This window comes from Pseudomonas sp. UBA7500, assembly GCF_002478435.1.
GTDB classification, from domain to species: Bacteria; Pseudomonadota; Gammaproteobacteria; order Pseudomonadales; family Pseudomonadaceae; genus Aquipseudomonas; species Aquipseudomonas palmensis.
In genome coordinates, this window is sequence record NZ_DLNW01000047.1 from 310,475 (window position 1) to 351,075 (window position 40,601).

Below are 40,601 nucleotides of genomic sequence, written 5' to 3' on the forward strand. Positions count from 1 at the left end.
CACGCTTCCTCAGGCCGCGCTTGCCCGGGTATTTGTTCACGTCCCAGAAGTCGGCCCAGGAGGTGGGCGCCTGGGCCAGTTTGTCGCGGTCATAGGCGATCGCCACGCTCCACACCAGCGCTGCCGAGCCGCACGCCTGGGCAGCGTCCGGGATCAGCTCGTCGGCATGCCCCAGCTGCTTCCAGTCGAGGGGTTCGTACATGCCTTCGTCGCACCCGCGCATCAAGTCAGGCCCTTCGATCTGCACCACATCCCAGTCCACATTGCCAGTGTCGACCATCACCTTGATGCGGGCCATTTCACCGTTGTACTCGCTCTGGATCAGCTTGCTCTTGTCCTGGGCACTGAACGGCTGGAAGAACGCCACGTCCTGGGCCTTCTGCCCGGCACCGCCATAACCCACCACGACCATCTGCGGAGCTGCCTGGGCACTGCCCAGGCCCAGGGCAAGCAGCACTGCATACAGGCCTGGTTTACGCGGGAACGCTTTCATCGATGGATCCTCCTGCGGGTACCACTCGGCCTGGCGCCGGCGTGGTCCACTTTCTTGTTTTTGTGAGGTAAGCCCCTGCACTGGGGTGACTCGACGCTAATCAAACCCAAGTAAAAAAACAAGTTGATTTTTTACTGTCGGTACACTTTCATAGAAAAATAATAACAACACCCCCGCTGGAGCCTGACCACCATGTCGACCGCCTTCGCGCACCTGTTCACCCCGTTGCAGATCCGTGGCAAGCGCCTCAAGAACCGCATCATGTCCAGCGGCCACGACACCTCGATGCCCACCGACAACCTGGTCAACGAACAGCTGATCGCCTATCACCAGGCCCGGGCCGAAGGTGGTGTGGGGCTGATCGTGCTGCAGGTGGCCGGCGTACACGACAGCGCCCGCTACACCTCCCACGTGCTGATGGCCACCGATGACGCCTGCATCGAGGGGTATCGCCGGCTGGCCGAGACCTGCCATGCCCACGGCACCGTGGTGCTGTCGCAGATTTTTCACCCGGGCCGCGAGATCATGGAGTCCAGCGACGGCTTGCTGGCGGTGGCCTACTCGGCCTCGGCGGTGCCCAACGAACGGTTCCGGGTGATGCCGCGCGAGCTTGACCAAGGCATGATCGACGAGATCGTGGCCGGCTATGCCGCGGCGGCGCGGCGCCTGCATCAGGCGGGCGTGGACGGCGTGGAGGTGGTGGCCAGCCACGGCTACCTGCCCGCCCAGTTCATCAACCCACGGGTCAACCGGCGTAGCGACGGCTACAACGGCGACCTTGAACATCGTTTGCGCTTTGTGCGCGAGGTCATCGCCGCGGTGCGTGCCAGCACCGACGAACACTTCATCATCGGCCTGCGCATCAGCGCCGATGAACGCGACGCCGAGGGCCTGAGCGAAGATGAATCGCTCGGCGCGGTGAAGGCCCTGCAGGGGCAACTGGACTATGTGCATATCGTGGCCGGCACCTCGGCGTCCCTGGGCGGCGCGGTGCATATCGTGCCGCCGATGGCCATCGAGGCCGCCTACCTGGCCCGCGAGGCGGGCACCTTCAAGGCCAGCCTGGACATTCCGCTGTTCGTTACCGGGCGCATCAACCAGCCCCAGGAGGCCGAGCTGATACTTGCCCGCGGCCAGGCCGACGTGTGTGGCATGACCCGCGCGCTGATCTGCGACCCGCAGATGCCGAACAAGACCGACAGCGGCCGGGCCGAAGACGTGCGTGCCTGCATCGCCTGCAACCAGGCCTGTATCGGGCACTTCCACAAGGGCCTGCCGATTTCGTGCATCCAGCATCCGGAGACCGGGCGCGAGCGGCAGTTCGGCCAACTGCAGCCTGCCACGCTGCGCAAGAAGGTGATGGTGGTGGGCGGCGGCCCGGCCGGCATGAAGGCTGCCGCGGTAGCGGCGGCCCGTGGTCATCAGGTCACCCTGTATGAGGCGGCCGCCCAACTGGGTGGCCAGGTGCTGCTGGCGCAACTGCTGCCACGGCGCAGCGAATTCGGCGGTGCCAGCACCAACCTGCAACGCGAGATGCAGTTGGCCGGCGTGGAGGTGGTGCGCAATACCCGGGTCGACCGCGCGCTGGTCGCGCGCGAGCAGCCGGATGCCGTGATCGTCGCCACCGGTGCCGCGCCCTACTGGCCGGCGTTCGAGCGCGGCGGCGAGTTGCAGGTGGTCGACGCCTGGCAGGTGCTGCGCGAGCAGGTACAGGTCGGTCGCTCGGTGATGGTGATGGACTGGCGCTGCGACTGGATCGGGCCGGGCATCGCCGAACGCCTGACCCGCGCCGGGCATCAGGTACAACTGGCGGTCAACGGTACCCACTGCGGCGAGAGCCTGCCGTTGTATGTGCGTGACCAGATGGCCGGCGAGCTGCACAAGCTGGGCATCCCGATCACGCCCTATGCGCGGCTGTATGGCTGCGACGACAGCAGTGTCTACCTGCAGCACACCGCCAGCGGCGAGGCGATGATCTTCGAAGGCATCGACACCCTGGTGCTGTGCCACGGCCATCACCCGGTCGACACCCTGGCCGGCGAGATCCAGGACCTGGCCGCAGTACACCGCATTGGCGATTGCCTGGCGGCGCGTACCGCCGAGGAAGCCATCTATGAGGGCCTTAAAGTCGCCGCGAGCCTGTGAGGCTGTTTATACTCCGGGCCTTTGCAGGGCTGATCGGATAACGCCATGAGCAACAACAGCAAGCTGCCGCCCACCGCCGAGGACGGCAGCGCCGCGCCGCACTTTCTGGGCACGCGCATTCGCGGGCTTCGCAAGCGTCGCGGCATGACCCTGACCGAGCTTGCGCAACAGAGCGAGCTGACCGCCGGCTATATCAGCCAGCTGGAACGCAACCTGTCGTACCCTTCGATACCGGCACTGTTCAACATCGCCCGCAGCCTGGGCGTGACCATCCAGTGGTTCTTCGCCAGCGAGGCAGTCACCGCCCCCGAGGACAGCGGCTACGTGGTGCGCCGGCAGAGCCGACTGAGCGTGCATTACGAAGACGGCATCGTCGACCAGTTGCTCACCCCGCAACCCAACCGCGAACTGGAGATGCTGCATTCGCGTTTTCCGCCGGGTACCTACAGCCAGCAGAGCTACAGCCATGAGGGCGAAGAAGCCGGGTACGTGCTGTCCGGCCGCTTCGAACTGTGGGTGGGGGATCGCCATTTCGAACTCGGCGAAGGCGACAGCTTCAGCTTCTCCAGCCAGGAGCCGCACAAGTACGGCAACCCGGGTGAAGTGGATGCGGTGGTGATCTGGGTGATCACCCCGCCCACCTTCTGAGCCCTGCGCCCCAAGCCTCGGCTGACTGGGGCGCACGTTCGCTCAAGCTAGTTGTTGGGGGGTTGCCGAGGCGCCGGCTCCGCAGGGGGCGTGTCGGGCTTTTGCATCTGCAGGGAAGACTTGCTGCGATCGGTATCCTTGTCGACATGCTCGGGCTCGTTGAAGCACCCTTGCAGCATCGACAGGCTGGCGACCAGCAACGCCAACGCGGTCAGTTTCATGACGCTAACCTCCAGGCACTGCCGGCATTGGCAACGCCCCTCAGTGGAAGATAAAGGCATTGGCTTCCTTCACCAGCTCGCGCCACTCGCGACTGCTGATGATGCCCGCCACCTCGAGTGCATCGGCGGCCATCAACGCCTTGTCGTAACGCTGCTCGGCGTCCAGTGACGCATGCTCGTGGACCAACGCCTGTCGCCAGTTCTGCAACGCCTGCCTTTTGTCCGTGTCGTTCATCGTCACCTCTCCTCTACGACTGGAACGGTGCGTACTGCATTGCCAATGGCCAGCGCCTGCGCACTGGCCAGCGGGCATTGACTCAGGGTTGGGCTGCATCACCGCCGTGTGCGCTGGCAAGTGCCCTGGCCTTGGTCAGATGCTCTTTCAGCGTGGGCAGGGTTTTCTCGGCGAACGCCTTGAGCTCGGCATCGGTGCCGTCCTTCACATAGTTCTCGAACAGCTCGATGGTGGCCTCGTGCGCCTTGACCTGGTTGTTGGCATAGGCCTGGTCGAACGACTTGGCGCTACGCAGCTCCAGAATCATCGCCTTGGCCTTGTCCATCAGCATGGCATCATCCGAGACTTCCAGCTTTTTGCTGGCAGCGATGGCCTTGAGCTTCTCGTTGGCGGCGGTATGGTCCTTGACCATCATGTCGGCAAAGGCTTTCACGTCGCTGGCGCTGCCCTTCTCCTGGGCCAGCTTGCCGGCTTCCACTTCGGCGATGCCTTTGGCCGAGGCGTCTTCCACGAAATCGTCGGCGTCCTGGGCCGCGTGTACCGCGCCTGCCAGGGTAAACGCCAGCGCAAAAGCGCTGCTTCGCAACAGGGTATTCATCATGAAATCCTCGTTCTGTTTTTCGGGAACTGCGTTTGAGGTACCGCTGTTCATGTGAGCGCGTGGCGGCGTGGGTGGTTCATCTTTTTTGCCTGGCCTGTTTGCGGTCGTCGATACACGGGCAAAAAAATTGAATTAGCCCGACACCCGCCCGGTCCAGACCTATGAACGCAGTAAATCTGACGAGGTAACAGCAATGACTATCGAAGCAGAGACACTCGTACAACTGACCGACGCCCTGCGCAAACGCGGCCTGACCCGCGTCTCGGACATCACCTTCATGCGCGCGCCCTACCGGCACAATCACCGCTGGAACTGCACGGTGAAATAGCAATCATTCAGACCAATCCCGTAATTTTCACAAGCCTTTCACATTCGAAGGCTTATGGTTGACCCAGCTCCTAGTAGAAACCTTTAAGCCCGCTCCCCCCCATCGCGGGCTTTTCTTTGTCTGGGATTTGGGTTGTCACAGGCAGGCTGATGACCGAGCCGCCTTTTGTTCAACGCACACAAAAGCGCTCGACCTCATGATTGCCGAGGCGAGCGCTGTTGCGTCCTGAGTGTAGATGTCAGGGATCAAGTCGCTGGTGCAATTCAAATCCCCTCGAATTTGAACGGTGCGGACTCTTCGAAGCGGGCGGACACTTCGCCGGCATACACGTTTGCCTGGTTCGGCCCCAGATCCAGCTTTTTCACCTTGCCGGTTTTCTGGCTGAGGTCCAGCTTCTTCAGGTCAACCCAGAACGTATTGGGCGTGACTGCGGACTCGAAAAAATACTGCTTGTGTTTATGGTCCGCCACGGTGCGCCAGCGCGTGGATGAGATATTGGGCTGATCTGGCGTTGTAATGCCGTACGGCACCGAGACGTTGCGAATCACACTGAACACACTGGCCAGTGACAGCCGCGCATCCTCATGCTTGGGCACGGCATTTACGTAGAAGGACGCACGCGCAAAGCGATCAGGCGAGCGGTTGGTGCCAGGCAACATCTGTGTTCCGTCAATGCCTTGCCAGTAAGCATACATTTCCAACTGCTCGTCGAACTTCGGCGAGTTCGTCATCACTTGATATTTTCTGTCGTGGTGAATGACTTGCTTGCCATCGATATATTCAACGATTGCGCTATCGCCCGACGCATCGGACATTGAAAGGTGCAGCGTTGCCAGGCGGGTTTCCTTCGGAACCTTGGATGTCACCACATGAAACGGTTCGGCCTTGAGCGCCTCGACCGCTTCAGCCACGGTCTTGAAGTTATCCAATACGTACTGAGCCCATGCCGAGATACTGAGCCCTGGCTTGCCCTGTTCGAGTGCTGGATATTCTGATTCCACCAGCCACAGCAGGTTTGCAGACAACCCGGCTTCGTTGATGCCGTCGGTGGTGGAAATATCGTAGCCGGACGCAATGACACTGCCGTACTTCGACGTCCAGGTAACCGAATTGGGGCCTGCCTCACCGTGGCGCTTCATGCCCTGGGGGAACACCCATAGGTTGGTTTCCACATCCTTCGCCCAGTCCATTGAGCGTGCCGTTATGATCTGTTGGTTATCTCCAAGAAAAACCAGCCGCGTGCACGCGTGCACCACGGGTATCGATGAACAGAAACCGGCCAGGGCCAGTGCAATTCCTTTTGCTGCGGGTGAAAGTTTCATTCCTTTGATTTCCTTGACCAAACTGATTATCAACACGCGCGAGCCCAGGCCTTCAAGCGAACGTGCAAGCACCTGGCTCGGTAATGACAAATAGTGTTTGATCGTCAATGACGACAAACATCAGCCAATAAAGCACGGACATATCAGAAATCAAGATTTGAGGGGACAAACAGCGTTCGCTTACAAGTACCGCAGCCTTGGCTTACCCCACTTGGGTCGATTCGGTCTTTTTCCATTTTGTGGTTGCACGGGCTAGCGCAGCGATTGCACATGTTTTCGCCAGCGTCGACACTGCTGCCCGGGGCCGCACGCCAAAGATGGAAGCCGACGCTTGCCTCGCAACCGGATTGAAAGGAATCAAGAGCATGAATGATCGAAAGCCAGTCACCCTGGCTCAGCTTGAAGCTGAAACCGAAACGTTCTTTGGCATGCACTGGAACACCGACGTGCTCGGCATTCAACCGCCTGCCTGGCATGCCTGGCGGGAGTTCAAGGGGTCTGCACCGAACTATCAGTTGGGGGGCTGTTATGCGCTGTTTGCCGGGGACGATCTTGAGTACATCGGCCTGGGCGCCAGCCGAGGGGGTGGATTGTATTGTGATCATGGGATATCACGCCGGCTGAGCTCACATGTGTACCGCCTGGACAAGGAGCGCGGCCCGGGCTGGTTGAAGCTGCGCCCACGTTGGGAGTCCATAACCTCAATACACACCATAGGCTTCGAGGCGCGGCACAGCCACTTGGCTTCAGCGCTTGAGGCCTATCTGATTCGTGCATTTGAAGGTCGATCGCGCAATGCTCGTCGCTAATGGTTCATGCGAACGCCAGAGCAAGTGGGTCGAGATATGGCCTCTACCTGCCCGGATGGATCGGCTCCTCCTTGGATTTGGGGCGCTGCACAAGCTGTCGACTGTCATTGGCCGGCATCTACACTCACCTCTTGATACTCCGCAGGATAAGCGTTTGATCTCCACCGCTAACATCACCATGCGCTAAGGCATGGGGGTTGGCGGGGGTTGCAGCGTAGTGTTTGCAGGGCCAAATCCCCCACTGTCTATCTCAGAAACGCACCTCTTGGGCCGGAAACTGGTCCGTGAGCCTTACGAGTACCTAATGCCGGTTCGGCATACCAGCAAGGCATTTCCTCCTATGGCCACATTACTCATCCAGGATGGGCATCGCTCGCCATCACCATGGCCAATGATGGGTTTGGGGGCAACCACTCCGCTAGCTTGATTAGCAAGAGCTGACGGTGTACACCATCCTCCATGTATCAATTTTGTACTGAGCCGCTCAGCCCGCTTGGTTACCTAGCTACCCATTTTTTCAGATCTACTCCCTCTCGTTGTCTCATTCGAGTACTATTCTTGCTTTCCAAATATGACATGGACTGCCAACGCTCATGCCTAGAACCTCCGCCACACCATCTGATCTAGCTAAGTCTATTTGCTTCTTCAATAACAAGGGGGGGGTAGGTAAAACTACTCTGGTCGCAAACCTTGCCGCGGAACTGACTCTTAATCACGGGAAGAAAGTCCTCGTCATTGATGCAGATCCCCAATGTAACTTGACTCAATACGTCCTGCCCGACGAAGATTTCCTGAGAATTTATACCAGCAAAGATCCACACACCATTTACAGTGTAATTCATCCACTTTCGACCGGTAGAGGATACACCACTGATTTACCGATCAGCAAAACTAAGAATTTTGGATTTGATGTAATCATTGGCGACCCCCGACTAGCTCTAAAAGAAGATTTGCTCGCGCAAGATTGGCGAGAGGCAAAAGCAGGTGGCATTCGAGGCCTGAGAACGACGCTTGTATTTTACAATGTAATCGAACAAGCCAAGAATTACGATTATATTTTCTTTGACATGGGACCATCTCTCGGAGCGATAAACAGAGCGATATTGTTAGCTGTCGATTTCTTCTTGGTGCCGATGGCAATTGACATTTTCTCCAGCTGGGCGCTCACAAATATAGGTGAGGCCGTTAAAGTATGGGAAAAAGATCTTGAGTTTGGCATGCGCAACTCGGAAGACCCAAGCGAGTTGCCTTCTGTCACCATGAAGAAACTCCGCTTCTTGGGATATGTCACACAACAGCACAAAGAACGGAAAGAAAACGAAGCTACAAGGATAGTTGAAGCCTACAATAATATAAGTAAAAAGCTACCTGAAATCGTCGCCAAGAACCTTAGCAATTTCTACCCCAAGACGCTTAATCCGCATATTGGTGAAATCAAACACCTTGCGAGCCTTGCTCCAAAATCCCAGACATTGCATCAACCGATGATTAACGTTACAGCCGTCGGTAGCTATTCATCCATGCGGAAACAAGCTCGTGAAATCTACAGCGGTCTAGCTGCGCGATTCATAGAAAACGTAGAAATCCTTGACAAGGAAGCTAAGGAGCGGTCCTGAGTGCCTACCATCAACCCAGACCTGATCAATGACTTAGCCCAGCGGCGCACTGCGATCTTCGTGGGCGCAGGGGTATCCGCGGGCGCCACTACTGTCGCTGGTGAACGGATGAAGGCATGGCCTGACTTCCTAGCCGAAGCAGCAAAGTCATTAGAAGACAGAAAACTAAAAACGCATGCGCTCGCCCTAATCAAAAGCCAAGATTACCTTATGGCTTGCGAGATGATTAGTCGTGGACTTGGAGTTGAGCCCTGGAGAAAAACCCTTACTGCTGAGTACAATCAACGAGGAACCCCAAGCGACCTTCACAAGCTATTAATGAAACTCAATCAACGACTGGTTATCACTACAAATTTTGATCTTTATTTAGAAACAGCTTGGAATGAAGTAAACGCCAAGGAGACTCATTATCCTAATATTGTGAGAGCAATCTCTGAAGATAGCTTCCAAGCGTTTCGAGATTCTGATAATTACATATTCAAAATACACGGCTCTATTGACCAGATAGACACCGTGATTTTCACCAAAAAAGACTATACCGAAAAAGCCTATGGCAACTGGGCATATGCAAAGTTTATTGAAACGATCCTCCTTACTCACACCGTAATATTTATCGGCTTCTCTCTCAATGATCCGGCAATCGCCCAAGTCATCGAGAGCTACGCGCACAATATTCCCAATGCAAGGCCGCACTACATTTTCCTATCAGGAAAACAAACAGATAAGTTCATCGAAATCAACAAAGAGCTTCGAAGAATATTTATCATCCCATATGACCCGAAAAATGGGCACGCCGAACTTACCGAGATATTTACAAAAATTCTTCAGTTAGTTGATGCGAGGCGAAGGGAGATAGGTACTGCCATTATCAAGTCACTAGATACTAACTAGAAGCTTTAACCTCCAGCACTCGTTGACTTGAAGTGCTGCGAAGCTACCACCAAGAATGTATCTCGAAAATATTCCCTTAAGAGGTGAGGCCTTAAAACCTCACCTCTGTGATTTTAAAAAACCCGTTTTTTTCCATGCTGATGCTCACCAGAATTGTGACAAAGGGATCGAGCCATTTTTCCCAGTCGCAGGACCCGTGGCCGAGCGCGGTTGCTTATAGCAGACTATTTGCAATCAACTCGCCACAATTGATCTAGGCGAGTCGTGAAACTCTGACTCATCATTTCGCGCCGCATTCCCCAGGCCGGGCTCGAGGGCACACTTGCTGCTCGCAGTGTGCCCCTGCCCCACCGGCCATTAATTTGATCCAGCACCGTCATTACTTGAGTAGTCTCAGCCGGCTGGGCAGCAGCGAAGAGATCATCGGTATATTCGCCCCGCTGACATAGCCCCATCAGCAATACCTCGGCTTTACTGTACTTAAAGCCAGGGCGAAACACGCGCTCGAGTGCGCCGACCGCCACCTTCGTAAGCAACCGCACATCATCCGTAGGGTACGGCAAATCAACGATAACCCCATTCGCGTACTTGGCTTCATCGGGATTGAACATGCCAGTGCGAATGCTGACGCGCACCTTGTTGCACACTGAACCCTGGGCGCGCAGCTTCTCCGAGGCACGCATCATGTAGGTGGCCACCGCTTCCTTGATCGGCGGCAGCTCCTGCAGGCGCTTGCCGAACATCCGGCTGCAGCAGATCTCCTGCTTCGGGGGATCTGGCTCATCCAGCTCCAGGCAAGGGGTCCCGGCCAGCTCGCGGGCAGTCTTCTCGACCACCACACTGAACTTCTTGCGTAGCATCCATGGATCGGCCTTGGCCAGATCCATCGCGGTCTTGATACCCATCCCTTCGAAATGAGCATTCATCCGCCGGCCAACGCCCCACACCTCGCTTACTGCCGTGTTCCTGAGCACCCAGTCGCGCTTGAATGGGTCGCAGATGTTGACCACGCCACCGGTCTGCACCTGCAGACGCTTGGCCGTGTGGTTGGCCAGCTTGGCCAGGGTCTTGGTGCCAGCGATGCCAACGCCGACCGGGATGCCGGTGCAGCGCAACACCTGGGCGCGGATACGCCGGCCGAGCTGGTCCAGGTCAGCCATGCCCGTCAGATCGGCGAAGGCTTCGTCGATGCTGTACACCTCGACCGCCGGCACCATTGACTCAATCAGCGTCATGACCCGCTCGCTCATGTCGCCATACAGCGCGTAGTTGGACGAGAACGCCACGATGCCGTGCTGCTTGAGCTTGTGCTTGATCTGGAAATACGGCTCGCCCATCTTCACGAACGGCTTGGCATCGTAGCTGCGCGCAATGACGCAGCCATCCGAGTATCTGAATGACCCTAACAGTTAGTTGAGTGTAAGATATTGATTTATAAGCAAATTAACTCCCTAACATTTTTTTGATTATTTTCCTTCGTTCCTGATGGCGATACTCCTCGACTAAGCCTATTTCAGACGTGGCTTCGCAAAGCAGGGCGGCGGATCGCAATCGACGATAGCTTCACTGTATACTTTTGGCTCCGCATACCCCTTGAGCTACAGGAACACCAGCATGACTGTACTCCAAACGCTCTACTGGCAGCCTACGCCGCCTTAGCGCTACGCCCCCTCGCAACAACCTCGCCTCCGCCAGTTTCGCTGGCGGCTGCGTACTGCTGTATGCCCGGTTCTTACACCCAAAGCGCACAGCAAAATAATCCTCACAATTTGAATTCGTATCGACGCGCTCGCCATTTTCCTGGCATGCGTGCGGTGCATTGCTTTGGATATTCTGATGCTACAAACACTCAAACAAACGTGGTTTTCCAACGTCCGTGGCGACGTGCTCGCGGGGATCGTCGTCGCACTTGCGCTGATCCCTGAAGCCATCGCTTTCTCTATCATTGCGGGCGTCGACCCCAAAGTTGGTCTCTACGCCTCATTCTGTATCGCCGTGGTGATCGCCTTTGTCGGTGGCCGCCCAGGCATGATTTCAGCCGCGACAGGGGCCATGGCACTGCTGATGGTGACCCTGGTCAAGAACCATGGTCTTGAATATCTGCTGGCCGCCACGCTGCTGTGTGGCGTGTTGCAAATTGGTGCTGGCTACCTGAAGCTCGGCTCGCTGATGCGCTTCGTTTCGCGCTCGGTGGTGACCGGCTTCGTCAATGCACTGGCGATCCTGATTTTCATGGCTCAGCTGCCCGAGCTGACCAATGTCACCTGGCACGTCTACGCCATGACAGCCGCAGGCCTCGGCATCATCTACCTATTTCCCTATATCCCCAGGATCGGCAAGCTCATCCCATCGCCACTGGTGTGCATCATCGTGCTGACCGCAGTCGCCATGTCGGTTGGGCTGGATATCCGCACGGTCGGTGATATGGGGGAACTGCCGGATACGCTGCCAATCTTTCTCTGGCCTGACGTGCCGCTGACGTTCGAGACGTTGGCCATCATCTTCCCTTACTCGGCAGCGCTGGCCGTGGTCGGTCTGCTGGAGTCGATGATGACCGCGACTATTGTCGACGACCTGACCGACACCCCCAGCGACAAGAACCGCGAGTGCAAGGGCCAGGGCGTGGCCAACATTGCTTCGGGTCTGATCGGCGGTATGGCCGGCTGCGCGATGATTGGTCAGTCGATCATCAACGTGAAATCCGGCGGTCGTTCTCGTCTGTCCTCCCTGGCCGCAGGTGTATTCCTGCTGCTGATGGTGGTGTTCCTCGGCGACTGGCTGAAGCAGATCCCGATGGCTGCGCTGGTGGCAGTGATGATCATGGTGTCCATCGGCACCTTCAGTTGGGATTCGCTGCGCAACCTGAAGAAGCACCCGTTGTCGACCAACATTGTCATGGTCGTCACCGTTGTGGTCGTGGTGGCCACCCACAACCTTGCCTTCGGCGTGTTGGCCGGCGTGCTGCTGGCCGCGATGTTCTTCGCCAACAAGGTTGGCCATTACATGGCGATCAGTTCTTCGCTGGACGAATCCGGCGAGCATCGTAGCTATAACGTCACTGGCCAGGTGTTCTTCAGCTCGGCAGACAAGTTCGTCGCGGCCTTCGACTTCAAAGAAGCCCTGAACAAGGTAACCATCGACCTGAATCGCGCCCACTTCTGGGATATCACCGCAGTTGCTGCCCTGGACAAGGTGGTTATCAAGTTCCGCCGCGAAGGCACCGAAGTTGAAGTGTTAGGTCTCAACGAAGCGAGCGCCACTATCGTGGATCGATTCGGAGTTCACGATAAACCCGACGCCATTGATCAACTCATGGGCCACTGAGAAGGAGAACAACGATGACCCAAGTAATTGCCTGTATCGACGGTTCCACCTCGGCTCCAGCTGTGTGCGACTACGCAGCCTGGGCCAGTCTGAGCCTGGAAGCCCCGCTGACCTTCTTGCATGTGCTGGATCAGCGCCAGTACCCAGTTGCGGCCGACTTGAGTGGCAATATCGGCCTTGGCAGCCGCGAGCATCTGCTCGATGAGCTTGCTTCCCTGGATGAACAGCGCGGTAAGTTGGCCCTGGAGCAGGGGCGGATCATGTTAACGGCCGCGAAAGAGCGGGCCATGACGGATGGTGTGACCGCGCCGGAGTCCAAGCAACGTCATGGCGATCTGCTGGAAAACCTGCAAGAGCTGGAAAGCGAAACGCGCCTATTGGTCATCGGTCGCCAAGGCGAGTCTAGCGGCGGTCTGAGTCAGCATGTCGGAAGCCAGCTGGAGAGCGTGATTCGTATCATGCACCGGCCAATCCTGGTCACCCCGGCCAACTTCCAAAAGCCCGAGAGCGCGATGCTGGCCTTCGATGGCAGCGCTACTACCCGCAAGGGTGTGGAGATGCTGGCGGCCAGCCCCCTGCTGAAGGGGCTGCCGATCCACCTGGTGATGGTTGGGCCAGTGAACGACGAATCGTCCGCGCAGCTGGACTGGGCGCAGAAAGTGCTGCTCAACGTCGGATTCACTGTTCGCGCCGAGACCCTGAACGGCGAGATAGAGCCTACCTTGCACGCCTATCAGAAAGAGCACGGCATCGACCTGCTGGTGATGGGGGCCTACGGTCATTCGCGCATCCGTCAGTTTCTGGTCGGCAGCACCACGACCAGCATGCTGCGCACCACCACTGGCCCACTGTTGCTGCTGCGCTAACGGCCATGGACGACGCCCTCGATCTTGCCCATTTCAAGACCCTACTGGAACAGCGGGCTGCCGAGCTGGATCGGTTGCTGGAAGACGCTGAGTCTCGCTCGCAATCGGTGGAGTTGGATCAAAGCAAGGTAGGGCGTCTGTCGAGGATGGACGCACTCCAGCAGCAAGCGATGAACGATGCCATCCGCAGTCGGGCGCAGCATGAACGCGTCCGCCTCCAGCTGGCCCTCAAGCGTTGGCACGAGGGCGAGTATGGCTGGTGTAACCAATGCGGCGAGTTGATCGCCTCGGGCCGCCTGGAATTCGATCCGGCCACGCCGTTGTGCATCACCTGTGCGAGCCGCGCCGAGTCGGATTGAAACCATGACAGCTCGTGACGTCAGTCCCAATTAACGAGGCTTCTAATGTATTTGATGGCTAAAAACTGGTTGGGCCGAACACAGAAAACAAGTGCCTGGATGTGGGCACTGCTGTGCTTTGTATTGCTTACCGTATTCCAAGTCCGCACCCATCACCTTGATGATCGGTTGTACTTCTGGATCAAGACCCACTGGCACACCGACGATTGGCAGGAGCGCTCTGTGTGGCTGCCTGACTATCGGGTTGAGCTCGATGCTAAGCCGGTTCCCGGTGTGGACAACAACCTTTCGGGCCTGACCTTCGACCCTGACCTGAACCTGCTATGGGCGGTTACCAACGGCCCAAACGAACTATTGGCCCTCAGTCGTGACGGTGACGTGGAAAGGCGCTATAGCCTGGACGGTTTCCACGATGTGGAGGCGGTGTCCTATGCCGGCAACGGCCAACTGGTAATCGCCGAGGAGCGCCGGCAGAGCCTTGTTATCGTGGATGTCCCCCTCGCCGAAGGCAGTAAGCTTTCTCCCGGTCGCTCATTGAGCCGAGACCAGTATCCAGCTCTGACCTTGGCACTTGGCAAGGCGGACAACAAAGGCCTTGAAGGGCTCGCCTACGACCTGAAAGGTGATCGCTTGTTTGTGACCAAGGAGCGTGACCCTCGCCAATTGCTGGAAGTGGGCGGCCTTCGTGCCAGCCTGGCAGGAGGTTTTTCCCTGCACGTGCGCGACCTGTCCAACTTGGTAAAGGACAAGGTATTTGCCACTGACTTGTCTTCGGTCGTCTTCGATCAACAGAGTGGCCACCTGATATTGCTCAGCGACGAGTCGAAACTGCTGATTGAAATCACCGATGAGGGCAAGGTGGTGAGTTTCCGCTCCTTGGCGAGGGGGTTTGCTGGTTTGCTGAAAGGCATACCCCAAGCCGAAGGCGTAACCATCGACGATGAAGGGTATTTGTACGTGGTCAGCGAGCCGAACTTGTTCTATCGCTTTACCCGCGAGACAGACTGACCAGTCAACAAGCTACAGTCAGGCGTGGCCGGGACGCTTGAACTGTTAGCGTGCGATTTTTACGAATTCTGCGGGTTCCCCATCAGGGCCTAGTTGGCCCTGGTTTCAGAGGGAGTGCGGTGACCTTACCGTTGGCAACCGCCTTCAGCTGAATCATCTCGAATATTAGTCGCTGGTTAACCGAAGCCAGCCGAGCTACCTCCGCTAAAAGCTGATCATTCTCTGCACGGAGCACCCTGTTCTTTTCTTTCTCGCTCATCAACGCTTGATGCTTAGAGTCTCGCTGGGCTCGCACCGACTTGCCAACGATGTTGCGAATCCTTTCCGCTATGCTTGGGTAAGTGTTATGGATGAGTCCCGGAGTCACACCTGCGGCACGGGCAACGGATGTGATGGAAAGCTTTCCGTCACCAGCAATGAGATCGTCGACGACCTTGTTGAGCGCGGCGAGTGTCTTCGACCTGGAGCGAATAGGAGAGTCAGGGCCCACCGCCTGTCTAGTCATTTGCCGCCTCCTCCATTTCCTCAACTGGAGAAAGGCCAAGGCTGGTAATTACATCTAGTGCAACCTGCAAGTCGCGTTCTGCGCGCTGCCTAACAGCCGGGCCTGCATCCTCAATTTTTATCAGCTCTCGCTGTTGAATGTAGATGTCCTGCCAAGTGCTGGCGAAGACTTCATCGATCACCGAATTTTTGCACCCTGGACACCGTGTGGCTTCGTATAGACCAGCACCTCCGCAGCCCCGCTCTGTGGCGATGCACCAGCCGTGTCCAGTCGCACGAATGTTGGCATGTGGGGCGGTCTGGGCAAGCAAAGCAGCTCTATCCTTGATTGGAATTGCCCGCAATTCCACAATCTTTTCGCCAGCGCCCCCTGCCAGTGGCTGATCATCGAGCCATGATTCGATCAGGTCAATTTTAAACTCTGTCATCTGCTGGAAGATCTCATCAAAGAGAGTCAGGTCTTGCTGCGGATTGGATGCATAGAGTTGGGTCATACTCATGCTGCTGTGTTTGAACTGCCATTTGAGGTAGATCAATGAAGTGCGGCCCATACGGGATTCTACAAAGCATCTTGCATATGTTCGCCTGCATTGATGCGTCCTCAACGGCCAATCGCTTCCAGCGGCTTTAGCTATACGGTCAAACGCAGCATTGGATGCTTGCCCGCTGAGAGCCTCAACATGATGGCTTTCCTGAACTTTCCCTCCTTGTGTGTTTCGTCCCAAAAATAGTTTATTCGCGTCTTTTCGGGCTTTTTCGAGCCTAAGGAGATGTTCAGTTGAATACGAAAAATCCCGATTGCTTGCAAGCTGTCTAATCTCTTCATCCAGCTCTTTTCTGATGGGTGCTGAATATTTTGCCAAAAGACTTAAAGCTTCAATCGTTAGTTCTGGCACAAGATATTCGACTTGGCCTTTACCTGTCTTGTGCTCGACTGTGGTCACCCAGCAAAAATTAATTCCATTTCTTAACTCTTTGCGCCAAGCGCCAACCTCAATTCCAATTGCCTCGTCATTGCGCATGCCGCTAGTGATTGAAACTATATACAGAACAGCATCTCTGCAACGAATTGCCATCCGTTCATCACTAGGATGATATCCAATACCATTGACTGCCAATTCGGCCTTCATCTCCCGGACAATGCTTTCGCAATAGTTGAAAATCCTAGATTGTTCATCATGAGGAATGATATCTGTTCGCCCGACGTTTTTAGTGGCAGCACCCAACCCTTTTACATTCGCGACCCCACAAATCCGCCACAATGTCGAATTACCCCAAGGATAACTCTGAATGGGAAACATCGTGTCGACAGAAAACACCCAAAGAAAATCAATAACCCGTAATCGCCCATACAGCGGGAGAGGCCTTAACTTCAATTCATATTTGCAATGATGAACGTAATTGCTGACATGGATCGGACGGACATCTGCAAAGCTTGAAACTCCTAGATTGTTTAACCAGCGAACAAAAGGCATCACGCTGACGACGGCGAAAGTAGTAATGCCCCGTGCGATAGGAGGTTTGGATCTAGGCATTCCTCTTTTAAACCAAGCATAAGCAACAGCTTTGCAGTCATCAATAAGCGCCCGAGGCATGCCCATATCCCAGTTGATGAATTTATAAGAATGAGCAATATTGGCCTGATCAAAAAACGGGCGAAGATCCCACTGTGCATCGCCAAACCTGCTAAGAACGAAGGTTTCTCCATCTTCATTAACGATAGCGCTGATCACGATTGCATCCCGCTCTGCGGGACTTAGACCATTCGCTGAAACTGGCTGTGCGATGAGGACATCATATGCCTTTAACACCGCATTCGTGGTTCTTATGCTCAAATTTCGCCGCCCAATTTTTTCTTCATGAACTCGATTTTTTTAGCCCAGAACAAGTGCGGAGATGACTCAGCCTGAGCCCTTGCTTGCGAAACCAATGCAAGATCAAACTTCTGGGTGAAATCATCTATCAATCGAATATAGTCAAACTGACGCTTGCGCCATGCGCCCCACTCGTCCGTGAGAAAGTATTCGACTTCTGCATACAAGAATTGTTGGTAGCTGAACAGCCGGTATAAGTCCTCCAAGGTGCCTACAATTGCATAGCTAGGGCAACCGAGGCAGTGGATGAATTCAGAACAATGATTGACGCCATCCTTTGGTGCCAGACTACCGTAAAGGCTATCTTTGCAGCCGCCTGGTGGGGTTGGTATAACGTTTATGCCACGTAGTTTGTCCGGAAAAGCCTCCCCAACAAATGTCGCCCCGTCGACCTTGATCTCATCGTTGATTTTCAAATAGTGATTATCGGCGACACCAGGGGTATGACCCATAACGGAGGAAACTTCTATAATGTCGCCACCGCTCAGTTTCCACAAACGGCTTTCCATAGTCTTTCGCAGCCGACTAAGCGTGACATTTAGCCGATTGCCTTGATCATCCTGAAGCGCATGACGCTCACAAATGCTTTTTGCCGTGACATATAAAGCACCGGGTGTAAGGGTAACGATGTCGTTCGAGCGGCCAGGCTGGCCCGAGCGATATAACCACACACATGAAGATATTTCATCAGGTGCCAGTGCTACGAGTGGCTTAGAAATCTCCAGCGCCTTATTGAGGACTGCCACCCCATCCAGGGGAATAGCACTGTACTCATCTAGCAGATTAGTCTGACGGATTGTTTTGCTCTGTGCGCCTTTACCTCGACGTTTGACGGTAGTAATCAACCTGAGATTAGGAATAAATGGGTGAGGCTGTAGGGCATCCCTTTTCATCTCCAAGAGCGGCGTAGTATTGATTCCAGACCTTGCCGCAGTAATTAGTAGCAATACAGCCATCGCCTCCGCGCCATTTCCAAGGAATGTACCCTTATGGATGGCAATAAGATCTGACTTCAAAGCGCCAATCAGCCTTTGCATTTCACCCAAGGTGAGCGGATCTGCATCTTTAGTGCTCTGCGAATTATTAGGAAATGGATTGAGGGGCAAAAGATCGTCAAGATTAACTTCAATAAATCCATATTCAGCCAAAACAACAACTAACGACTTGAAGCTAGTATAGTAATTCTTGGCTGTCGAGCCGTTAGGGTATTTTAGCCTCAGCCAAGAGACGTATCGATCCAAGTGGCTTTTGGTAAGACTGTTTGGCGTTGCAGGTGGCGACTTGACCGAACCTCCACTCAAGAAATTTATAAAAAATCTCAGCCCGTTCGTAGAGTAACCAATCAAGGTCGTCACTGAGAAGTTTCCTCCTTGTAGCAAAGCTTTGATAACGTGAAGACTTTGAATTGCCCAAGCGTCGAAGCCCAAGCCTAAATATTTCGTATGATCGAGTTGCCTGTGGTTTCTCGGGTTTCTCGGCAGGTCAATCTTGATATCATCTTCGACAGCCTCGAATCCTTTTGTAACCGACCGCATAACCGCCTTGTAGCTTTTTTGCCGAGCCAATGGTGCTACCTCAAATACGCGAAACCGAATCAGTCATAAACATCATGTCAATTTCGTCCTCGTGAGCAAGGACGGATTGGGCTTCAAGCTGGTTTATGAGATGCAAATAGATCATAGTTGTTTGCACATCTGAATGCCCCAGCCTATCTCGGACATACAACAATGGCTCACCTTCAAACTCTTTGCTTTTTCGAAGAGCAAGCAAGGTATAAGTCCCATAGGTGTGGCGTAGCATGTGGGCCCGAACATAGAAACCGCACTTTCTTTCATAGGACTTCATAACGTCCACTACGGAATCTTTTGAATAATGCCTGCCTTCATTAGTCAGCAGCAGCGCGGTAACACGTCCATCACCATTGGACTTACGAACCTCTCGTTGGTGAAGGGAGTAAGACCACATGCTCTCCATCAACGACCATGGCACGTCGATAGTTCTAGGCCGGTCGTACTTGATATGCATGTCTGAAGGATCAAGAGCAACACTGATCATTTGCCTTGGGCGCAGTCCCTTCTTCAACCTGGGGTTGAACACATATTTGAGAGGAAAAGACCTCGCTTCACAGGAGCGAAGGCCGGTACGCACCATGAGGTGGAACAATATCTGGTGGCTTGGATCGGTATCCAGGGCAAGGCATACCTTGACTTGATCCTTGGTCAGGAATTTGGTCAAGCGCTTTCGGTCGCGAACCATCACCGAAACTTTCGTGCTCTCGGCTCCGGGCAGAGCGATATGACTGAGAAGACCGGAATGTTGGGCAACTCTTACCCTTTTCTCACCGAAGGGCAGCACAGTTATCAGGTTGCGCTGCTTAGCCCATCGGTAGAACCTCACGATCAAGGCCAGACGATTGTTCACCGTGCCGGGATCAAGTGCTAATTCTCCGCTCGACCAATCCCTGTACCTCGACAGAGCACTCAGACCGTGAGCCGGGCTTTCCTCGTCCCAGCCCAATCCATTGGCTTCCAGGAAGGCAAAGTAATCGTACAGACGCCGTCCATAGGCTTCCCAAGTCAAATCGCTTAGGGCCTCACCTGACTCGATAAGCGTGTGCCAAAGGAAGGATTGAGCTGGCTCGACTGGCCATCCCTCTGACCCAATCAGCAACGGAAAGCCTTCAAAGGATCGACCTGCTAATGCTAGGTCTTTTGTTGCGAATACCAGCCTCATGCCGCTGCCCTAAAACACTTCCAATGGATTGCCTTATGAAGCCTGGAAACTGCTGTTCCAGAGGGGTTCAGAAGGTGGCGCGGACTCTACAGGATTTACTAACGATTCCCACCCCTCAGATCGTTGTTGCTCAGCACGACGATGGGCACCTTGGCCAGGTCCGGGCGGAACACGCGCTCACACGATGCGTAGAACGAATTGCAATCGACCAGGGCGAACACCGGCGCGTTAGACATGGCTGCGCACGCTGCCGATGATTACACCCCAGATCGACAGCTCGTCCCCTTCCAGCACGTAACGCGGTGGGTATTTGGGGTTCTCGGACAGCAGGATCACGTCCTTGCCACGAATGCACAGGCGCTTGCACACCGGGTCATTGTTCAACAGGGCCACGACGATGTTTCCGTGCACCGGTTCGAGCGAGCGATCGACCACGGCGAGATCACCGTCGAAGATGCCGGCGCCCTGCATGCTCTCGCCAGTGATGGAGACCAGGTAAACGTGGGGCGCCCGGATATTGAGCACCTCGTCCAGGGAGATGTGCGCCTCGATGTGATCGGCCGCTGGCGACGGAAACCCGGCCGGCACATGGAACAGGCAAAGGGGCAGCTTCAGGCCGCCCTCGGCGATTGGGCCTATGATTGAATAGCTCATGACGCACGACTTCCGAATATACTGTACGAATGTACAGTTAACGTTCTGCGAGCCTTGCGGTCAATTTCTCTGTAGGGGATTTCTGATAGGCGGGATCGGACAGCACGCTGGATGCCGTGGTGCATGTGCCGCTAAAGGCTTAGGCTTTGGCTGCAAGTCACATAGAATTCAAAGCTGGCTGGTGACATCACCTACCTCGACCCGCGCGCACCTGATAACACCACCTATTCCGAATATGGAGGCTACAGTGACTTCGATTAACTGGTTCTCCAATAGATTGAACGCGATAGCGTCAACCACATTCTGATGGTTGAAATCCTCAAAGCAAAGATAATGCAAATCGTAGAACAGGAAATCAATCAAGAGGTTTTTCGAGCACACCATCTCGTAGGTTGCGGTTCCTGCGCCAATTTCTTTGTACTCGCAAATACTGACGCGTAGCCTTGCAGACGTGGCAGCCGGCTCCCCTGCCATAGCCCTGATGGCAGATATCTCTATGATTTCTGCATCATGAAAACTGGGCCAGTAGCCCAGTGCTTCGATTAACTTCTCTGTGTTTTCAACACCGACGGGGCTTTGCATAAGAGTCTTTCCCTGAGAACTTGTTGCATTCCACCCGATATACAACGTGGGCCCCAAACAGATGAAAAGCCCCTGTTAGGTCACAAGGCCGGCAAGCGCGAAAAGTCGCTGGGGATCACCATGAATGGCCTGCAGCTTGACCCCACCGCACACGTCAAGCCCGCTGGCGATATCCGGTAATGAGCAGCACTACACCAGGCACCAGAAAGCCGACCGCAGTGTAGCCAAAAGCAGCTTGCCCAGAGGCGCCGACTGCGGCGAACGCAGCGCCGATTGCAATCAGTGGCGCCGCAGCGTAGTAGAACGGTTTGGCTTTATTGGCCATATCTAACCTCCTGTTTGACATACTTTTTTATAACACATCAGTCCGCCGAAAGGCGCGGGCCTAGGGAACTGTTGCCGTGGCCAACGAAGAACTGGCCGGGCCGCTGTGGCGGCGTGCAAGCACGACGGCAGTAGCGGCCCGCAGACAAGCATGCGGGCAAAAAGGAAGAAACCCGGGGATGAGCACGCTGAGGAGCAACAGGCCGTGGTACCGGGTTTGCGCAAAATGGCATCGAAATCAGCCACTCCCACCAGTCCTTTTGTGTTCCAGCCGGGTAAAGGCGGGATGTAGATCAGGCAGGCAGGTGTTACAATCAGGCACTTCAAGCTCGCGCTCAAGGCGCTGGGCATCCGTGAACGTCGGCAGTACGACACGCGCCACACCTACGCAACCATGTGCCTAATGGCTGGGATGAACCCTGCGTTCATCGCGAACCAACTCGGCCACAGCGTCGAGATGTTGCTCTCTACCTACGCAAAATGGATCAGCTCCTCCTCGGATTGGAAGGAGCTGGAGAAGCTGCCGTCCCGTATCTGACGGGCCCAAAATCGGCCCCAAAAGGTCGGCGGCACCTAAACACACCTCTGGACACCCCGCAGGATAAGCACTTGATTTCTACCGCTAACATCACCATGCAGTTTGGCGCCAAGCCCTTGTTCGAGAACGTCTCGGTCAAGTTCAACAATGGCAACCGCTACGGCCTGATCGGCGCCAACGGCTGTGGCAAGTCGACCTTCATGAAAATCCTTGGCGGCGACCTGGAGCCGTCGGCCGGTCAGGTGATGCTCGAGCCGAACGTGCGCCTGGGCAAGCTGCGCCAGGACCAGTTCGCCTACGAAGAATTCACCGTGATCGATACCGTGATCATGGGCCACGAGGAACTGTGGCGGGTCAAGGCCGAGCGCGATCGCATCTACTCGCTGCCGGAAATGACCGAAGACGACGGCATGGCCGTCGCCGAGCTGGAAACCGAATTCGCCGAGATGGACGGCTACACCGCCGAATCCCGCGCCGGTGAACTGCTGCTGGGCCTGGGTATCCCCCTCGAACAGCATTTCGGCCCCATGACCGAAGTCGCCCCAGGCTGGAAACTGCGTGTGCTGCTGGCCCAGGCACTGTTCTCCGACCCTGAAGTGCTGCTGCTCGACGAGCCGACCAACCACCTGGACATCAACACCATCCGCTGGCTGGAAAGCATCCTCACGGCGCGTAACAGCACCATGATCATCATTTCCCACGACCGTCACTTCCTCAACAGCGTGTGCACCCACATGGCTGACCTGGACTACGGCGAGCTGCGTCTGTTCCCGGGCAACTACGACGAGTACATGACCGCCGCCACCCAGTCGCGCGAGCAACTGCTGTCGGACAACGCCAAGAAGAAGGCCCAGATCGCCGAGCTGCAGACCTTCGTCAGCCGCTTCTCGGCCAACGCCTCCAAGGCCAAGCAGGCCACCTCGCGTGCCAAGCAGATCGACAAGATCCAGCTGGCCGAGGTCAAGCCATCGAGCCGCGTCAGCCCGTTCATCCGCTTCGAGCAGACCAAGAAGCTGCACCGCCAGGCCGTGACCATCGAGAAGATGTCCAAGGGCTTCGACGGCAAGACCCTGTTCAAGAACTTCAGCTTCACCGTCGAAGCCGGCGAGCGCGTGGCGATCATCGGCCCCAACGGTATCGGCAAGACCACCCTGCTGCGCACCCTGGTCGGCGAGCTGACCCCGGATGCCGGCGAGGTGAAATGGACCGAAAGCGCCGAAGTGGGCTACTACGCCCAGGACCACGCCCACGATTTCGAAGAGGACCTGAGCCTGTTCGACTGGATGGGCCAGTGGACGCAGGGCGAGCAGATCATCCGCGGCACCCTGGGGCGCATGCTGTTCTCCAACGACGAGATCCTCAAGTCGGTGAAGGTGATCTCTGGTGGCGAGCAAGGCCGCATGCTGTTCGGCAAGCTGATTCTGCAAAAGCCCAACGTACTGGTGATGGACGAACCGACCAACCACCTGGACATGGAATCGATCGAGGCGCTCAACCTGGCGCTGGAAAACTACCCCGGCACGCTGCTGTTCGTCAGCCACGACCGTGAGTTCGTGTCCTCGCTGGCAACCCGCATCATCGAGCTGAGCCCCAGCGGCGTGATCGACTTCAGCGGTACCTATGACGACTACCTGCGCAGCCAGGGTGTGTTGATCTAAACGTCGTACACAAGCTTCGCCGGCAAGGCCGGCTCCTGCAGGGTGCGTGGTTTTCGCGACCCGGGTGGGGGCCGGCCTTGCTGGCCACAGCTTGTTCGTTAGCCTGCTTTCTTTTCCTGCCCGCTCCCGCCATCATGGTCGCCTCCAACCGCTTGCCTGCGAACGAGCCCCATGTCTGCCCCGCCCTCTTCTGCTGCACTCAGTAACGAGTCGGTTACCCGACAGATACTGTCGATCGTCTTCTACACCTTCATCGCCTTCCTCTGCATCGGCCTGCCGATCGCGGTGCTGCCCAGCCACGTGCATGACACCCTGGGGTTCAGCGCGGTCATCGCCGGCATCACCATCGGCCTGCAATACCTGTCCACCCTGCTCAGCCGCCCCATGGCCGGACGCCTGGCCGACAGCCTGGGGACCAAGCGCGCGATCATCTACGGGCTGCTGGGCATCGCGCTGAGCGGCGTGCTGACCTGGGCATCGGCACTGGCCGTGCACCTGCCAGTGATGAGCCTGGCAGTGCTGCTGGCTGCACGGGTGGCCCTGGGCATCGCGCAGGGCCTGATTGGCGTGGGCACCCTGAGCTGGGGCATCGGCCAGGTGGGCGCCGAACACACCGCGCGGGTGATTTCCTGGAACGGTATCGCCTCCTATGGCGCCATCGCCATCGGTGCACCGCTGGGGGTGATCGTGGCCAGCGAACTGAACTTCGCCACCCTGGGCCTGAGCCTGACCGCGCTGGCGGCAGCGGCGCTACTGGTGATACGCAACAAGCCCTCGGTACCGGTGGTGCGTGGCGTGCGCCTGCCGTTCTGGGCCGCCTTCGCGCGGGTGGCACCGTGCGGTGTGGGCCTTACCCTGGCCTCCATCGGCTATGGCACGCTGACCACCTTCGTCACGCTCTTCTATATAGAACGCGGCTGGAGCGGCGCCGCCCTGTGCCTGAGCGCCTTCGGTGTGTGCTTCATCCTGTCGCGGCTGCTGTTCGTGAACGCGGTCAACCAGTGGGGCGGCTACCGTGTGGCAATTGCCTGCATGGGCGTCGAGGCCCTGGGGCTGGCATTGTTGTGGCTGGCGCCGTCACCGCTGCTGGCGTTGGTCGGCGCGGGGCTGAGCGGCTTCGGCCTGTCACTGGTGTACCCGGCACTGGGGGTCGAGGCGATCAAGCAGGTGCCCAGTTCCAGCCGCGGCGCCGGGCTGGGGGCCTACGCAGTGTTCTTCGACCTGGCCCTGGCGATTGCCGGCCCGGTGATGGGCGCCATCGCTGCGCACCTGGGCTACGCCTCGATCTTCTGTGTGGCGGCGCTGCTGTCACTGGCCGGCGTGGGCCTGACCCTGGTGCTGTTGCGCCGCGCCACGGCTCAGTGATCGACCGCACTCTGGCCGACACGCTCGGCGCCCCCCAGGGTGCGGGTGAAGAAGCGCGTGGCTTCGGCCTGTAACGACAGGTGGATGCCGGCGCGGTCCACCCCTTCGGCATCGGTGCACAGCGTGGCCATGTGCTGCAGCTGGGATGCGTCGCACGGGGCCATGAACACGAAGTGCCCGGCACCCGCCAGCAGGCGGTAGTTGGGGGTGATCGGCAGTTTGCGCGCCAGTGCCTGGGCATTCTTGTCGATGGCCAGCAACTGGTCGCGGTCGCCGCTGTAGATCAGCGCGGGCACCTTCACATCGGCCAGCGCGTGGCGTCCGAACATCAGGCTCAACGGCGCCATCAGCAGCAATGAACGCACCCTGGGGTCGGCGTGGGGCAGCAGGTCGTCACGGTCTGCCACCAGCACCCCGTGGGCCTTGCAGGCATCGGCGTCCAGCGGGTTCTGCTGGCAGTAGCGGCGCAGGCGTTGCAGGTCTGGTCGGGCACCGGACAGGATCAACGCCGTCTCGCCACCGGCCGAGTAACCGATCATGCCTACCTGCCCGTCGCTGACGTAAGGTGCAAGCAACGGATCGGAAAGGGTCGCGGTCAAGGCGGCACTGATCTGCAGGGGCCGACCATAGAGGTTGCTCAGGGTGCCAAGCCGGCTGTGGTCGCGGGCGTTGTCTCCCGGGTGCACCACCGCCACCACCACGAAGCCCCGGCGTGCCAGGGCGCTGGCCAGGTCATGCAGCGCCAGTGGCGTGCCGGTATTGCCATGGGACAACATCAGCAACGGGAAGCGGCCCATTACCACCGCGCCTTCTTCGGCCACGTGGACCCGATAGCCGTCGACCTGATGCCACCGGGCGGCGTCGCTGGATGGGTAGAACGCCAGCGCCTGCATCGGCTGGCCGTCCACCGGGTCGGTCACAGCCATGCGATGCAAGCCGACACTCCAGTGCTGCGCGGGCTCGGCCTGCACCAGCAGGCAGCAGCTCCACAGCACCAGCATCAAAAATGTTCGAACCCACCGCATCGTTGCTCACCCTGCCCGGCCCGCACCTGTGACCGGTACTGGCAAGCATAGAGCGGGCCAGGCCGGGCTGGATGAAAGGTGCATGAAAAAGCCGACTTGCGGGGTGACCGCAAGTCGGCTTTTCGACAGGGGCTCAGGCAGCCGCGAACAGCTCGCTGTCGATCTGCGCCTGGGCGGCCTGCATGGCATTGCTGCGGTGCTCGTCGCCGTAGGCCAGGCCATGGGCGCGAACGAACTCGACGTCGGTGATGCCGATAAAGCCCAGGAACACCTTGAGGAATTCCTCGTGGGCCACACCGGTCGGCTGGCCGACGTGCAGGCCGCCGGAGGTCGACACCACGATCACCTTCTTGTTGCCGCACAGGCCTTCAGGCCCGGCTTCGGTGTAGCGGAAGGTCTGGCCGGCGACGGCAATGCGGTCGATCCAGGCCTTGAGCTGGGTCGGCACGGTGAAGTTGTACATGGGCGCCGCGATCACCACCGCATCGGCCGCCAGAAACTCCTGCAGGGTTTCACTGCTGAGCCTGGCTTCATGTTGCTGCGCCGCATCGCGCAGTTCGTCAGGCGTGCCGGCGGCAACCAGGGTCGCGGCCGAGAAATGGCTGATGGCATCGGCGGCCAGGTCCCGGTAGACCACCTGCGCCGAAGGTTCTGCCGCTTGCCAGGCGGCGACCACGCGCTGGCTGAGCTGGCGAGAAGCGGAGTTGTCGCCGAGGATGCTGGAATCGATGTGCAACAGTTTCATGGGGCTCTCCTGAATGAGGATCGGCTGGCGATCACGATGGGGAGGATGCTACCGGGATAGCCAATAGCTGATAAGATCGCAAATTCGCACTTCTTCGTCCCACTGGCAGGACAATGCCCATGACCGGCATGCAAGACCTCAACGATCTGTTCTATTTCGCCCGCGTGGTGGAGGCCGGCGGCTTCGCGGCGGCCGGGCGTCTGCTCGGTGTGCCCAAATCCAGGCTGTCGCGGCGCATTGCCGAACTGGAGGAGCGCCTGGGCACGCGTCTGCTGCAGCGCACCACTCGGCAACTCAAGCTCACCGCCGTGGGCGAGCGCTACCTGCGCCATTGCCAGGCCATGCTGCTGGAGGCCGAGATGGCCGACGAGGCGGTGGCCAGCATGACCAGCGAACCGCGCGGGCGCTTGCGGGTGTCGTGCCCGGTGGGCCTGGCCCATGAGTTCCTGCCCGGCGTGATCAGCGCATTTTTGCAGCAGTACCCGCAGGTACAGCTGGACATGGTGCTGCTCAACCGCCGGGTCGACCTGATCACCGAGGGCATCGACGTGGCCCTGCGTGTGCGCGACCTGGGCGACGAAGACCCGGCACTGGTCACCCGCCGCCTGCGCCAGGCGCAGATGTTGCTGGTGGCCGCACCTGAGTTTGCCGCCCGGCACCCTGTCAGCTCCCCTGCCGACCTGGCCAGGGTGCCGGTACTGGGCGCGGTCGAGGCCGACCGCCTGGTGCACCTGCGCCTGCTCGACGAGCAGGGCCACAAGCAGGACCTGACCCTGGAAGCGCGCCTGGCCATCGACGACTTCGTGGTGCGCAAGGCCGCCACCCTGGCGGGCCTGGGCTTCACCACGCTGCCTATCATGCACTGCGAGGCCGAACTGCAGCGCGGCGAACTGGTACGCCTGCTGCCGGGCTGGTCACTGCCGGGCGGTTACCTGCAGGCGGTGTACCCGCACCGGCGCGGCGTGCTGCCGGCGGTCAGGGCGTGGATCGATCACCTGGTAGCCTCGTTCGAGGAATGCGGAGAGCGTTATGTCTGAGCGAAAAATGACCGAGGCACAGGTGGCGGCATTCTGCCTGGGCCTGCCCGGTGTGCAGGAAGACTACAAATGGGGTGGCGTGCGCGTGTTCTCGGTGGCCGGCAACAAGATGTTCGCGGTGATGGACCTGGCGGGTGCAGGCTTGTCGTTCAAGGTCGACACCGAGCTGTTCCTGGGCTACGTGGACCGCCCCGGGGTGCGACCGGCGCCGTACCTGGCGCGGGCACACTGGATCAGTGTGGCGCAGCCTTATGCGATGGGGCGTGGGGAACTGGAAGAGTTGCTGCGCCGCTCGCACCAACTGGTGGTGCGGCGATTGCCCAAGCGCGTACAGGTCGGGCTGCTGCTCTGAGGCCGATGGCTTTCGCCGGCAAGGCCGGCCCCTGAAGGCGCCGACCTTGCTGGCGAAAGCGCTCTAGAACCCGAACAATCGCCCGGCAAGAAACAGGTAGTCGGCCCAGAATACCTGATGCCCCAGCACGATCACCCAGAACACCAGCTGATACGATAACTTGCGTGTCTTGTGCCGGAACACCTGCTGCGCCAGCAGCGCGCCTGGCCAGCCACCGACCAGTTCGCAGGCATGCAGCACCTTCTCGGGGGTACGCTGCCCCTGGCCGCGCGCCTGACGCTTGTCGTAGCCATACAGCCCGAAACAGCCAAGGCTCGCCAGCCCATAGGCCGCCAGCCACAACCAGTTGCCTGTGCCCACACCCAGCTTCAGTGCGCCCAGCACCGGCAGCAGGCACAGGGCCACGAATGCCAGCAACTTGAGGCGCAGGTGGCGCATGGGCGGGCGCGTTTCGATGCGGGCCATCTCAGCCGTGCGCCACGGCCCAGTCGACCCAGCCGAACTGCCAGGTCGCCAGGATCACCAGGCCAAATGCGATACGGTACCAGGCAAACACCGCGTAGCTGTGGCTGGCGATGAACTTGAGCAAGCCGCGCACCGCAATCATCGCGAAGATGAACGACACCACAAAGCCGATGGCGAACACCGGGAAGTCATCCGGCTGGAACAGGTCGCGGTACTTGTAGCCCGAGAACACCGCCGCCCCGACCATGGTCGGCATCGCCAGAAAGAACGAGAACTCGGTGGCGGCCTTGCGCGACAGGCCGAACAACAGCCCGCCGATGATCGTCGAGCCCGACCGCGAAGTCCCCGGAATCATTGCCAGGCACTGCGCGCAGCCGATCTTCAGCGCATCGGTCCAGCGCATGTCATCGACCTCCTCGGCGCGCACCACGTGCTGGCGGCGCTCGGCCCACAGCATGATCACCCCGCCCACCACCAGGGCCACCGCCACCGTGATCGGGTTGAACAGGTACTCATGGATCAGGTCGGCGAACAGCACGCCCAGCACCACGGCGGGCATGAAGGCGATCAGCAGGTTGAGGGTAAAGCGCTGGGCCCGGGCCTGGCGGGGCAGGCCCACCACCACGTCCAGGATCTTGCGGCGAAATTCCCACACCACCGCCAGGATCGCGCCCAGTTGGATGATGATGTTGAACGCCATCGCGCGTTCGCCGCCAAAGTCGATCAGGTCGGCGACCACGATCTGGTGACCGGTACTCGAAATGGGCAAAAATTCCGTCAGACCCTCGACGATGCCGAGAATCACAGCCTGCATGGCGGTCCAAAAATCCATCATTCCCCCGTAAGACATTGCCGCTGGCAGGTCTCATCATTCGTTATTTGATTGCCCGAAACCGGGCATATTACGGCGACACTCCGTCGCAAAACCGAAGGAAATGCTACCCCGGCCTTCAGAACTGCCCCGTGAAGGCCGAAATCCTAACAGAGCGCTCGTGCAAACGCTGCCGCTCGACGCGACAGCGCTCTACTAATCAATCACTTAGCCCTTGGTCGAGTAGGTTGTTTCGGTAAAGCGTGGTTGGATGCGGACAATAACAAGAACATAGGGTGACCTTCATGAAGACTTTACGCAGTATGTCGATCAGCCGTCGGCTGTGGCTCATCCTGGTGGTGGCGGTACTGATGCTGGTGACCCTGGGGCTGCTGATGCTGCGTCAGATCCACGGTGACCTGTACCAGGCAAAGGCCGAAAAGACCCGGCACGTGGTCGAAACCGCAGCCGGCGTGCTGGCCTATTACCAGGGGCTGGAAGCCAGCGGTACCCTTACCCGTGAGGCCGCCCAGCAACAGGCGCTGAGTGCGGTGCGCGGGTTGCGTTATGACCAGGACGACTACTTCTGGATCAACGACCTGGGCCCGAAGATGATCATGCACCCCATGAACCTCAAGCTCGAAGGCCAGGACCTCTCCGGCATTCGCGACCCGGACGGCTATGCGCTGTTCAACGAAATGGTCGCGTTGGCCAAGGCCCAGGGCGCCGGCAGCATCGACTACCGCTGGCCCAAGCCCGGTGCCAGCGAGCCGGTGGAAAAAACCTCGTACATCCAGCTGTTCAAACCCTGGGGCTGGGTGATCGGCTCTGGCGTGTACATCGACGACATGCACGCCGAGTTCGTGCGCCAGCTTCGCGACGCATCGCTGCTGGGGGTGGTCATCGCGCTGATAATGGCACTGGTGGTCATGCTGATCGCCCGCAGCATCACCCGCCCCTTGCAGGAAGCCGTGGATGCCATGGGCAACATCGCCAGCGGCGAAAGCGACCTGACCCGTCGCCTCGACACCCATGGGCAGGATGAAGTCACCCAGCTGGGCCTGCACTTCAACACCTTCACCGCCAAGCTGCAGCAGGTGGTGACCCAGTTGCAGGGCGCCGCCCAGGCCCTGGGCCATTCGGCCGGGGACGTAGGCAGCAACGCCGGCCAGGCGCACCAGCGCAGCGAACAGCAGTCGCAGCAGATGGAACAGGTGGCCACCGCAATCAACGAGGTCAGTTATGCGGTGCAGGACGTGGCCAGGAACGCCGAGCACGCCTCCAGCGAGATGCAGGACGCCCAGCAGCGGGCCGAACAGGGCCGGCAAAGCATTCATGGCAGCCTGCTGAAAATCGACGAGCTGTCGGGCACCATCGACCAGGCGGTGCAGGTGATCCAGGCCCTGGCGGGCCAGAGCACGCGTATCGGCAGCGTGCTGGAGGTGATCCGTTCGATTGCCGAGCAGACCAACCTGCTGGCACTCAACGCCGCCATCGAGGCCGCGCGGGCGGGTGAACAGGGTCGCGGGTTCGCCGTGGTGGCCGACGAAGTGCGCCTGCTGGCGCAACGCACCCAGCAGTCGACGGCCGAGATCCAGCAGATGATCGAGCACCTTCAGGGCCAGTCCGAGGCTGCGGTCAAGGCGATCGATGCCAGCAGCCTGGCCTCGCGCGAGACGGTCGAACAGGCCAGCGAGGCCGGTGCCAGCCTGGATGCCATCAGCCAGGCACTGCACAACCTCAGCGCGCTGAATGCCTCGATTGCCAGTGCCACGCTGCAGCAGTCGCATGTGGTCGAAGAGATCAACCACAACGTCACCCAGACGGCCGAGCTGTCGCGTCAGACGGCCGTGGCGGCGCACCAGTCGAGCAGTGCCGGGGCCGCATTGAACCAGTTGAGCGAACAGCTGGGGCAGTTGCTGAGGCAGTTCCGGGTCTGACCGCAGCCTGCACCTCGCCGGCGGCCGGCTTCTGCAAGGCTCGACAGTGCCTCTGCAGGAGCCGGCCTTGGCGGCGAAGTGCTCACCCAAGGCTGGCACCTGACGTGCCACAAGGTACAATCGCCGCCCTGCCCCCCTTCAAGGAACGCCGATGTCCGGCCTGGAACTGTACGCTGCCGTGCTGGGCGTCATCGCTGTATGGCTCACGACCCGCCAGAACCCCTGGTGCTGGCCCATCGGCCTGCTGGTGGTGCTGCTCTACAGCTGGATCTTCTTCGACTTCAAGCTGTATTCGAACATGCTGCTGCAACTGGCGTTTGCCGTGTTCCAGCTCTATGGGTGGTGGCAGTGGACACGCCCCGGCGAGGATCGCCCGATCCGGCAGGTGACCTACCTGGGTACCGCGCCGCTGCTGTCGGGCCTGGGCGTGGGCCTGCTGGCCAGCCTGGCCCTCGGTGCGGCCATGGCCACCTGGACCGATGCTGCAGAGCCCTGGCTGGACGCCACCCTCACCGCCTTCAGCCTGGTGGCGCAGTTCTGGATGGCGCAAAAGCGCGTGCAATGCTGGCCGTTGTGGATGGTGCTGGACGTGATCTTCGTCGGCCTGTTCCTCTACAAAGGCATGTACATCACCGCCGCGCTGTATGCGCTGTTCACCCTGATCGCCCTGCAGGGCTGGCATAGCTGGCGACGTGACCCGGCATTGGCCAGCCCATGAAGGTCCTGGTACTGGCGGGCCCGGAATCCAGTGGCAAGAGCTGGCTGGGCGGCGAAATCCAGGCGCATTTCGGTGGCGAACTGGTGGGCGAGTACGTACGCCACTTCATCGACGAGCAGCGACGCGACACCTGCTACGCCGACATCGACCCCATCGCCCGCGGGCAGCTGGTGTGGGAGGATGCGGCCCGCGCGCGCCAGCCCGAGCTGCTGATACTCGATACGCACCTGCTGAGCAACATGCTGTGGAGCCGCGTACTGTTCAACGACTGCCCGACGTGGCTGGAACAGGCGCTGCTGGCACGGCGCTACGACCTGCACCTGTTGCTCAGCCCTGCAGGCGTGCCCTGGGTCGGCGACGGCCAGCGCTGTCAGCCACGGCTGGAGGAGCGCCAGGCGTTCTTCGAGGCCAGCCGCCAATGGCTGCAACGGCATGGCCAACCCATGCAGGTCATCGAGGGCGATTGGGCATACCGCCAATCGACGGTACTGGCGGCCGTACAGGCACTGCTGGAAGGCAAGCCCCCGGCCTGCGCCACCGAGTGTTAACCCGGCGTTACACACCCGGCCACCTCAACCGCCGATCCAGAGCACTTGCGCCCAACACGCGGTGACGTGTTAAGCCAGTGATACACCCACCCTCGGGGCACGCCGGGCATCTGCGCTGCTCCAAGGCCTGTAAAAAGGACCAGCGGTTGTATCACCGGTGATACAGGTTTTCCGACCAGCCCCTGCCCCGTGCGCTATGCCCTTGATTCGCTGGCACAAAGCAAAAGCGGCACAGCTTCTGCTCTCCTTCTCGCAACGCTGATAGGGCCAGCGCACCGAAGAAGGAATCGCTGCCGTGGGGAATCACACCAACAAGCTGCTGAGTCTTTTCGTCATGGGCTGTGCGCTGGGCGCCAGCACCCTGAGCCTGCCGATACTGGCCGCCGGCGACGGCACCATCATCATCCAGCGCCAGGTTCAGCCCCGTTCGGCCGTTCGCCCGACCGGCACCCCCGACCCCCGCCCCATGACCGTCAATGCCAATCAGTCGCCACGCATCCTGAGCCAGACCAACGAGCTCAGCGATGGCGACTTTGCCGGTGTGGCCAGCGGTGCCAGTGTAAACCGGGTGTTGATGCCCGACGCGTCCGGCAACATCCGCGGCATGGGGGCGGTGCCCACCAGCCTGCCGGGCCTGCGTGGCGGCTCCGGCCCTGGCGCAGGGGGCGCCAACAGCATCTCCAATTCGGTCAACCAGAACGTGCAGCGTGGCCTTGCGCCGCTGCAGATCCTGACCGGGGGCCGTTGAGATGAACCACTCACTGCTGTTTCTGGCGCTGGCCTGCAGCGCGTCGGCCCTGGCCGGCCAACCGGTCAATGACAACGCCACCATCAACGCCAGCGGCCAGGGCTACAAGGGCAACGTGACCATCAACCAGGCGGCTGGCGACCAGCAGCAACAGAACAACAGTCGCGCCATCGCCATCAACCCCGATGCCACCGCCACCACCCAGGTGCGCCAGCGCATCGACACCCCTGCCAGCAGCGCGATCAATGCCCGCGCCAGCATCGGTGGCAACGCCTTCACCAACGGTAACGGGATGATTGGGATCAACCAGTCGGCCGGTGCCAACACACAACAAGTCAATGCCGTGCGGGTAAGCATCAGTGCCACCGCGCAGAGCATCGACGACAGCGTCCTCGACCAGCAGAACGTGGCGCTGTCAAACGGCTCAGGCTCGACAGGTCAAACCCCCGGCAGTCGCCAGGTCGCTACCAGCGATCAGGCCTTCACCGGCAGCCGTGGGGTGATCCAGTTGAACCAGAGCGCCGGGGTCGGGAACCGAATGGCCAACACCCTGAGCGTACGGGTTGCAGATTGACCCGAGCAGTTCACAACGCAGCACAACACAACACTTAACAACTAAAAACAATGCGGAGAAACACCATGAAACCCACAATGGCACTCAAGCCTCTGGTATTCGCACTCGCAGCGGTCATGGCAGTTGCTGCACAAGCGGGCGGAAACAACGGTGGTCACAACGGCGGACACAATGGCGGTAATAACGGCGGCAACAACAATTCCAGCGCGCTGCTCGCCCTGCTGGTAAACGCCGGCGCTGGCGCCACCGTGATCGATACCCAGGGCAACGGTGGTAACGGTGTGCTCAACGAGAACACCCGCAACAACGGCACCATGGACAACTCGGCAAACGGCTCTCAAGGCAACCTGGGCGCCAACGTGGCAGCCGGTGACGGCAACCAGCAAGACAACGTTGCCGCCATCGCCACCGCCGACGAACGCTTCATCTTCGGCAGTGCGGTTGCTGTTTCCAGCGCCACCCAGACCAACACCAGCAACATCGTCAACAACTTCTCTACCCAGAACAACGCCAATCTCACCAATTCGGCGAACAACAGCTCCGGCAACATCGGTGTCAACGTGACCGCCGGCGACTTCAACCAACAGAAAAACAACCTGGCAATCGCCGTGTCCGGCGGCCGTGTGGCCGTGGCCAGCGCAGCCGCCAACCAGTCCACCTCCGGCCTGAGCGTCAACAACAAGGCCGACCGTACCTACACCAAGGAAACCCTCGGTGGCGCCTTTGCCGCCTATGGCCAGTACGAAGGCGAAGGCCACGGCTACGTGGAACGCAAAGACGACAAACCCGGGCACAACGGTGGCTGGGATGATCGTGGCGGCAACAAACCACAGAAAGACAAGCTTACCTTCACCGAAGAAGGCAGCTTCGTACTCGGTGGCGTCTACACCTACCAGGTGCTCAAACCTACCGGCTGGGCCAACCCTGTGGTCAACAACGCCAACATGAGCAACTCGCTCAATGGCGTGTCGGGCAACGTGGGCGCCAACGTGTCGGCCGGCTCGGGCAACCAGCAGAGCAACTCGCTGTCCATCGCAGCAGGCTGCCGCGCCTGCCTGTAAGCTGAAAAAGGACGGGGCCCCCAGGGGCCCCTTTCCTGCCATCTACACGGTGCGAAGACCATGCGCATTGCCCTGCTTGCCGCATTGCTGTTTCTGGCCAGCCTGGCCGAGGCCGCACAGATGCCCATCGCTGCCCTGCCGGGCGGCAATGTCATTTACAAGCCCATCCAGAGCATTCGCGAACGACGCTTCGCCGACCTTGTACAACAGAAAACCGACTTCAGTTGCGGCGCCGCCGCCCTGGCCACCGTCCTCAAGCAAGCCTACTGGCTGGACGTCGACGAAGAACACATCATCGACGGCATGCTCGCCCACGCCGACCAGCAAGTGGTCAAGACCCAGGGCTTCTCCATGCTGGACATGAAGAAATACGTGGAAAGCATCGGCATGCGTGCCCGGGGCTATCGGATCCCGCCCGAGAGCCTGCAAAGCGTCACCATTCCGGTGGTGGTGCTGATGGACATTCGCGGCTACAAGCACTTCGTGGTGCTGCAACGCACCGAAAAGGACTGGGTGTACATCGGTGACCCGGTTCTGGGCCACAAACGCTACAAGTTCGATGATTTCGTCAAAGGCTGGAACGGCATCATCTTTGCCGTCATCGGCCCTGGCTATGACAAGGCCAACGCATTGCTCGACCCGCCACAACCCTTGACTGCAAAAAACAAGATCAACGGGTTCAGCCCGGTAGACGATGCGCAGTTGATGGATTTTGGTTTCATACAAAGTGATTTCTTCTAATCAGAAGGGGCATGAAGCTCCGGGGAGCACCCGATGAAGACTTCAACCTGGCTGGTTGCCGCCTGCCTGGCCGCCAGCTTGCCTGCCCATGCGCAGTTCAAGCCCATCGAGATCAAGGACCAGGAACTGTCCGAGCTGCGCGGACGCTATGTGATGCCAGGGCGCATCATCAGCTTTGGCGTGGTGATGAGCAGCACCTGGCAGAACGCCCGCGGCGACAGCATCGGCGCCACCGCCAGCATGCAAGTGCAGCAGTCCTCGTTCAAGCCGCAGTTCTATGTCTCGCTCGACACGCGCGATGGCAACGGCGCCCCGGTAACCCAGGGCAACGGTACCGTCACCGGCGGGGCCGGCCTTGGCACGACCCAGGGCGTTACCCAGTCGGTACGCGCGGCGGGCGACTACAACACGGCCTACAACAATGTCTCGATCAACGTGAAGGAAGCCAACAGTGCCCCGGCGGCGGGCCAGCCACAGGGTCAGTTGCTGGGTAGCGGGCAGACCATCACCGGCAGCAATGGCGCCGGCACGCTGAGCGTTTCCTCCACCGGCAAGGGCATCCAGCTGGGTATCCAGGCCAACAACAACCAGGGCAATACGGTGCAGCGCCTGGCCCAGGGCGGGCTGCTGCAGGCCACCACGCTCCTGGGCGGCAACAACGCCGTCAACAACATCACCCAGCTGAATGTGGTACTGCGCAACAACCTGCCTACTGCCGGGGCCTTGAACTGCAACCTGGATCAACTCAAGGGCCTTCGTATTTCCGGATATTGATCTACGCTCTGTCTCAATTCACCGCAGTTGGAAGGGACGGCTAACCCATGCATCGATCGTTTTCGTTGAAGGCAGTGGTCTGTGTGAGCACTCTGGCGTCTTCAGCGCTGCTGCAAGCGGCGCCAGATCCGCAAGTTGAGGCCCTGAAACAGGAGTTGCAGGCACTCAAGCAACGTTATGAATCCCAGCAGCAGGCACTGATGGTGCTCGAGCAGCGGGTCCGTCAGGTTGAAGATCAACCCGCGGCACCTCCTCAGCGCCTGACCCGCTCGCCAGCGGCCCCCACCCGGTCAGGCCAGGTGGCTACCGCATCCGGGGCGGCCCCCGGCACCGGCAGTTCCTACGGCGAAGCGCTCAAGGGCGACTCGGAACCTGCGCAGAGCGTGTCCAACCTGTACGACGAGGCCAGCGGCTTCTTCGGTGGCGGCAAGTTCAGCGTGGAGACCGGCATCACCTACGCCCGCTACGACACCCGCCAACTGATCCTCAACGGTTTCCTCGCGCTGGACTCGATTTTCCTGGGCAACATCAACCTGGACCGCATCAAGGCCGACAACTGGACCCTGGACCTGACTGCCCGCTACAACCTCGACCAGCGTTGGCAGTTCGATATCAACGCCCCCATCGTCTACCGCGAGTCCACCTACCAGTCCGGGGGCGCCGGCAACAACGCCCAGGGCGTGACCGAACAGACCGTCACCCGCGACCCGACCCTGGGGGATGTCAACTTCGGGGTGGCCTACAAGTTCCTCGACGAATCGGAAAACAGCCCCGATGCGGTGCTCACCCTGCGGGTCAAGGCGCCCACCGGCAAGGACCCGTTCGGCATCAAGCTGATCCAGGACCCGAACAACGACAGCCTCGCCTACCCCGAAGACCTGCCCACCGGCAACGGCGTATGGTCCATCAGCCCGGGCATCTCGCTGGTCAAGACGTTCGACCCGGCAGTACTGTTCGGCAGCCTGTCCTATACCCATACCCTGGAAGAGTCGTTCAGTGACGTCAGCTCCACGTCCGGGGTCAAGGTGCCGGGCAAGGTCAAGCTGGGCGACAGCTTCCAGATCGGCGCCGGTATCGCCTTTGCGCTGAACGAGAAGATGAGCATGTCGTTCTCGGTGTCCGACCTGATCGCGCGCAAATCCAAGATCAAGTCGGCCGAAACCGGCGACAGCTGGACCTCGGTGCCCAGCAGTGATGCCAACGCCGCCTATTTCAACGTGGGCATGACCCTGGCCGCCACCGACAACCTGACCATAGTGCCCAACCTGTCGATCGGCCTGACCGACGATGCGCCGGACTTCACCTTCAGCCTCAAATTCCCTTACTACTTCTGATCTGCGCCGACGCCATTCGCCAGCAAGGCTGGCTCCTACCTTCGGGTAGGAGCCAGCCTTGCTGGCGAATGGACGTAGCGTGGGATCTTCAGCGAATCTGATGCTTGTGCAGCAACCGGTAGAACGTAGGCCGCGACACCCCAAGCACCTTGGCCGCAATGCTGAGGTTGTCACTGTGACGATTGAGCACGTCACACAGCGCCTGGCGCTCGGCGCGGTGCTTGTAGTCTTCCAGGGTACCCATCGGCGTCATCTCGACCTGCGCGCCCTGCAACCCGAGGTCCTGGGCCTCGATCTGCCGCCCTTCGGCCAGCACCAGGCCGCGACGCACGCGGTTGGCCAGTTCGCGCACATTACCCGGCCAATCATGCTTGCCCATCGCCATCAGCGCGTCTTCGCTGAAGGTGCGCGGGCGCCGGCCGGTCTCCTGGCTGTAGAAACGCGAAAAGTGGCTGGCCAGCATCGACAGGTCGCCATGCCGGTCACGCAGCGGTGCCGTCACCACCTGCAGCACGTTGAGCCGGTAATACAGGTCTTCGCGAAAACGCCCGCTGGTGATCGCGCTCTCCAGGTCGACATGGGTCGCAGCCAGCACGCGCACGTCCACCGCAATCGGCTGGCTGCCGCCCACCCGTTCGATATGCTTTTCCTGCAGAAAACGCAGCAGGTTGGCCTGCAGTTCCAGCGGCAGGTCGCCGATCTCGTCGAGAAACAGCGTGCCGCCGTTGGCAGCCTCGATGCGCCCGACCTTGCGCTGGTGCGCGCCGGTGAAGGCGCCCTTTTCGTGGCCGAACAACTCGGACTGGATCAGGTGTTCGGGAATCGCCCCGCAGTTGATCGCCACGAACGGTTTGTCGTGGCGCTGCGACTGCCGGTGCAGGGTGCGCGCCACCAGCTCCTTGCCGGTACCGCTCTCGCCTCGAATCAGCACCGGTGACTCGGTGGGCGCCAGCTTGCTCAGCAACTTGCGCAATTCGCGGATCGGGCGGCTGTCACCCAGCAGTTCGTGCTCGGGCTCATCCACATGCAGGTTGCCCTTGCCGCGCAGGCGTGCCATGCCGAATGCGCGACCCAGGGTCACCTGCACGCGGGAAACATCGAATGGCAACGTATGGAAGTCAAAAAACCACTCGCACACAAAATCACCCACGTTCTGCGCGCGCAGCTCCTCGGCGCTGAGCACCGCGATCCACTCGGTACCGCTGCGGCTGATCAGGTCCTTGACCGCATCGGGGTGCTGCAGGTGGCTGGCGTGCAGGCGCAGCAACCCCACATCGCAAGGGTGCTCCAGGGCAGTGGCAAGGGTGCAGGTGCGCACGTCCCAACCTACGCTGCGCAGGCCTGGCAACAAGCGGTGGCAATCGTCACAAGGGTCAACGATCAGCAAGCGGCGGTTCGGTACCGGTTCCAGCATGACCTTTCCTTGGCGCCAATTATTGGAAATGTTAGTAGAAACAGCATGTTGTATGGCCCGTCTGTAACAGTAGCAACCAACGTCAGAATGCCCACTACCGTCCGTCTGCAAATACGGCCTTGCTTTCGGCTCGGTAGAATTTTCCTGTTAATTCAACGTCCCAGATGTTGCCAATGAATGCAGATTGTCAGCACCGATTAAAAAAACATTACTTGCAGTGTGACCTGACCCACTACTGCGTGCATCAGTACAAGTAACGTGCCGCAGGGAACACACCTTGCCGCAACTTTTTCAATGTTTGGGACCACAGAGAGACCGAACCCATGAACGCCCCGCTCCGTGTCAACGAAGCACTGCTGATTGCCGACCACGCCTTCGAACCCTTCCAGTGCGTCGCCTGGGATGTGCCTAACGGCACTGGCGAACTCAGCCTGGCGGTAATCGACCGGACCAGCACCCGTATCGGCAGCAAGCAAGTTCCAAGCAGCACCTATTCCGACCCGCAGCAATTGGCACACCTGATCGAGGAAGTGCGCGCCGAGTTGAGCCAGAAAGGTTATGACTTGCAGCCGTGGAGCATGCCGAAGTAACTTTCCGGCCTGCCCCGTTCATGCAAAAGTGCACCCACCGGGTGCACTTTTTTTGTTTGTGAAGTGTGCGCCGGCGGCTGCGGCAGTTGGCCGCAGTTTACGGCCCAAGTACTTGTTTCAACGCAAGTTGAACTGTTCCAGGTGTTGGTATTGCGCACCCAGTTCCAGCGCCATTTGCCTGGCGCGGCCCAGGCGAACCGGTGCGCTTTCCATGTCCACCAGCAGGCTGCTGCACGGCAGTGCCTCCAGCGCCGGCCAGGCCTTGAGCCGGCCATCGGTTAGGATCAGGCAGTGCTGCACCTCATTGGGGTAGCGCCGCTGGCGTTGGGTCAGCCATTGCCGGGCCTGCTGCAGTGCCTCGAGCAGTGGCGTGCCTCCGCCGGCGCCAAGCTCCGCCAGCCAGGGCTGCAGCGCGGCAGAGGCCTTCAGGCCGTGGCGCTGCCAGCGCGGTTCGCGGCCGCTGGCCGTGAGCAGGGCGAGCCTGGCGCGGGCCCGGTACGCCTGGTCGAACAGCTCGGCCAGCAAACCCTTGGCCTTGCTCAGTGCCTGGTAACGCCGGGTAGACGCCGACGCATCCACAATCACCAGCCAGAGCTGCGTCGGCGCTGCGGTGCGCTGCGCCCAGC

The 40,601-nt window shown here is 59.3% G+C and carries 42 protein-coding genes and 3 pseudogenes (1 of these 45 cut by a window edge); 25 read left to right on the top strand and 20 right to left on the bottom strand.

The window, feature by feature from the left end; translation table 11 throughout:
• A protein-coding gene (locus B4I46_RS20450; protein WP_054914548.1) for an ABC transporter substrate-binding protein crosses the window boundary here: on the bottom strand, positions 1–493 show its start. 551 nt of this gene lie to the left of the window's left edge; 493 of the gene's 1,044 nt are visible here — the first part of the coding sequence; its start codon is at positions 491–493; the stop codon falls past the left edge of the window.
• 192 nt (positions 494–685) lie between these two features.
• Here B4I46_RS20450 and B4I46_RS20455 point away from each other — a divergent pair, with 192 nt between their 5' ends.
• Together B4I46_RS20455 and B4I46_RS20460 are read left to right on the top strand one after the other, a co-directional pair.
• Positions 686–2,638 carry an FAD-dependent oxidoreductase gene (locus tag B4I46_RS20455; RefSeq protein ID WP_116054065.1) on the top strand — a complete coding sequence of 651 codons (1,953 nt, stop codon included), beginning with the start codon at positions 686–688 and terminating at the stop codon, positions 2,636–2,638.
• Positions 2,639–2,683: 45 nt separating this feature from the next.
• Positions 2,684–3,286: a helix-turn-helix domain-containing protein gene (locus tag B4I46_RS20460; protein ID WP_043861479.1), complete on the top strand. Its 603-nt coding sequence runs from the start codon at positions 2,684–2,686 to the stop codon at positions 3,284–3,286.
• A 47-nt stretch (positions 3,287–3,333) separates the two neighbouring features.
• Here the strand turns inward: B4I46_RS20460 and B4I46_RS20465 are convergent, their stop codons facing one another.
• The 3 genes from B4I46_RS20465 to B4I46_RS20475 all read right to left on the bottom strand — a co-directional run bounded on the left by B4I46_RS20465 (position 3,334) and on the right by B4I46_RS20475 (position 4,340).
• Positions 3,334–3,507, bottom strand: a complete 174-nt coding sequence (locus B4I46_RS20465) for a hypothetical protein (RefSeq protein WP_167400191.1) — start codon at positions 3,505–3,507, stop codon at positions 3,334–3,336.
• 40 nt (positions 3,508–3,547) lie between these two features.
• Positions 3,548–3,742 carry a hypothetical protein gene (locus tag B4I46_RS20470; RefSeq protein WP_054914550.1) on the bottom strand — a complete coding sequence of 65 codons (195 nt, stop codon included), beginning with the start codon at positions 3,740–3,742 and terminating at the stop codon, positions 3,548–3,550.
• Between the two features lie 82 nt (positions 3,743–3,824).
• Complete coding sequence (locus B4I46_RS20475) at positions 3,825–4,340, bottom strand: DUF4142 domain-containing protein (RefSeq protein WP_043861503.1); 516 nt, start codon at positions 4,338–4,340, stop codon at positions 3,825–3,827.
• Positions 4,341–4,536: 196 nt separating this feature from the next.
• Between B4I46_RS20475 and B4I46_RS20480 the strand changes: the two genes are divergently transcribed.
• A complete protein-coding gene (locus B4I46_RS20480; RefSeq protein WP_286901579.1) occupies positions 4,537–4,671 on the top strand; it encodes a hypothetical protein in 135 nt (44 codons plus the stop codon).
• Positions 4,672–4,934: 263 nt separating this feature from the next.
• Here B4I46_RS20480 and B4I46_RS20485 read toward each other — a convergent pair whose 3' ends face one another.
• On the bottom strand, positions 4,935–5,993 hold the full coding sequence (locus B4I46_RS20485) for a linear amide C-N hydrolase (RefSeq protein ID WP_286901581.1): 1,059 nt from the start codon (positions 5,991–5,993) through the stop codon (positions 4,935–4,937).
• Positions 5,994–6,358: 365 nt separating this feature from the next.
• Here B4I46_RS20485 and B4I46_RS20490 point away from each other — a divergent pair, with 365 nt between their 5' ends.
• The 3 genes from B4I46_RS20490 (at position 6,359) to B4I46_RS20500 (ending at position 9,309) form a co-directional block, all read left to right on the top strand.
• On the top strand, positions 6,359–6,802 hold the full coding sequence (locus B4I46_RS20490; RefSeq protein WP_286901583.1) for a hypothetical protein: 444 nt from the start codon (positions 6,359–6,361) through the stop codon (positions 6,800–6,802).
• A gap of 593 nt (positions 6,803–7,395) precedes the next feature.
• A complete protein-coding gene (locus tag B4I46_RS20495; RefSeq protein WP_286901586.1) occupies positions 7,396–8,418 on the top strand; it encodes a ParA family protein in 1,023 nt (340 codons plus the stop codon).
• Positions 8,419–9,309 (top strand): SIR2 family protein, encoded by an 891-nt coding sequence (locus B4I46_RS20500; protein ID WP_286901588.1) that lies wholly within the window; start codon positions 8,419–8,421, stop codon positions 9,307–9,309.
• Between the two features lie 224 nt (positions 9,310–9,533).
• On the opposite strand, the pseudogene B4I46_RS20505 reads toward B4I46_RS20500, so the two are convergent.
• Positions 9,534–10,697: pseudogene (locus B4I46_RS20505) on the bottom strand (DUF4113 domain-containing protein); the annotation flags it as partial.
• A gap of 448 nt (positions 10,698–11,145) precedes the next feature.
• Between B4I46_RS20505 and B4I46_RS20510 the strand changes: the two are divergent.
• Genes B4I46_RS20510 through B4I46_RS20525 form a run of 4 tightly spaced genes read left to right on the top strand, consistent with a single transcriptional unit; the run spans position 11,146 to position 14,866 of the window.
• Positions 11,146–12,633 carry a SulP family inorganic anion transporter gene (locus tag B4I46_RS20510; protein ID WP_028692951.1) on the top strand — a complete coding sequence of 496 codons (1,488 nt, stop codon included), beginning with the start codon at positions 11,146–11,148 and terminating at the stop codon, positions 12,631–12,633.
• A 14-nt stretch (positions 12,634–12,647) separates the two neighbouring features.
• Positions 12,648–13,499 carry a universal stress protein gene (locus B4I46_RS20515; RefSeq protein ID WP_028692952.1) on the top strand — a complete coding sequence of 284 codons (852 nt, stop codon included), beginning with the start codon at positions 12,648–12,650 and terminating at the stop codon, positions 13,497–13,499.
• Positions 13,500–13,504: 5 nt separating this feature from the next.
• On the top strand, positions 13,505–13,858 hold the full coding sequence (locus B4I46_RS20520) for a TraR/DksA family transcriptional regulator (RefSeq protein ID WP_028692953.1): 354 nt from the start codon (positions 13,505–13,507) through the stop codon (positions 13,856–13,858).
• A gap of 45 nt (positions 13,859–13,903) precedes the next feature.
• Positions 13,904–14,866 (top strand): SdiA-regulated domain-containing protein, encoded by a 963-nt coding sequence (locus B4I46_RS20525; RefSeq protein WP_028692954.1) that lies wholly within the window; start codon positions 13,904–13,906, stop codon positions 14,864–14,866.
• 82 nt (positions 14,867–14,948) lie between these two features.
• Here the strand turns inward: B4I46_RS20525 and B4I46_RS20530 are convergent, their stop codons facing one another.
• The 8 genes and pseudogenes from B4I46_RS20530 to B4I46_RS20565 form a co-directional block, all read right to left on the bottom strand.
• Positions 14,949–15,371: a hypothetical protein gene (locus tag B4I46_RS20530; protein WP_028692955.1), complete on the bottom strand. Its 423-nt coding sequence runs from the start codon at positions 15,369–15,371 to the stop codon at positions 14,949–14,951.
• Positions 15,364–17,103: a tyrosine-type recombinase/integrase gene (locus tag B4I46_RS20535; protein WP_223271185.1), complete on the bottom strand. Its 1,740-nt coding sequence runs from the start codon at positions 17,101–17,103 to the stop codon at positions 15,364–15,366. The genes B4I46_RS20530 and B4I46_RS20535 overlap by 8 nt, the downstream gene beginning before the upstream one ends.
• A gap of 98 nt (positions 17,104–17,201) precedes the next feature.
• Entirely contained in the window at positions 17,202–18,809 is a 1,608-nt protein-coding gene (locus tag B4I46_RS20540; protein ID WP_032904191.1) for a hypothetical protein, read from the bottom strand.
• A 10-nt stretch (positions 18,810–18,819) separates the two neighbouring features.
• Positions 18,820–19,977: a tyrosine-type recombinase/integrase gene (locus B4I46_RS20545; RefSeq protein WP_028692960.1), complete on the bottom strand. Its 1,158-nt coding sequence runs from the start codon at positions 19,975–19,977 to the stop codon at positions 18,820–18,822.
• A 119-nt stretch (positions 19,978–20,096) separates the two neighbouring features.
• Positions 20,097–20,213, bottom strand: a pseudogene (locus B4I46_RS20550) (hypothetical protein); the annotation flags it as partial.
• Positions 20,206–20,631, bottom strand: a complete 426-nt coding sequence (locus B4I46_RS20555) for a LexA family protein (RefSeq protein WP_286901595.1) — start codon at positions 20,629–20,631, stop codon at positions 20,206–20,208. The pseudogene B4I46_RS20550 and the gene B4I46_RS20555, both read right to left, overlap by 8 nt.
• Before the next feature lie 168 nt (positions 20,632–20,799).
• A complete protein-coding gene (locus tag B4I46_RS20560) occupies positions 20,800–21,213 on the bottom strand; it encodes an Imm50 family immunity protein (RefSeq protein WP_123752660.1) in 414 nt (137 codons plus the stop codon).
• 154 nt (positions 21,214–21,367) lie between these two features.
• The gene (locus B4I46_RS20565) at positions 21,368–21,538 is read right to left on the bottom strand and encodes a hypothetical protein (protein ID WP_167400192.1); all 171 of its coding nucleotides are present in this window, start codon (positions 21,536–21,538) and stop codon (positions 21,368–21,370) included.
• Between the two features lie 225 nt (positions 21,539–21,763).
• Here B4I46_RS20565 and B4I46_RS25490 point away from each other — a divergent pair.
• The 3 genes and pseudogenes from B4I46_RS25490 to B4I46_RS20575 all read left to right on the top strand — a co-directional run bounded on the left by B4I46_RS25490 (position 21,764) and on the right by B4I46_RS20575 (position 25,098).
• Positions 21,764–22,075: pseudogene (locus tag B4I46_RS25490) on the top strand (integrase).
• Between the two features lie 71 nt (positions 22,076–22,146).
• Positions 22,147–23,733, top strand: coding sequence for an ABC-F family ATPase (locus tag B4I46_RS20570; protein ID WP_043861471.1), 1,587 nt, complete (start codon positions 22,147–22,149; stop codon positions 23,731–23,733).
• A gap of 171 nt (positions 23,734–23,904) precedes the next feature.
• Positions 23,905–25,098 carry an MFS transporter gene (locus B4I46_RS20575; RefSeq protein ID WP_236176311.1) on the top strand — a complete coding sequence of 398 codons (1,194 nt, stop codon included), beginning with the start codon at positions 23,905–23,907 and terminating at the stop codon, positions 25,096–25,098.
• On the opposite strand, the gene B4I46_RS20580 is transcribed toward B4I46_RS20575, so the two are convergent.
• On the bottom strand, positions 25,092–26,123 hold the full coding sequence (locus tag B4I46_RS20580) for an alpha/beta hydrolase family protein (RefSeq protein ID WP_376787181.1): 1,032 nt from the start codon (positions 26,121–26,123) through the stop codon (positions 25,092–25,094). The two genes, B4I46_RS20575 and B4I46_RS20580, sit on opposite strands and share 7 nt — an antisense overlap.
• A 133-nt stretch (positions 26,124–26,256) precedes the next feature.
• Positions 26,257–26,868 carry an FMN-dependent NADH-azoreductase gene (locus B4I46_RS20585; protein WP_054914558.1) on the bottom strand — a complete coding sequence of 204 codons (612 nt, stop codon included), beginning with the start codon at positions 26,866–26,868 and terminating at the stop codon, positions 26,257–26,259.
• Positions 26,869–26,996: 128 nt separating this feature from the next.
• On the opposite strand from B4I46_RS20585, the gene B4I46_RS20590 reads away from it, so the two are divergent.
• Together B4I46_RS20590 and B4I46_RS20595 are read left to right on the top strand one after the other, a co-directional pair.
• Positions 26,997–27,905 carry a LysR substrate-binding domain-containing protein gene (locus B4I46_RS20590; protein WP_043861502.1) on the top strand — a complete coding sequence of 303 codons (909 nt, stop codon included), beginning with the start codon at positions 26,997–26,999 and terminating at the stop codon, positions 27,903–27,905.
• The gene (locus B4I46_RS20595; RefSeq protein ID WP_043861467.1) at positions 27,898–28,257 is read left to right on the top strand and encodes an MmcQ/YjbR family DNA-binding protein; all 360 of its coding nucleotides are present in this window, start codon (positions 27,898–27,900) and stop codon (positions 28,255–28,257) included. Before B4I46_RS20590 ends, B4I46_RS20595 begins: the two co-directional genes overlap by 8 nt.
• 63 nt (positions 28,258–28,320) lie before the next feature.
• Here the strand turns inward: B4I46_RS20595 and B4I46_RS20600 are convergent, their stop codons facing one another.
• Both B4I46_RS20600 and B4I46_RS20605 read right to left on the bottom strand, forming a co-directional pair.
• The gene (locus tag B4I46_RS20600) at positions 28,321–28,722 is read right to left on the bottom strand and encodes a DUF1294 domain-containing protein (protein WP_236066268.1); all 402 of its coding nucleotides are present in this window, start codon (positions 28,720–28,722) and stop codon (positions 28,321–28,323) included.
• Between the two features lies 1 nt (position 28,723).
• Positions 28,724–29,554 carry an undecaprenyl-diphosphate phosphatase gene (locus B4I46_RS20605; RefSeq protein WP_054914658.1) on the bottom strand — a complete coding sequence of 277 codons (831 nt, stop codon included), beginning with the start codon at positions 29,552–29,554 and terminating at the stop codon, positions 28,724–28,726.
• A gap of 284 nt (positions 29,555–29,838) precedes the next feature.
• Between B4I46_RS20605 and B4I46_RS20610 the strand changes: the two genes are divergently transcribed.
• The 9 genes from B4I46_RS20610 to B4I46_RS20650 all read left to right on the top strand — a co-directional run bounded on the left by B4I46_RS20610 (position 29,839) and on the right by B4I46_RS20650 (position 37,971).
• The gene (locus B4I46_RS20610) at positions 29,839–31,473 is read left to right on the top strand and encodes a methyl-accepting chemotaxis protein (RefSeq protein ID WP_043861500.1); all 1,635 of its coding nucleotides are present in this window, start codon (positions 29,839–29,841) and stop codon (positions 31,471–31,473) included.
• 151 nt (positions 31,474–31,624) lie between these two features.
• Positions 31,625–32,191 carry a nicotinamide riboside transporter PnuC gene (gene pnuC, locus B4I46_RS20615; RefSeq protein WP_043861465.1) on the top strand — a complete coding sequence of 189 codons (567 nt, stop codon included), beginning with the start codon at positions 31,625–31,627 and terminating at the stop codon, positions 32,189–32,191.
• Entirely contained in the window at positions 32,188–32,739 is a 552-nt protein-coding gene (locus B4I46_RS20620) for an AAA family ATPase (protein ID WP_286901604.1), read from the top strand. Before pnuC ends, B4I46_RS20620 begins: the two co-directional genes overlap by 4 nt.
• A gap of 295 nt (positions 32,740–33,034) precedes the next feature.
• Positions 33,035–33,487: a hypothetical protein gene (locus B4I46_RS20625; RefSeq protein ID WP_373870424.1), complete on the top strand. Its 453-nt coding sequence runs from the start codon at positions 33,035–33,037 to the stop codon at positions 33,485–33,487.
• Between the two features lies 1 nt (position 33,488).
• A complete protein-coding gene (locus B4I46_RS20630) occupies positions 33,489–34,061 on the top strand; it encodes a hypothetical protein (RefSeq protein WP_043861463.1) in 573 nt (190 codons plus the stop codon).
• Between the two features lie 65 nt (positions 34,062–34,126).
• The gene (locus tag B4I46_RS20635; protein ID WP_043861462.1) at positions 34,127–35,122 is read left to right on the top strand and encodes a hypothetical protein; all 996 of its coding nucleotides are present in this window, start codon (positions 34,127–34,129) and stop codon (positions 35,120–35,122) included.
• A gap of 60 nt (positions 35,123–35,182) precedes the next feature.
• The gene (locus tag B4I46_RS20640; protein ID WP_043861461.1) at positions 35,183–35,863 is read left to right on the top strand and encodes a C39 family peptidase; all 681 of its coding nucleotides are present in this window, start codon (positions 35,183–35,185) and stop codon (positions 35,861–35,863) included.
• 33 nt (positions 35,864–35,896) lie between these two features.
• Positions 35,897–36,637 (top strand): hypothetical protein, encoded by a 741-nt coding sequence (locus tag B4I46_RS20645; RefSeq protein WP_058540148.1) that lies wholly within the window; start codon positions 35,897–35,899, stop codon positions 36,635–36,637.
• A gap of 47 nt (positions 36,638–36,684) precedes the next feature.
• Positions 36,685–37,971, top strand: a complete 1,287-nt coding sequence (locus tag B4I46_RS20650) for a hypothetical protein (RefSeq protein WP_043861459.1) — start codon at positions 36,685–36,687, stop codon at positions 37,969–37,971.
• A gap of 88 nt (positions 37,972–38,059) precedes the next feature.
• On the opposite strand, the gene B4I46_RS20655 is transcribed toward B4I46_RS20650, so the two are convergent.
• On the bottom strand, positions 38,060–39,385 hold the full coding sequence (locus tag B4I46_RS20655; RefSeq protein ID WP_043861458.1) for a sigma-54 dependent transcriptional regulator: 1,326 nt from the start codon (positions 39,383–39,385) through the stop codon (positions 38,060–38,062).
• 323 nt (positions 39,386–39,708) lie between these two features.
• Between B4I46_RS20655 and B4I46_RS20660 the strand changes: the two genes are divergently transcribed.
• Positions 39,709–39,975, top strand: coding sequence for a hypothetical protein (locus B4I46_RS20660; RefSeq protein ID WP_054914565.1), 267 nt, complete (start codon positions 39,709–39,711; stop codon positions 39,973–39,975).
• A 117-nt stretch (positions 39,976–40,092) separates the two neighbouring features.
• Here B4I46_RS20660 and B4I46_RS20665 read toward each other — a convergent pair.
• The coding region (locus B4I46_RS20665) for a vWA domain-containing protein (protein ID WP_286901607.1) at positions 40,093–40,601 on the bottom strand (509 nt) is incomplete at its 5' end.

Bases quoted from the DNA above. Each gene is read 5' to 3' on its own strand.
- B4I46_RS20455 (WP_116054065.1), top strand. From the start codon at position 686: ATGTCGACCGCCTTCGCGCACCTGTTCACCCCGTTGCAGATCCGTGGC.
- B4I46_RS20460 (WP_043861479.1), top strand. From the start codon at position 2,684: ATGAGCAACAACAGCAAGCTGCCGCCCACCGCCGAGGACGGCAGCGCC.
- B4I46_RS20465 (WP_167400191.1), bottom strand. From the start codon at position 3,507: ATGAAACTGACCGCGTTGGCGTTGCTGGTCGCCAGCCTGTCGATGCTG.
- B4I46_RS20470 (WP_054914550.1), bottom strand. From the start codon at position 3,742: ATGAACGACACGGACAAAAGGCAGGCGTTGCAGAACTGGCGACAGGCG.
- B4I46_RS20475 (WP_043861503.1), bottom strand. From the start codon at position 4,340: ATGAATACCCTGTTGCGAAGCAGCGCTTTTGCGCTGGCGTTTACCCTG.
- B4I46_RS20480 (WP_286901579.1), top strand. From the start codon at position 4,537: ATGACTATCGAAGCAGAGACACTCGTACAACTGACCGACGCCCTGCGC.
- B4I46_RS20485 (WP_286901581.1), bottom strand. From the start codon at position 5,993: ATGAAACTTTCACCCGCAGCAAAAGGAATTGCACTGGCCCTGGCCGGT.
- B4I46_RS20490 (WP_286901583.1), top strand. From the start codon at position 6,359: ATGAATGATCGAAAGCCAGTCACCCTGGCTCAGCTTGAAGCTGAAACC.
- B4I46_RS20495 (WP_286901586.1), top strand. From the start codon at position 7,396: ATGCCTAGAACCTCCGCCACACCATCTGATCTAGCTAAGTCTATTTGC.
- B4I46_RS20510 (WP_028692951.1), top strand. From the start codon at position 11,146: ATGCTACAAACACTCAAACAAACGTGGTTTTCCAACGTCCGTGGCGAC.
- B4I46_RS20515 (WP_028692952.1), top strand. From the start codon at position 12,648: ATGACCCAAGTAATTGCCTGTATCGACGGTTCCACCTCGGCTCCAGCT.
- B4I46_RS20520 (WP_028692953.1), top strand. From the start codon at position 13,505: ATGGACGACGCCCTCGATCTTGCCCATTTCAAGACCCTACTGGAACAG.
- B4I46_RS20525 (WP_028692954.1), top strand. From the start codon at position 13,904: ATGTATTTGATGGCTAAAAACTGGTTGGGCCGAACACAGAAAACAAGT.
- B4I46_RS20530 (WP_028692955.1), bottom strand. From the start codon at position 15,371: ATGACTAGACAGGCGGTGGGCCCTGACTCTCCTATTCGCTCCAGGTCG.
- B4I46_RS20545 (WP_028692960.1), bottom strand. From the start codon at position 19,977: ATGAGGCTGGTATTCGCAACAAAAGACCTAGCATTAGCAGGTCGATCC.
- B4I46_RS20555 (WP_286901595.1), bottom strand. From the start codon at position 20,631: ATGAGCTATTCAATCATAGGCCCAATCGCCGAGGGCGGCCTGAAGCTG.
- B4I46_RS20560 (WP_123752660.1), bottom strand. From the start codon at position 21,213: ATGCAAAGCCCCGTCGGTGTTGAAAACACAGAGAAGTTAATCGAAGCA.
- B4I46_RS20565 (WP_167400192.1), bottom strand. From the start codon at position 21,538: ATGGCCAATAAAGCCAAACCGTTCTACTACGCTGCGGCGCCACTGATT.
- B4I46_RS20575 (WP_236176311.1), top strand. From the start codon at position 23,905: ATGTCTGCCCCGCCCTCTTCTGCTGCACTCAGTAACGAGTCGGTTACC.
- B4I46_RS20580 (WP_376787181.1), bottom strand. From the start codon at position 26,123: ATGCGGTGGGTTCGAACATTTTTGATGCTGGTGCTGTGGAGCTGCTGC.
- B4I46_RS20585 (WP_054914558.1), bottom strand. From the start codon at position 26,868: ATGAAACTGTTGCACATCGATTCCAGCATCCTCGGCGACAACTCCGCT.
- B4I46_RS20590 (WP_043861502.1), top strand. From the start codon at position 26,997: ATGCAAGACCTCAACGATCTGTTCTATTTCGCCCGCGTGGTGGAGGCC.
- B4I46_RS20595 (WP_043861467.1), top strand. From the start codon at position 27,898: ATGTCTGAGCGAAAAATGACCGAGGCACAGGTGGCGGCATTCTGCCTG.
- B4I46_RS20600 (WP_236066268.1), bottom strand. From the start codon at position 28,722: ATGGCCCGCATCGAAACGCGCCCGCCCATGCGCCACCTGCGCCTCAAG.
- B4I46_RS20605 (WP_054914658.1), bottom strand. From the start codon at position 29,554: ATGGATTTTTGGACCGCCATGCAGGCTGTGATTCTCGGCATCGTCGAG.
- B4I46_RS20610 (WP_043861500.1), top strand. From the start codon at position 29,839: ATGAAGACTTTACGCAGTATGTCGATCAGCCGTCGGCTGTGGCTCATC.
- pnuC (WP_043861465.1), top strand. From the start codon at position 31,625: ATGTCCGGCCTGGAACTGTACGCTGCCGTGCTGGGCGTCATCGCTGTA.
- B4I46_RS20620 (WP_286901604.1), top strand. From the start codon at position 32,188: ATGAAGGTCCTGGTACTGGCGGGCCCGGAATCCAGTGGCAAGAGCTGG.
- B4I46_RS20630 (WP_043861463.1), top strand. From the start codon at position 33,489: ATGAACCACTCACTGCTGTTTCTGGCGCTGGCCTGCAGCGCGTCGGCC.
- B4I46_RS20635 (WP_043861462.1), top strand. From the start codon at position 34,127: ATGAAACCCACAATGGCACTCAAGCCTCTGGTATTCGCACTCGCAGCG.
- B4I46_RS20640 (WP_043861461.1), top strand. From the start codon at position 35,183: ATGCGCATTGCCCTGCTTGCCGCATTGCTGTTTCTGGCCAGCCTGGCC.
- B4I46_RS20645 (WP_058540148.1), top strand. From the start codon at position 35,897: ATGAAGACTTCAACCTGGCTGGTTGCCGCCTGCCTGGCCGCCAGCTTG.
- B4I46_RS20650 (WP_043861459.1), top strand. From the start codon at position 36,685: ATGCATCGATCGTTTTCGTTGAAGGCAGTGGTCTGTGTGAGCACTCTG.
- B4I46_RS20655 (WP_043861458.1), bottom strand. From the start codon at position 39,385: ATGCTGGAACCGGTACCGAACCGCCGCTTGCTGATCGTTGACCCTTGT.
- B4I46_RS20660 (WP_054914565.1), top strand. From the start codon at position 39,709: ATGAACGCCCCGCTCCGTGTCAACGAAGCACTGCTGATTGCCGACCAC.